The sequence below is a fragment of the Streptomyces californicus genome (genome assembly GCF_000717645.1).
Lineage (GTDB): Bacteria > Actinomycetota > Actinomycetes > Streptomycetales > Streptomycetaceae > Streptomyces > Streptomyces californicus.
Genome location: NZ_JNZZ01000002.1, coordinates 56,945 through 113,495, shown reverse-complemented (window position 1 = coordinate 113,495; position 56,551 = coordinate 56,945). Strand labels below are relative to the sequence as shown.

48 protein-coding genes (1 of these 48 only partly in view) are annotated in these 56,551 nt (G+C 74.1%); 22 read left to right on the top strand and 26 right to left on the bottom strand.

What is annotated here, in order from left to right; genetic code table 11:
* Positions 1-177 precede the first annotated feature (177 nt).
* Both IF19_RS0103005 and IF19_RS0103000 read right to left on the bottom strand, forming a co-directional pair.
* On the bottom strand, positions 178-1,359 hold the full coding sequence (locus tag IF19_RS0103005; protein WP_030190691.1) for an ROK family transcriptional regulator: 1,182 nt from the start codon (positions 1,357-1,359) through the stop codon (positions 178-180).
* 207 nt (positions 1,360-1,566) lie between these two features.
* Entirely contained in the window at positions 1,567-2,526 is a 960-nt protein-coding gene (locus IF19_RS0103000; RefSeq protein ID WP_030113785.1) for a beta-ketoacyl-ACP synthase III, read from the bottom strand.
* Between the two features lie 337 nt (positions 2,527-2,863).
* Here IF19_RS0103000 and fdhD point away from each other — a divergent pair, with 337 nt between their 5' ends.
* On the top strand, positions 2,864-3,712 hold the full coding sequence (gene fdhD, locus IF19_RS0102995; RefSeq protein ID WP_030113784.1) for a formate dehydrogenase accessory sulfurtransferase FdhD: 849 nt from the start codon (positions 2,864-2,866) through the stop codon (positions 3,710-3,712).
* Between the two features lie 66 nt (positions 3,713-3,778).
* On the opposite strand, the gene IF19_RS0102990 is transcribed toward fdhD, so the two are convergent.
* Positions 3,779-4,006 (bottom strand): helix-hairpin-helix domain-containing protein, encoded by a 228-nt coding sequence (locus IF19_RS0102990; protein WP_030113783.1) that lies wholly within the window; start codon positions 4,004-4,006, stop codon positions 3,779-3,781.
* Positions 4,007-4,400: 394 nt separating this feature from the next.
* Between IF19_RS0102990 and IF19_RS0102985 the strand changes: the two genes are divergently transcribed.
* The 8 genes from IF19_RS0102985 to IF19_RS0102950 all read left to right on the top strand — a co-directional run bounded on the left by IF19_RS0102985 (position 4,401) and on the right by IF19_RS0102950 (position 12,089).
* Complete coding sequence (locus IF19_RS0102985) at positions 4,401-6,200, top strand: AMP-dependent synthetase/ligase (RefSeq protein ID WP_030275902.1); 1,800 nt, start codon at positions 4,401-4,403, stop codon at positions 6,198-6,200.
* Positions 6,201-6,370: 170 nt separating this feature from the next.
* Positions 6,371-7,207: an aldo/keto reductase gene (locus IF19_RS0102980; RefSeq protein WP_030113780.1), complete on the top strand. Its 837-nt coding sequence runs from the start codon at positions 6,371-6,373 to the stop codon at positions 7,205-7,207.
* 105 nt (positions 7,208-7,312) lie between these two features.
* Positions 7,313-7,789 (top strand): RICIN domain-containing protein, encoded by a 477-nt coding sequence (locus IF19_RS0102975; RefSeq protein ID WP_030113779.1) that lies wholly within the window; start codon positions 7,313-7,315, stop codon positions 7,787-7,789.
* A gap of 95 nt (positions 7,790-7,884) precedes the next feature.
* Positions 7,885-8,430 carry a hypothetical protein gene (locus IF19_RS0102970; protein ID WP_030113778.1) on the top strand — a complete coding sequence of 182 codons (546 nt, stop codon included), beginning with the start codon at positions 7,885-7,887 and terminating at the stop codon, positions 8,428-8,430.
* 180 nt (positions 8,431-8,610) lie between these two features.
* A complete protein-coding gene (locus IF19_RS0102965) occupies positions 8,611-9,285 on the top strand; it encodes an AIM24 family protein (protein ID WP_030113777.1) in 675 nt (224 codons plus the stop codon).
* Between the two features lie 274 nt (positions 9,286-9,559).
* Positions 9,560-10,321: an alpha/beta fold hydrolase gene (locus tag IF19_RS0102960; RefSeq protein WP_030113776.1), complete on the top strand. Its 762-nt coding sequence runs from the start codon at positions 9,560-9,562 to the stop codon at positions 10,319-10,321.
* Positions 10,318-10,863, top strand: a complete 546-nt coding sequence (locus tag IF19_RS0102955; protein WP_050490677.1) for a hypothetical protein — start codon at positions 10,318-10,320, stop codon at positions 10,861-10,863. The genes IF19_RS0102960 and IF19_RS0102955 overlap by 4 nt, the downstream gene beginning before the upstream one ends.
* Positions 10,864-11,099: 236 nt before the next feature.
* Positions 11,100-12,089: an SDR family NAD(P)-dependent oxidoreductase gene (locus tag IF19_RS0102950; protein ID WP_030113774.1), complete on the top strand. Its 990-nt coding sequence runs from the start codon at positions 11,100-11,102 to the stop codon at positions 12,087-12,089.
* Positions 12,090-12,306: 217 nt separating this feature from the next.
* Here the strand turns inward: IF19_RS0102950 and IF19_RS0102945 are convergent, their stop codons facing one another.
* Both IF19_RS0102945 and IF19_RS0102940 read right to left on the bottom strand, forming a co-directional pair.
* Positions 12,307-13,263 (bottom strand): class I SAM-dependent methyltransferase, encoded by a 957-nt coding sequence (locus IF19_RS0102945; protein WP_030113773.1) that lies wholly within the window; start codon positions 13,261-13,263, stop codon positions 12,307-12,309.
* A 26-nt stretch (positions 13,264-13,289) separates the two neighbouring features.
* A complete protein-coding gene (locus IF19_RS0102940; protein WP_234310657.1) occupies positions 13,290-14,348 on the bottom strand; it encodes an AraC family transcriptional regulator in 1,059 nt (352 codons plus the stop codon).
* Positions 14,349-14,474: 126 nt separating this feature from the next.
* On the opposite strand from IF19_RS0102940, the gene IF19_RS0102935 reads away from it, so the two are divergent.
* Positions 14,475-15,377 (top strand): Rossmann-fold NAD(P)-binding domain-containing protein, encoded by a 903-nt coding sequence (locus tag IF19_RS0102935; RefSeq protein ID WP_030113771.1) that lies wholly within the window; start codon positions 14,475-14,477, stop codon positions 15,375-15,377.
* Between the two features lie 116 nt (positions 15,378-15,493).
* Positions 15,494-16,456, top strand: coding sequence for a LysR family transcriptional regulator (locus IF19_RS0102930; RefSeq protein WP_030275901.1), 963 nt, complete (start codon positions 15,494-15,496; stop codon positions 16,454-16,456).
* Positions 16,457-16,567: 111 nt separating this feature from the next.
* Here IF19_RS0102930 and IF19_RS0102925 read toward each other — a convergent pair whose 3' ends face one another.
* Positions 16,568-16,876 carry a 4a-hydroxytetrahydrobiopterin dehydratase gene (locus IF19_RS0102925; protein WP_030113768.1) on the bottom strand — a complete coding sequence of 103 codons (309 nt, stop codon included), beginning with the start codon at positions 16,874-16,876 and terminating at the stop codon, positions 16,568-16,570.
* A gap of 59 nt (positions 16,877-16,935) precedes the next feature.
* Here IF19_RS0102925 and IF19_RS0102920 point away from each other — a divergent pair, with 59 nt between their 5' ends.
* Positions 16,936-17,802, top strand: coding sequence for a helix-turn-helix domain-containing protein (locus IF19_RS0102920; RefSeq protein ID WP_030275899.1), 867 nt, complete (start codon positions 16,936-16,938; stop codon positions 17,800-17,802).
* 96 nt (positions 17,803-17,898) lie between these two features.
* On the opposite strand, the gene secD is transcribed toward IF19_RS0102920, so the two are convergent.
* The 5 genes from secD to IF19_RS0102895 form a co-directional block, all read right to left on the bottom strand.
* A complete protein-coding gene (gene secD, locus IF19_RS0102915) occupies positions 17,899-20,277 on the bottom strand; it encodes a protein translocase subunit SecD (RefSeq protein WP_030113765.1) in 2,379 nt (792 codons plus the stop codon).
* A 35-nt stretch (positions 20,278-20,312) separates the two neighbouring features.
* A complete protein-coding gene (locus IF19_RS0102910; protein ID WP_030113764.1) occupies positions 20,313-21,038 on the bottom strand; it encodes a hypothetical protein in 726 nt (241 codons plus the stop codon).
* On the bottom strand, positions 21,035-21,751 hold the full coding sequence (locus IF19_RS0102905; protein ID WP_030113763.1) for an acetate and sugar kinases/Hsc70/actin family protein: 717 nt from the start codon (positions 21,749-21,751) through the stop codon (positions 21,035-21,037). Before IF19_RS0102905 ends, IF19_RS0102910 begins: the two co-directional genes overlap by 4 nt.
* A 555-nt stretch (positions 21,752-22,306) precedes the next feature.
* Complete coding sequence (gene ligA / locus IF19_RS0102900) at positions 22,307-24,421, bottom strand: NAD-dependent DNA ligase LigA (RefSeq protein ID WP_030275898.1); 2,115 nt, start codon at positions 24,419-24,421, stop codon at positions 22,307-22,309.
* 168 nt (positions 24,422-24,589) lie between these two features.
* Positions 24,590-26,878, bottom strand: a complete 2,289-nt coding sequence (locus IF19_RS0102895) for a phage holin family protein (protein WP_078580479.1) — start codon at positions 26,876-26,878, stop codon at positions 24,590-24,592.
* A gap of 351 nt (positions 26,879-27,229) precedes the next feature.
* Between IF19_RS0102895 and IF19_RS0102890 the strand changes: the two genes are divergently transcribed.
* Positions 27,230-28,006 (top strand): MBL fold metallo-hydrolase, encoded by a 777-nt coding sequence (locus tag IF19_RS0102890; protein ID WP_030113759.1) that lies wholly within the window; start codon positions 27,230-27,232, stop codon positions 28,004-28,006.
* Entirely contained in the window at positions 28,003-28,653 is a 651-nt protein-coding gene (locus IF19_RS0102885) for a DedA family protein (protein WP_030113758.1), read from the top strand. Before IF19_RS0102890 ends, IF19_RS0102885 begins: the two co-directional genes overlap by 4 nt.
* A 58-nt stretch (positions 28,654-28,711) precedes the next feature.
* On the opposite strand, the gene IF19_RS0102880 is transcribed toward IF19_RS0102885, so the two are convergent.
* Positions 28,712-29,896 (bottom strand): aminotransferase class I/II-fold pyridoxal phosphate-dependent enzyme, encoded by a 1,185-nt coding sequence (locus IF19_RS0102880; RefSeq protein ID WP_030275896.1) that lies wholly within the window; start codon positions 29,894-29,896, stop codon positions 28,712-28,714.
* A gap of 567 nt (positions 29,897-30,463) precedes the next feature.
* Here IF19_RS0102880 and IF19_RS0102875 point away from each other — a divergent pair.
* From IF19_RS0102875 to IF19_RS0102865, 3 genes are all read left to right on the top strand, one after another.
* Positions 30,464-31,972: a bifunctional phosphatase PAP2/diacylglycerol kinase family protein gene (locus IF19_RS0102875; RefSeq protein WP_030113755.1), complete on the top strand. Its 1,509-nt coding sequence runs from the start codon at positions 30,464-30,466 to the stop codon at positions 31,970-31,972.
* Positions 31,973-32,131: 159 nt separating this feature from the next.
* Positions 32,132-32,941 (top strand): methyltransferase domain-containing protein, encoded by an 810-nt coding sequence (locus IF19_RS0102870; RefSeq protein WP_030113754.1) that lies wholly within the window; start codon positions 32,132-32,134, stop codon positions 32,939-32,941.
* 177 nt (positions 32,942-33,118) lie between these two features.
* On the top strand, positions 33,119-33,472 hold the full coding sequence (locus tag IF19_RS0102865) for a VOC family protein (protein ID WP_030113753.1): 354 nt from the start codon (positions 33,119-33,121) through the stop codon (positions 33,470-33,472).
* Positions 33,473-33,509: 37 nt separating this feature from the next.
* Here the strand turns inward: IF19_RS0102865 and IF19_RS0102860 are convergent, their stop codons facing one another.
* The 7 genes from IF19_RS0102860 to IF19_RS0102830 form a co-directional block, all read right to left on the bottom strand.
* Positions 33,510-34,406, bottom strand: coding sequence for an arginase family protein (locus IF19_RS0102860; RefSeq protein ID WP_030113752.1), 897 nt, complete (start codon positions 34,404-34,406; stop codon positions 33,510-33,512).
* 111 nt (positions 34,407-34,517) lie between these two features.
* Positions 34,518-34,757 carry a LapA family protein gene (locus IF19_RS0102855; protein ID WP_030113751.1) on the bottom strand — a complete coding sequence of 80 codons (240 nt, stop codon included), beginning with the start codon at positions 34,755-34,757 and terminating at the stop codon, positions 34,518-34,520.
* A gap of 134 nt (positions 34,758-34,891) precedes the next feature.
* Entirely contained in the window at positions 34,892-36,649 is a 1,758-nt protein-coding gene (locus IF19_RS0102850) for a CocE/NonD family hydrolase (RefSeq protein ID WP_030275894.1), read from the bottom strand.
* Between the two features lie 217 nt (positions 36,650-36,866).
* Positions 36,867-37,829 carry a S66 peptidase family protein gene (locus IF19_RS0102845; RefSeq protein ID WP_030113748.1) on the bottom strand — a complete coding sequence of 321 codons (963 nt, stop codon included), beginning with the start codon at positions 37,827-37,829 and terminating at the stop codon, positions 36,867-36,869.
* Complete coding sequence (locus IF19_RS0102840) at positions 37,826-39,844, bottom strand: S9 family peptidase (protein WP_030113747.1); 2,019 nt, start codon at positions 39,842-39,844, stop codon at positions 37,826-37,828. The genes IF19_RS0102845 and IF19_RS0102840 overlap by 4 nt, the downstream gene beginning before the upstream one ends.
* Before the next feature lie 29 nt (positions 39,845-39,873).
* Entirely contained in the window at positions 39,874-41,217 is a 1,344-nt protein-coding gene (locus IF19_RS0102835) for a M20/M25/M40 family metallo-hydrolase (protein ID WP_030275892.1), read from the bottom strand.
* Complete coding sequence (locus tag IF19_RS0102830; protein ID WP_030113745.1) at positions 41,210-42,043, bottom strand: M55 family metallopeptidase; 834 nt, start codon at positions 42,041-42,043, stop codon at positions 41,210-41,212. Before IF19_RS0102830 ends, IF19_RS0102835 begins: the two co-directional genes overlap by 8 nt.
* A 363-nt stretch (positions 42,044-42,406) precedes the next feature.
* On the opposite strand from IF19_RS0102830, the gene IF19_RS0102825 reads away from it, so the two are divergent.
* A complete protein-coding gene (locus IF19_RS0102825; protein ID WP_030120845.1) occupies positions 42,407-43,669 on the top strand; it encodes a C15 family peptidase in 1,263 nt (420 codons plus the stop codon).
* A 46-nt stretch (positions 43,670-43,715) separates the two neighbouring features.
* On the opposite strand, the gene IF19_RS1000000135325 is transcribed toward IF19_RS0102825, so the two are convergent.
* Complete coding sequence (locus tag IF19_RS1000000135325) at positions 43,716-44,042, bottom strand: hypothetical protein (RefSeq protein ID WP_050493670.1); 327 nt, start codon at positions 44,040-44,042, stop codon at positions 43,716-43,718.
* A 692-nt stretch (positions 44,043-44,734) separates the two neighbouring features.
* Between IF19_RS1000000135325 and IF19_RS0102810 the strand changes: the two genes are divergently transcribed.
* Entirely contained in the window at positions 44,735-46,420 is a 1,686-nt protein-coding gene (locus tag IF19_RS0102810) for a purine-cytosine permease family protein (protein WP_030275890.1), read from the top strand.
* Between the two features lie 69 nt (positions 46,421-46,489).
* On the opposite strand, the gene IF19_RS0102805 is transcribed toward IF19_RS0102810, so the two are convergent.
* Positions 46,490-47,494 carry an aldo/keto reductase gene (locus tag IF19_RS0102805; RefSeq protein WP_030113740.1) on the bottom strand — a complete coding sequence of 335 codons (1,005 nt, stop codon included), beginning with the start codon at positions 47,492-47,494 and terminating at the stop codon, positions 46,490-46,492.
* A 137-nt stretch (positions 47,495-47,631) separates the two neighbouring features.
* On the opposite strand from IF19_RS0102805, the gene IF19_RS0102800 reads away from it, so the two are divergent.
* The gene (locus IF19_RS0102800; RefSeq protein ID WP_030275888.1) at positions 47,632-48,525 is read left to right on the top strand and encodes a LysR family transcriptional regulator; all 894 of its coding nucleotides are present in this window, start codon (positions 47,632-47,634) and stop codon (positions 48,523-48,525) included.
* A gap of 175 nt (positions 48,526-48,700) precedes the next feature.
* Here IF19_RS0102800 and IF19_RS0102795 read toward each other — a convergent pair whose 3' ends face one another.
* From IF19_RS0102795 to IF19_RS0102780, 4 genes are all read right to left on the bottom strand, one after another.
* Positions 48,701-51,235 carry an MFS transporter gene (locus tag IF19_RS0102795; RefSeq protein WP_030120849.1) on the bottom strand — a complete coding sequence of 845 codons (2,535 nt, stop codon included), beginning with the start codon at positions 51,233-51,235 and terminating at the stop codon, positions 48,701-48,703.
* 266 nt (positions 51,236-51,501) lie between these two features.
* Complete coding sequence (locus tag IF19_RS0102790; protein WP_030113736.1) at positions 51,502-51,945, bottom strand: SRPBCC family protein; 444 nt, start codon at positions 51,943-51,945, stop codon at positions 51,502-51,504.
* 88 nt (positions 51,946-52,033) lie between these two features.
* Positions 52,034-52,426, bottom strand: coding sequence for a VOC family protein (locus IF19_RS0102785; protein ID WP_030275886.1), 393 nt, complete (start codon positions 52,424-52,426; stop codon positions 52,034-52,036).
* Between the two features lie 107 nt (positions 52,427-52,533).
* A complete protein-coding gene (locus IF19_RS0102780; RefSeq protein WP_030113734.1) occupies positions 52,534-52,788 on the bottom strand; it encodes a DUF6332 family protein in 255 nt (84 codons plus the stop codon).
* A gap of 120 nt (positions 52,789-52,908) precedes the next feature.
* Here IF19_RS0102780 and IF19_RS0102775 point away from each other — a divergent pair, with 120 nt between their 5' ends.
* Positions 52,909-53,949, top strand: coding sequence for an Rv2578c family radical SAM protein (locus tag IF19_RS0102775; protein WP_030113733.1), 1,041 nt, complete (start codon positions 52,909-52,911; stop codon positions 53,947-53,949).
* Positions 53,950-54,173: 224 nt separating this feature from the next.
* Complete coding sequence (locus tag IF19_RS0102770; protein WP_030120851.1) at positions 54,174-55,760, top strand: alpha/beta hydrolase; 1,587 nt, start codon at positions 54,174-54,176, stop codon at positions 55,758-55,760.
* Positions 55,761-55,981: 221 nt separating this feature from the next.
* Here the strand turns inward: IF19_RS0102770 and IF19_RS0102765 are convergent, their stop codons facing one another.
* Positions 55,982-56,551: the 3' portion of an adenylosuccinate lyase gene (locus IF19_RS0102765; RefSeq protein WP_202478645.1), read on the bottom strand. 3 nt of this gene lie beyond the right edge of the window; only the last 570 of its 573 coding nucleotides appear in the window; its start codon lies beyond the right edge, outside the window; the stop codon is at positions 55,982-55,984.

Below are 56,551 nucleotides of genomic sequence, written 5' to 3'. Positions count from 1 at the left end.
GGGGTGCCGTGGAGCCGGCGGCACCCCGAGCGGCTGCTGACGAGTACCCGACGGACCGGGGGTGGAGTGACGGGTACCTGACCAATACGGGCGGGGCCGGGCGGGTGGAGCGGGTCGCGCCGGGTGGTGCGGGGGTTGCGGCGGTGCGTTCGGATCGGGCCGGAGGGACGTGCGGGATCAGACCGGGGAGAAGAGGTGGTCGCTGATGAGCCTGGCCGCGCCTATCACTCCGGCGGTGGGGCCCAACTCGCCCAGCACGATGGGCAGATTGCCGGTGGCCAGAGGCAGGGACTGCTTGTACACCTGCGTACGGACACTGGCGAGGAGGTTGTGACCGAGGCCGGTGACCCCGCCGCCGATCACCACCAGACCGGGATTGAAGAAGCTGACCAGGCTCGCGATCACCTGGCCGAGCCGGTTGCCGCCCTCGCGGATCAGGTCGAGCGCGGCGGCGTCGCCGGCGGCGGCCGCGGCGGCCACGTCGGCGGCGGTGAGACGCCCCGCCGCCTCCAGCCGGGCGGCGAGTTCGGGTGAGCGGCCCTCACGGGCGGCGTCCTCCGCGTCCCGGGCGAGGGCCGCGCCGCTGAAGTGGGCTTCCAGGCAGCCCTTGTTGCCACAGGCGCAGGCCCGGCCGTCCGGGTCCACCCGGATGTGCCCGATGTCCCCGGCGCTGCCGGTCGTACCGCGGTAGACCTCGCCGCCGACGACGATGCCGCAGCCGATGCCCGTGCCGATCTTGACGCAGAGGTAGTCGCCCACGGACCGGGCCACGCCCGCGTGCTGCTCCCCCATCGCCATGAGGTTCACGTCGTTGTCGACCATGACCGGGCAGCCCAGCTCCTGGCTGAGCGCCTCGCGGACCGGGAACCCGTCCCAGCCGGGCATGATCGGCGGCGCGACCGGCACGCCCTCGGGGAAGCGGACGGGGCCGGGGACCCCGATGCCCGCGCCGTCGAAGCCCTCCGCGAGCCCGGAGGCCCGGAGTTTGGCGGCGAGCGACAGCACTTGCTCGAAGACGGCGACCGGGCCCTCGCGCACGTCCATGGGGTGGTTGAGGTGCCCCAGGACCTCCAACTCCGCGTTGGTCACGGCCACGTCGATCGAGGTGGCCCCGATGTCGACGCCGAGGAAGCGGAGTTCGGGGGCGAGCCGGATGTTGTGCGAGCGGCGGCCGCCGCGCGACGCGGCGAGGCCGTCGGCCACCACCAGGCCGGTCTCCAGCAGCCGGTCCACCTCGACGGCGAGCTTCGAACGGGAGAGCTCGACCTGGTCGCCCAGCTGGGCACGGGAGTTGGGGCCCCCGTCGCGCAACAGCCTCAGCAGCCGCGCCTGATGCGCGTTCGCGGGTCGTGCCGTCATACGTCTCACGCGTCCCTCCCCGCCACATCGGCCAGTCCGTCGGGCTTTCGAGGGGAACGTAGCAGCGCTTTCCCGGAGTGGGAAGAAGTTGCGCGGGAATCCGCCCCGACTTTCTCCACACCCAGGACAAAGATGCCCCGGCAGGAGTCCGGTCAGCCCGGAGCATCCCCGGAGCGGGACGCCCCCGGGGCGTCTTGCGCACGGCCGTCAGGGGCAGCGGATGACCTGGCCCGCGTACGAGAGGTTCCCGCCGAACCCGAAGAGCAGGGCGGGGGCGCCGGAGACGACCTCGCCGCGTTCGACGAGCTTGGACAGCGCCATCGGGATGGAGGCGGCGGAGGTGTTGCCGGAGTCCACCACGTCGCGGGCGACGACGGCGTTGACGGCGCCGATCTTCCGGGCGACGGGCTCGATGATCCGCAGGTTGGCCTGGTGCAGGACGACGGCGCCCAACTCCTCCGGGGCGACGCCGGCCTTCTCGCAGACCCGCCGGGCGATCGGGGGGAGCTGGGTCGTGGCCCAGCGGTAGACGGACTGGCCCTCCTGCGCGAAGCGCGGCGGCGTCCCCTCGATCCGGACCGCGTTGCCCATCTCCGGCACGGAGCCCCAGAGCACCGGCCCGATGCCGGGCCCGCCCGGGGCGCCGGCTCCGGCCGGGTCGGCGGTGACGACCGCGGCGCCGGCCCCGTCGCCGAGGAGGACGCAGGTGCTCCGGTCGGTCCAGTCGCCGATGTCGGCCATCTTGTCGGCGCCGATCACCAGCGCCCGGGTGGCCGCACCGGCCCGGATCGCGTGGTCGGCGGTGGCCAGGGCGTGCGTGAAGCCGGAGCACACCACGTTGATGTCCATGACGGCGGGCGAGCCCATGCCGAGCCGGGCGGCGACCCGCGCGGACATGCTCGGGGACCGGTCGATCGCGGTGGAGGTGGCGACGAGCACCAGGTCGATGTCCGAGGGGTCGAGACCGGCCCCGGCCAGCGCCTTGGCGGCCGCGTGCGCGGCCATCTCGTCCACCGGCTCCTCGGGCCCGCCCACGTGGCGGGTCTTGATGCCGACCCGGCTGGTGATCCACTCGTCACTCGTGTCGACCATGGCCGCCAGGTCGTCGTTGGTGAGCACCTTGGCGGGCTGGTAGTGGCCGAGCGCCACGACACGCGAGCCGGTCATACGGGTTCCCATCGTCGGGTGGGTCAGGAAACATCCAGTCTTGGTCGCTACCGCCGGGTACGCGTGCACGTGATCCCACAGGAAACCGGCTCACTCGTTGGAGCCTTGACAACACGCTGGTCAGCGTGGTTCACGGGCGCCCGCGACACGCCGGGGCGGGTACCGGACAATGGCGGAGCCGGCTTCCGGCACCCGGTCCGGACGGCCTCGGGACCGCGGTGAACGGGAGGAGGCCGTCGCGTACGGGACCCTCACCGGCCGCCGCGGCGACGGGGGACCCTCGCGGACCGCCGGCAGCCATGAACCATCGCACACGGACAGGATCGGATTCACACCTATGGGACGGGCCACCGAACGCCGCCGCACCCTCCGCATCCGCGACGGGGCGGTCTCGACCCGCGCGGACACCCTGGTGGCGGAGGAGCCCCTGGAGATCCGGCTGAACGGCAGGCCGCTGGCCATCACGATGCGCACGCCGGGCGACGACTTCGCGCTGGCGGCGGGCTTCCTGGTCAGCGAGGGGGTGATCGCCGAGGGCGACGAGGTCCAGTCGATCGTCTACTGCGCCGGGGCGACGGCGGAGGGCGGGAACAGCTACAACGTGGTGGACGTGAAGCTCGCGCCCGGCGTCCGCGTCCCGGACATCACGCTGGAGCGGAACGTCTACACCACCTCGTCGTGCGGCCTGTGCGGCAAGGCCAGCCTGGACGCGGTCCGCACCACGACCCGGCACCCCGTGGCCGACGCGCCGCCGGTGCGGATCCCGCCGGAGCTGCTGTCCGCCCTTCCGGACCGGCTGCGGGCCGCGCAGCGGGTCTTCGACCGGACGGGCGGTCTGCACGCCGCCGCGTTGTTCTCCGAGGAGGGCGAGCTGCTGGACGTACGCGAGGACGTCGGCCGGCACAACGCGGTGGACAAGCTGGTGGGCCGGGCGCTGACCGACCACCGGCTGCCCCTGTCGCGGGCCGTGCTGCTGGTCTCGGGCCGGGCCTCGTTCGAGCTGGCGCAGAAAGCCGTGATGGCGGGGATCCCGGTGCTCGCGGCGGTCTCCGCGCCGTCGTCGCTCGCGGTGGACCTGGCGGCGGAGGCCGGACTGACACTGGTCGGGTTCCTGCGCGGCCCCTCCATGAACGTGTACGCCGGTGAGCACCGGATCGCCTTGGAGCCTGAGCCGGGCCGGGTCTGAGGGGCGGGTCCTCCGGCGGGCGGTCCGGGCCGGTGACCGCGGTCGGGCCTTCCGGCGGTCGGCCGCTCACTCCCCCGCGAAGGCCAGCCCCTCGGCCGCCAGCGCCCCGCGGAGCACCCCGATCGCCTTCGGCCCGACCCCGTGGAGCGCGAGCACCTCGGCTGCGGTCACCTCCGTCAGCTGGGCGAGCCGGGTGTAGCCCGCCGCCCTCAACGCGCCCCGGGCCGGGTTGCCGGCCCCGTGCGGAAAATCGTCCGCGGGCGCGGGTGCGGGCGTACCGGAAGGTTCACTCATGGCGCCTCCTGACTTTCGGCCGGCCGTCTCCGGCCCACCGTAACGGCCGATGCGGCGGTCCGGCGCCTTCGGGAAACCGACGGGAGCGACTGGACCGCCGGGAGCAACAGGCGCAACAGATCGTTCGCCGGTCGGTGCCGGGAGCCGCTGGTGATCGCCGGGGGCGGATTCGGTGGAGATTCCGGCGCGCGCCGCTCACCCCTCCGTCGAAACCGGCCCGGCGGCGCGCCCGAGCCTTGCCCATCTGGCCGGATTTCGACGGCCGAGCTGTCCGGCCGGACCGGGGTGAGGAGGTGGTGGGCCCCTCCCGCCGGGCCTCCGCTTGGGGTAGCGTCGCGGCGCTGTGCGGAGCGCCACGAGGAGCATGTCATTGCGCGAATTCACTGTCCCACCCGTGCCGGCGGCGCCTCAGGTCGGCGGTCTGGCCGATGTGGTCTTCGACTACGCGGAGGACGATCCGTACCGCGTCGCGCTCGCCCGCAAGGATGCCGGGGGGCAGTGGCGTGATGTGACCTCCGGGGAGTTCCGCGACCAGGTGCTGGCCCTGGCCCGGGGGCTGATCGCGCACGGGGTGCGGTTCGGCGACCGGGTCGCGCTGATGTCCCGTACCCGCTACGAGTGGACGCTGTTTGACTTCGCGCTGTGGACCGTCGGGGCCCAGTCGGTGCCGGTCTACCCGACCTCGTCCGCCGAGCAGGTCCTGTGGATGCTGCACGACGCCGAAGTGGTGGCGGTGATGGTCGAGCACGAGGACCACGCGATGACCGTGGGCTCGGTGATCGACCGGCTGCCGCTGCTGAAACGGCTGTGGCAGCTCGACGCGGGAGCGCTGGACGAGCTGCTGGCGGCGGGCGCGGACATCGACGACGAGGTGGTGCAGCGGCACCGGCGCGCGGTGACGCCCGACTCGGTGGCGACCGTCATCTACACCTCGGGCACGACCGGCCGCCCCAAGGGATGCGTCATCACCCACGCGAGCCTCATGTTCGAGAGCGACACGATGGTGACGCGCTGGGAACCGGTGTTCCACTCCAGGCCGGGCGACGAGGCGGCCACCCTCCTCTTCCTGCCGCTGGCGCACGTCTTCGGACGGATGGTGGAGATCGCCGCGGTCCGCGGCCGGGTGAAGCTCGGCCACCAGCCGGAGCTGTCCGCGCGGGCGCTGATGCCGGACCTGCTGACGTTCCGGCCGACGTTCATCCTAGCGGTGCCGTACATCTTCGAGAAGGTGTTCAACGGGGCCCGGCGCACCGCGGAGGCGGAGGGCCGGGCCGGACCGTTCGACAAGGCCGTCGACATCGCGGTGAAGTACGCGGAGGCCCTGGAGCAGAAGGCGTTCGGCGTCGGCCCCGGTCCCTCGGCCGGACTGCGGATGCAGCACCAGTTCTTCGACAAGGTCGTCTACAAGAAGGTCCGCGACGCGATGGGCGGCCGGATGCGGCACGCGATGTCGGGCGGCTCCGGCATGGACCGCCGGCTCGGGCTGTTCTTCGCGGGCGCGGGCGTGGACGTCTTCGAGGGGTACGGGCTGACCGAGACGAGCGCGGCGGCGACGGCGAACCCTCCCGAGCGCACCCGGTACGGGACGGTCGGCCGCCCGGTCCCGGGCACGTCCGTGCACATCGCGGACGACGGCGAGGTGTGGGTGAACGGCCCGAACGTGTTCTCCGGCTATCTGGGCGACCCGGCAGCCACCCGGGCGGTGCTGCACGAGGGCTGGCTGGCGACCGGGGATCTCGGGTCGCTGGACGACGACGGCTATCTGACGATCACCGGGCGCAAGAAGGAGATCCTGGTGACGTCCGGCGGCAAGAGCGTCTCCCCGGCCGGCCTGGAGGAACGCGTACGGGCGCACCCGCTGGTGGCGCAGTGCATCGTCGTGGGCAACGACCGCCCGTACATCGCGGCGCTCGTCACCGTGGACCAGGAGTCGGTGGACCACTGGCTGGCGATGCAGGGCCGCGCCCCGCTGAGCCCGGCCGAGCTGGTGCGCGATCCGGACCTGGAGATGGAGGTCCGCCGGGCGGTGGTGGCCGCCAACACGGCGGTGTCGCAGGCCGAGTCGATCCGTACGTTCCGGATCCTGGCGCACCCGTTCAGCGAGGAACTGGGGCTGCTGACCCCGTCGTTGAAGCTGAAGCGCAAGGCCATCGAGACGGCGTACGCGATCGAGGTCGACGCGCTGTACCGCTGAGCGGCGAGCGCCGACGGGAGACCGGTCCGACGCCGGTGCCCGGTCCGACGCGGCCGCAGGGGAGACGCGGGTGGCTGGTCCGATGCCGGTGGCCCGGGCGGGAATGCCTCGGGCGGCCCGATCGTTGTCGTGGGGAGTCATCAACCCCACGACGTAAGGATCGACCGCTCGTGAGCCAGGTCCCCTCCATCACCCTCAACAACGGCATCGAGATGCCGCAGCTCGGTTTCGGTGTCTGGCAGGTGCCGGACGACGAGGCGGAGAAGGCGGTCGCCACCGCCATAGAGACCGGGTACCGGAGCATCGACACCGCCGCGATCTACGAGAACGAGACGGGCACCGGCAAGGCCATCGCCGCCTCCGGGGTCGCCCGCGACGAGCTCTTCGTCACCACGAAGCTGTGGAACAGCGAGCAGGGCCACGACAGCACCCTGCGCGCCTTCGACGCCTCGCTGGACCGGCTCGGCCTGGACTACGTCGATCTGTACCTGATCCACTGGCCGGTCCCGGCGAAGGACGCGTACACGGACACGTACAAGGCGTTCGAGAAGATCCTCGCCGACGGGCGCGCGAAGGCCATCGGCGTGTCGAACTTCCACCCCGAGCACCTGAAGCGGCTGCTGGCCGATACCTCCGTGGTCCCCGCCGTCAACCAGATCGAGCTGCACCCGCAGCTCCAGCAGGCCGAGTCGCGCGCCTTCCACGCCGATCACGGCATCGCCACCGAGGCGTGGTCGCCGCTGGGCCAGGGCAAGGGCCTGCTGGAGGTGCCGACGGTCGTCGCGATCGCCCGGAAGCACGGGCGCACCCCGGCGCAGGTGGTGCTGCGCTGGCACCTGCAGACCGGCACGATCGTGATCCCGAAGTCCGTGACCCCGTCGCGGATCAAGGAGAACCTGGACGTGTTCGGCTTCGAGCTGGACGCCGACGACCTCGCCGCCTTCGCGGCCCTGGACGAGGGCAAGCGGCTCGGCCCGGACCCGGCCGAGTTCAACGCCGGCGCCTGAGCGCGTCCGGCCGCCCGGCGCCCCCACCGTGCAGGCGGTGGGGGCGCCGCCGTAGGCCGGTCTCCCCCACCGCAGCACTTCACGTCGACCGGAGAGATACGGAACATGAGCGGGAAACTCGCGCCCGTCGTCGAGGCGGGCCCGTACCGCCTGCGCAACGTCGGCAGCAAGCTGCTGCTGGAGGTGTCCGGCGCGGCCAGGGGCAGTGGGGCCCGGGTGCAGCAGGGCGAGGACGACGGGACGGCGGCACAGGTGTGGCGGCTGTCCCCGGTGCACGAGGGCGCGGCCCTCTTCCACCTGGTCAACGAGCACAGCGGGAAGCGTCTGGACGTGGCGAACGCCGACACGGAGAACGGCGTCCGCATCCAGCAGTGGAAGGCCAACAACTTCGGCGCCCAGGAGTGGCTGATCGAGCAGCATCCGGAGGACCCCGGGACGGTGACGCTGGTGAGCTTCATCAGCGGACTCGTCATGGAGGTCGCGGACCGCTCCGCCGAGCCCGGGGGCACGGTCCAGCAGTGGGAGGACACCGATTCGCCCTTCCAGTGGTGGCGGTTGGAGCCGGTGACGGCCCTCGGCTGAGCCGGTCGGCCTCGCGGAAAATCGCTGGACCAGCTGCTGGGGACGCGCCGTAGGGTTCGGAGCCGGGCACGCGGTCGGCGGAGAGGGAACGGTGGATGGCGGGGCTGTACGAGATCTGGCGGCTGGCGGAAGTGTCGCGCAGGCTCGATGTGTTGTCGGGCTTCGTCGCGATGTGCGCGGCGAAGGACGATGCCGCGCGGCGTCGTCTCACCCGCCTGGTCGCCGACGCGGACGCGGCCCTGTCCGCCTCGCCCCCGGATGTTCCGGCCGCCTCGGCGCACCTGGACGAACTCGTCCGGTGGGCTGACACGGAGTGGGCCGATCACCCGTACCGGCCCTCGGAGGCCCGGCCCGAGGAGGCCGACCGCCAGACGCGTGACTACGCCAAGGACCTGCGGCGCGCCGCTCTCCCGGTCAGCGTCCGGAACGAGATGGGCCGCGTCGAGCTCAGTCTGGAGGTGCGATTCCTGGCCCTGTGCCGTCGGAGCGGTATGGACTGCCGGATCCGTCAGGACGTCTTCTACGTCGCCGGTCGTGCCGCGATGGCCCTCGACCTCGGCCATCTGGAAGCGGCGGAGTACGAGGTGCGGCGTATGGAACAGGTGGGCTCCGCGGAGGCGCGGGAGAGCCGTCGCGGCTGACGGGTGGCTCTTCGGTGTTCGGACGGGCCGGGCGACCCTTCGTGTGTGCGGTGTGATCACGGCGTCGGAACCGTTCCGGGCGGCCGGTCCGCGGGCTGAACCCGCGGGTGCCCGGCACCGCCGGGAGCGGAGTGTTCGGCTCCGGGGCTGACCGGTCCGCGCCCGGGTAAGCGGTGCGGCATGAACCGAAACCTGTTCGACCCCGAGAACATCCTCCGGCCCGCTCAGTCGCCCGGACTGACGCAGGACAACCCCATGGCGGTGCGCTACGCCGTGAAGGGCGAGGCGTACGCGCGCCAGGGCACGATGGTGGCCTGGCGCGGGTCTCTGTCGTTCGAGCGGCGGGGGCAGGGGGTGGGCAATTTCCTCAAGCGCGCGGTCACCGGTGAGGGGTTGTCCCTGATGACCGTCAGCGGTGAGGGCGAGGCGTGGTTCGCTTCCGACGCGGCGCACTGTTTCCTCGTGGACGTGGACGAGAACCACGGTCTCACCGTCAACGGCAAGAACATCCTCTGCTTCGACGCCTCGCTGAGCTATGACATCACCACCGTGGAGGGCGCCGGTATGGCCGGCGGCGGTCTGTTCAACTGCACCTTCGGCGGCGCCGGGCGCCTCGCCCTGACCAGCGCGGGCGTCCCGCTGGTCCTGCCCGTCACCCCCGACGCGCCGGTGTACGTCGACACGGACGCGGCGGTGGCCTGGAGCCCGGGGCTGCGGACGTCCCTGCACCGGTCGCAGAGCATCGGCTCGATGTTCAAGGGCGGCAGCGGTGAAGCCGTTCAGCTCAAGCTGGAGGGCGAGGGCATAGCGGTGGTCAACCCCGGGGAGCCCAAGCCGCAGCAGACGTCCTCCTGAGCCTCCCGCCTTCACCGGTGAGGACGCGCCCCGGCCGTCCCCGCCCGAGAGTGACCCCCGCGTTCGTGCACGTGGCGCTCCCGCCTACGGTGGCTTCGGCACCATATGGGGAACTTTGCACAGAAACGGAACGAGGACGCGTGCGGAACGTACACAGGCGAAGGCATCACATCGAGCCCCCGCCCCGGACCCACCCCGGGCCGTCGCGCGGCAGCGGCCGGGCACGTCGGCCGTCCCCGGGTGGCGCCTTTGCAGGTCCGGCCGGGGCGGTCCGATGGAGCTGACGACACAGGGCGGGTTCTTCACGCGTGTGTTCGGTCCGCGCCCGCGCGCGGGTGAGTCGGCTACGGTGCTCGTGCACGGGCTCGGCCTCTCGGGGCGGTACTTCGTCCCGCTGGCCCGGCGGCTCGCCGAACGGGGAGCCACCGTCCTCGTCCCCGATCTCCCCGGCAACGGGCGTTCCCGGGCCGCCGCCGGGCGGGCGCCGAGCCCCGGCGACCATGCCGAAGCCCTCGCGCACTGGCACCGGCGGCTGGCTCTGGGGCCCGTGACCCTGGTCGCCAACTCGGTGGGGTGCCAGGTCGCCGCCGCGCTGGCGGCCGAGCAGCCGCACACGGTGAGCCGGCTGGTCCTGATCGGTCCCGCGCTCGACCCCGACGTGCCGGCCCCGCACCAGGTCGCCCGGCTGGTCCGGGACGTGCCCCGCGAACCGCCGCGCCTGTACGGACTCGCCGTCCGGGACTACCTGGTCACCGGCCCGGCACGGTGCGCGGTCGAGTTCCACCACGCGCTGCGGGACGCCGCCGGACCGTTCACGGACCGGCTGGCGGGGGTCCGGGCGCCGACCCTCGTCATCCGTGGAGCGGGTGATCCGCTCGCTTCCCCGGCCTGGACCCGGCGGCTGGCCTCCCTCACCGGCGACGGCCGCACCGCCGAGATCGCCGGAGCCGCCCACGCGGCCCACTACAGCGCGCCGGACGCCACGGCGACGCTGATCGAGAAGTTCGCAGCGGACAGCCCCCGAGGACTCGTATGACGTCGTCGCCCTCGCGCGGCGCGACCCGCGCCGGGAACTCGAAGAAGTTCTCTCCCTGGCTGCGACTGCTGCCCGGGATCTCCCCGAAGCGGCGCAGCTACGTGCTGGCCTGGTACGGGTTCACGCTCACCTTCGTCGGCATGCGGCTGCTCACCTGGCTCATCCACATCGACGTGGGCGGCTTCGGCGACGTGAGCGCGGGCGGAGTCCATCTGCACCACTACGTGTGGGGCATCCTGCTGCTCATGGCGGTCGGCGCCACGGCCCTGTCCGAGAGCTCGCCGCGCGCCCGCGCCTGGCTCGGACTGGCCTACGGGATCGGCATGGCACTCGTCATCGACGAGGCGGCCCTGCTGATCAGCCTCGAGGACGTGTACTGGGACTCCGAGGGCGGGCTCAGCATCGCCGTCGCCATCACGGTGATCGCGGTGGTCGGCACCGTTCTGGCCGTGACGCGGGGGCGGCGCGCCTCGCGGGCGGACGAGGAGGCCGACCGGGAGCGTGCCGAGGACGCCGCGCGGTCCCGCTCCGGGGACGCCTGACGCCGGGACGGGGACACGACCACGGCCCTTCGGGCATACGTCCGCGGCGGCCTGCCCGCCCGGCTCGTCCCGCCCGGCGGACGGCCGCCCCCCGTCCACTCCTCGGGCCCACGGCACAGCCGGGAAGGCGGCCGTGCGGGATGTTACGGGCGGCGGGTCGGGGGCACTCGGGTCACGTCCGCGCCACGGCGACGCCTCCCCCGGTGCGCCGAGCGCACCCGCAGAAAGGCGACGAGATGACCTACCGCACCCGCCTCCCGCACCGGACCAGGGGCCCGGGAGCCCTGGTCACCGGCGGCTCCCGGGGCCTCGGCCTCTTCATGGCCCGGCAGCTCGCGGAGCGCGGGTGCGTCGTGACCATCGCCGCCCGCGACGCCGACGAACTGGAGCGGGCGGCGGTGCGGCTGCGGGAGGAGACCGGCGCGACCGTGCACACCGCCGTCTGCGACGTGCGCGATCGCGCCGCCGTGGGTGCGCTGGTGCGGGAGGTCCATGAGCGGGACGGCCTCGACCTCGTGATCGCCAACGCCGGGGTCATCCAGGTCGCGCCCGTCGACGCGGTGGACGCGGCGGAGTTCGCCGACGCCATGGACACGATGTTCTTCGGGGCTCTGCACACGTCCCTGGAGGCGCTTCCGTACCTCAAGAGGACGCGGGGGCGGCTCGGGCTCATCGGGTCGGTGGGCGGCCTGCTCGGCGTTCCGCACCTGCTGCCCTACTCTTGCGCGAAGGCCGCGGTCGGGGCGCTCGCCGAGGGGCTGCACGCCGAGGCGGCGGCATCCGGCGTGAGCGTCACGGCCGTCCACCCGGGTCTGATGCGGACCGGATCGCACCGGCAGGCCGAGTTCGGCGGGGACGCGGATGCCGAGTTCGGCTGGTTCAGCACCGCCGCGGGCGCCCCGCTGCTGTCGATGGACGCGGAACGGGCCGCCCGCAGGATCGTGGACGCGGTCATCCAGCGGCGCGCCCGGCTGGTGCTCACCGCGCCCGCCAAGGCGGCCCAGCTCGTGCACGGGGTGGCGCCCGGCCTGACGACCCGGCTGAGCGGCGTCGCCGCACGGCTGCTGCCGACGGCGCAGGGCCGGGGTCCTCTGCGTCAGGGCGCCGAAGCCGGGGAGCCGCGCAACCCGGTCGCCAGGCTCGTCCGGTCCTGGGGCAGCGCGCGCAACGACCGGGTGGTGGACCGGGCCAATCAGCACGAGCCCGGTCCGCGCACCAGCTCCTGAGGCGGCGGCCCGGCACGGCCGGGGCCGCCGGACACGGTACGGCCGGATGTACCCGGGCACGGTACGGCCGGATGTACGGGGCCGGAGCCGGGCCCGCTGAGGGAGCGGCGGACGGCCCGCGCTCGTGGCCTCGTGGCGGGCGGGAGCGCCGAGCGGCCGCCACCGCCCGGTCTCCGTGGGTACCCCCGCACCGCGCCGAACGCGCCCGAGGGAGCGGCTACGGAACCCGTCGGCCCAGGTGAACCGTACGGGCGGAGAGCAGGTGGACGTCGGGGCGGTGGTGGAGGCCCTCCGGATCCTCGGGGTCGAGCAGCCGCTCCAGTACGGCGCTGTCCTCGGCGTTCAGCAGGTCGCCCAGCACCTCGCGCTCGCGGGCGATGCTCGCGATGACGTGCTCACGGGCGGGGCGGGAGAGCGGGGCGGGCAGGTCGAGGAGGAAGCTGCGGGTGCCCTGCGGGGTGAGTCCGACCGCGCCGAACAGGGCGCTCCAGTCCTCGATCTCCCGCTTCGCGCCCGGGAGTTCGGAGCGCATGTGCTCGAAGCGGGTCGCGGAGGCGGCACCCATACGGGCCTCCAGACCGGGCGCCCCGATGCCGATGTCCCGGGGCAGCCGCCGAGCCGGGAGCCCGCCTTCGACGAGTGCGACCGTGCCGCCGGGGCGCAGCAGGGCGGCGAATTCCGCCAGAGCGGCCCGCTGATCGCCCAGGTGGTGCAGGGAGTTGCCCGCCCAGATCAGGTCGGCTTCGCCCAAGGCGGCGAAATCCTCCGGAAGTTCGGCGGTCAGGGTCCGGAAGCGGTCGCCCAGACCGAGGCGGCGCGCCCGGTCCGCCGCACGCCGGAGAAGGGCGGGCGTCGCGTCCACGGCGACCACCTCGGCCTCGGGGAACGCCTCGGCCAGCAGACAGGAGACGACGCCCGGGCCGCTGCCGACGTCGAGGACCCGGCGGACGTCCGGGGCGGTGGGCAGGGCGGCGATCCAGCGGGCCGCCTCCTCGTACTGCGCGGCGCCCAGTTCGGCCTCCTGCTCCAGCAGGGGGCCGAGGACGTCCCAGTCGATGTCCGTGGCGGGGTCGTCCCCCGTGCCGTGGGCGTGACCGTGCGCAGGGACGTGCGCGTGCACGGGGGTGGCGGAGGCGGGCGCGTCGTGGTGGCCGTGGCCGGCGTGGCTGCTCATGGGGCCAGCGTCGCCAACAGCCGGTCTCACGGCAAGCTTCGTTGCGGTTCCGGCAAATGCCGGGTGCCGCGGGGACCGTTCCCGCCGGCCGCACGCGCGTCCCCGGGCTCCCGGCCGGGGGCGTCCCGCGCGTCGGCGCGGCCGTCGCCCGGCGGCCCGCCGCGGAACTCCTGCGGGCTCACTCCCCTGACCCGTTTGAACGCCGAGCTGAAGGCGAAGGGGGTGCTGTAGCCGACCCTCCGGGCCACCGCCTCCACCGTGGCGTCGCTCTCGCGCAGCAGGTCGGCGGCGACGGCGAGCCGCCAGGCGGTGAGGTAGGACATCGGCGGCTCCCCGACGAGTTCGGTGAACCGCCGGGCGAGGCCGGCCCGGGACACCCCGGCGCGGGCGGCGAGCGAGGCGACGGTCCAGGGGTGCGCCGGGTCGTCCTGGAGCAGCCGCAGGGCCGTGCCCACGACCGGGTCGCCCAACGCCCGGTACCAGGCGGGCGCGTCGCCCCCGGGCCGGGCGAACCAGGCCCGCAGCACGGCGATGAGCAGCAGGTCCAGCAGCCGGTCCAGGACGACGCGCTGGCCGGGTTCGTCCCTCGCGATCTCCGCGTCCAGCAGTTCCAGGAGCGGTCCGGTCCGGGTGTCGGCGGAGACGGTGAGCAGCGGGGGCAGCGCGTCCAGCAGACGGCGGCTGATCTCCCCGGCCATCAGGTAGGTGCCGACGAGGACGGCCGTACCGCCGTCGGCCGCGTTCCCCCAGGTCCGTACGGACAGCGCCATGTCCTCGGCGAGCGGCCGCCCGTGCAGGGTGGTGCAGACGCCGCCCGGCCCGATGAGCGCGTGCGGAGCCGTCCCGTCCGTATCGCCCACGGTGTACGGATCGGGGCCGCGGACCACCGCGATGCCGCCGGGGCCGAGCCGGACCGGGACGCCGCCGCCGGGCGGAGTGACGCGCACCGTGCCGCGCCGTACCGACATGAGGCAGATCGGCGCGCGGTCCTCGATCCGGACCGCCCAGGGCGGCTCCATCACCATGCGGAGCAGAAACGCGCCCCGCGCCCGCGGCCCGTCCAGGAGTCCGGCGAGAGCGTCCATGGCGGCCAGCCTAACGACGAACGGGGGCAGGGCGGGCGCTCGATCGACCGGGAGCGTGGACGCACGCGTAGGCGGCTGAGCCTCTGGAGCATGTCCGGGCGGACGCCGGCCCAGGAGTCTGGAGCCATGACGGAGAACACGTACACACGACGCGACGACGGCACCCCCCACGGCAACGGCTTCACCGGTGAGGCGGCCGCTTCCGACGGGACCGTGCTGGTGACGAGCGCGACGGGCAAGAGCGGGCGCCGGGTCGCGGAGCGGCTCACGGCCCTCGGGGTACCGGTCCGCCCGGGCTCCCGCACGGGCGGCGTCGCCTTCGACTGGGAGGACGACTCGGGGTGGGCGGCGGCCCTGGAGGGCGTACGGGCCGCCTACGTGGCGTACTACCCGGATCTGGCGGTGCCCGGGGCGGCGGAGGCGATGGCCGCCTTCGGCCGGACGGCGGCGGCGTGCGGGGTGCGCCGGGTGGTGCTGCTGTCGGGGCGCGGTGAGCCCCAGGCGGTGGTCGCGGAGGAGGCGCTGCGCGGGGCGGCGGGGCCGGTCGAGGTCACGGTCGTCCGGTCGGCGTTCTTCGCGCAGAACTTCAGCGAGGGGGCGCTGCTGGACGGAGTGGCCGGCGGTGAGCTGGTGTTCCCGGCGGGGACGACGGCGGAACCGTTCCTGGACCTCGACGATCTGGCCGATGTGGTGGTGGCCGCGCTGACCGGGGACGGGCACGCGGGGGCGGTGTACGAGCTGACGGGCCCCCGCTGTTTGACCTTCGCGGAGGCTGCCGAGGTGCTGGGCCGGGTCACGGGCAGGCCGGTGCGCTACGTGCCGGTCTCCGGGCCCGCGTACGCGGAGCTGCTGGAGGGGTTCGGGGTGCCCGGCCCGGAGGCCGGTTTCCTGGCCGACCTGTTCGCGACGCTGCTCGACGGCCACAACGCGGCGACGACGGACGGGGTGAAGCGGATTCTGGGCCGGGAGCCGAAGGAGTTCGCCGTCTTCGCGCACGAGGCGGCCGGGGACGGGGCCTGGCACCGCTGAAGCGGAATCCGTCTCCCGCCGCGCGCCCCGCCCGGGGTACCCCGCGTGTACACCGACCGAACGGTAGGCGGAGCACACATATTGCCGGGGTGCTCCCGGGCCCATAACTTGCCCTTATGGAGCTGGAGTTGCGCCATCTGAGAACGGTCCGTGCCATAGCCGACACCGGCAGCCTCACCAAGGCCGCCGCCGCACTGGGTCTTGCCCAGCCCGCTCTCAGCGCTCAGTTGAGGCGGATCGAGAAGGCCCTGGGAGGCGTTCTCTTCGACCGCGACCACACCGGGGCACGCGCCACGCCGCTCGGGGAACTCGTGCTGGACCGGGCCCGGGTGGTGCTGCCCGCGGTCAGTGAACTCCAGGCGGAGGCGGTGCGGTTCGCCAACGCCACGGGAGCGTTGGACCGGTTCCGGCTGGGCGGTACGCACGGTCCGCTGCTGGGCGGTCTGGTGGACCGGATGGCGGCCGCGCATCCGTCGGCGCAGGTGTCCACGTACACCTCGTGGTCGGTGGGCGAGATCGCCTCGCTGGTGATCGACGGGCGGCTGGACTTCGCGCTGATCGGCACGTGCGGGGAGAGTCCGCCGCCGCTGCCCGACCGGCTGGTGTGGGAGGTCGTCGGGGTCGACCCGGTCTTCGTGATGCTGCCGGAGCGGCATCCGCTGGCCGGCGAAGCGGAACTGGATCTGGCCGCGCTCGCGGACGAGGGCTGGGCGGACGTGCCGGGCGAGGGCTGTTTCGCCGACTGCTTCACCGCGGCCTGTGCCCGGGCCGGCTTCGCCCCGGTGTCGGTGTTCGAGACGGACACCGCGTCCGTCGTCCACCTCGTGCAGGTGGGGCGGGCGATCGGCCTGTGCCGGGCGACGTTCCCGCCGACGCCTGGCGTCGTGACCCGGCCGCTGGCGGGGGCGCCGCTCAGCTGGCGCCATCTGGTGGGCTGGCACCCGCACTCCCCCGCCGCCGACGCGACCGCGCGGACGGTCACCGGGGCGACCCGGGCGGCGTACACGGAGGCGGTGTCCCGCAGCCCGGTGTACGCGCGGTGGCTCGGCGAGCACCCGCGGTTCGGCACGGTGGTCTGAGCCGGGCGGCCAGGCAGGGGGATCGAGCCGGCGAACGGCCGGGCAGCCCGGAGCGGGGGGCCGGGCTGCCCGGGCGGCGCCCCGGCGGCGGGGGCGGCGCGCTCGGGCGGGCTACTCCGCGCCGTGGGCCGGGGCCGCCGCCGCCACCCGGGCGGCGAGCGCGAAGTCCTTCTCGGTGACCGCGCCGCCCGCGTCGTGCGTGTGGACGGAGAGGGCCACCGTGTTGTAGCCGAGGGTCAGGTCGGAGTGGTGGTTCAGCTCGTCCTGGATCGCGGCGATGTGGACCGTCAGCGCGGCGGCGGCGACGTGGGAGGGCAGCCGGAACGTCCGGGTGATCCGGTCGTCCCCCTCCAGCGCCCAGCCGGGCAGGCTCTCCAGTCGGCGGGCGATCTCGGCGGGTGACAGCGGCTCGGCGGGCATGGACGGCTCCTGTGGTGGTCGTGGGGTCGGTGCGGGGCTGGTGACGTTACGGTCTGGGTATGACGACTGCCCCGCCCGACACGGAAGTAGGGCCGCTGCTGCGGGAATGGCGGGAGCGGCGGCGCATCAGCCAGTTGGAGCTGGCCCTGCGCGCGGACTCCTCGGCCCGGCACATCTCGTTCGTCGAGACGGGCCGCTCCCGGCCCAGCGAGGACATGGTCCTGCGGCTGGCCGAGGCGCTGGACGTACCGGTCCGTGAGCGCAACGCCCTGCTCGTGATGGCCGGTTACGCACCCCGCTACGCGCAGACGCCGCTCGACGCCCCCGCGATGTCCGCCCTCCGCGAGAGCCTCGACCGGCTGCTCACCGCGTACGAGCCGTACCCGGCGCTGGTGGTCGACGGCGTCTACGGGGTCGTGGCGGCCAACCGGGGGATCGCCCTGCTGCTGGAGGGGGTGGCGGAGAGGCTGCTGGTCCCGCCGGTGAACGCCATGCGGCTCACGCTGCACCCGGAGGGGCTCGCGCCGCGCATCGTGAACCTCCCCGAGTGGCGGGCGGACCTGCTGGCGCAGATGGAGCGCCAGATCGCCCTCGTACGGTTGCCCGCCCTGCGCGAACTGTACGAGGAGGTGGCCGCCTACCCGGTCCCCGAGCGGCCGGCCGACACGGACCGCACCGATGTGCCGGAGGGTCCGGGCGGGTCCGGTGGCAGCGCATCTGCCGACGGACGGGCGGGCGGGGAGCGGGCCGCCGCGTTCGCGCTGCCGATGCGGCTCGAACACGGCGGCCGGGTCCTGTCGTTCGTGTCGTCGATCGCGACGTTCAACACGCCGATGGACGTGACGGTGGCCGAACTGGCCATCGAGACGTTCCTCCCGGCCGACCGGGAGACCGCCGCGTACCTGCACGCCCACCTGTCCCCGTGACGCCCCGCTCCCGGCCCTCTTCGCCGTCCGCGTGTTCGCGGGGCGGCGGAGAGGGCCGGGGGCCCGCCGGCCGAGAGGTGCCTGGGCGGGGCCGCGTCAGACGCGGGCTCCGTTGTCGAGCGGGTCACGGCGAACCGTGCGGGTCTTCCCGCGTGCGGTGCCCTTCCCCTTCCCCGGCGCGGGCGGCGGGGCCTTGGCGCTCCGCTCCAGGGCGAGGGCTCCGGGTACGGCGGTGAACACCGAGGACCAGGTGCCGACGACGATGCCGATGAGCAGCGCGATCGCGAAGTCGGCCAGCGAGTCGCCGCCCAGCACCGCGAGGGCGGCCAGGATGAACAGGGCGCCCATGCCGGTGTTCACCGTCCGGGGGACGGTCTGGAGGACCGCCCGGCGGGCGATGGTGTCCAGCGGCGTCGTCCGGTTGGCCCCCCACAGCTCCCGTACCCGGTCGAAGACCACCACCGAGTCGTTGACCGAGTAGCCGATGACGGTGAGGAGGGCGGCCAGGAAGATGCCGTCCACCGGGCGTCCCAGCCAGGCGAAGGCCCCCACCACGAGGATCACGTCGTGCACCATCGCCACGACGGAGGCCACCGCGAACGTCCAGCGGAACCGGACCGCGAGGTAGGCCAACTGGACGGCCACCGCCACGCCGAGGGCGATCAGCGCGTTGCGCCGCAGTTCGTCGCCGAGGCTCGGGCCGATCAGTTCGTCCCGCACCTTCTTCGTCTCACCGCCCTCCTCCGCGAGCGCGGACCGCAGGGCGTGCTCGCCGTCGTTGTCGAGCTTGCCGGTGCGCACCGACAGATCGCCGTCGCCCGCCGTGGTGACCTCGGCGTCCTTGAACCCGGCGGCGGCCAGGGTGTCGCGGGCCGTCTCGACGTCGACCGGGCGGCTGGTGGAGTACTCGACCAGCCGTCCCCCGGTGAACTCGACGCCCAGGTCGATCCCGCGCACCACGATCCCGGCCACGGCGACGGCGACCAGGGCCGCCGAGACGACGAGCCAGCGCAGCGGCCTGCGGAACAGCCGGGGGTCCTTGCGGACCAGCCACGCCCGTACGGCACCGGGCCGCCCGATGCCGTTGACGCCCCGGTAGTCGCTGACGAAGCGGCGGTTCGCGGCGATCTCGGTGAGCGCGCGGGCAATGACCAGGGCGGAGAACATCGAGGCGACGACCCCGATGGCGAGCGTGACACCGAAGCCCTTGACCGGGCCGGAGCCCAGGAAGAAGAGCAGTCCGGCGGCGATCAACGTGGTCGCGTTGGAGTCCGCGACGGCGCTCCACGCCTTCTGGAAGCCGGTGGTCAGTGCGGAGCGCAGGGAGCGTTTCGGCCGGTCGGCGCACTCCTCCCTGGCCCGTTCGAAGACCAGGACGTTCGCGTCGACCGCCATGCCGATCGCCAGGACGAACCCGGCGAGCCCGGGGAGGGTCAGCGTGACGCCGAGGGCGACGAGCGCCGCGTAGGAGATCACCCCGTACGCGCCCAGCGCCACGGCGGCCAGGGCGCCGAAGAGCCGGTAGACGACGGTGATGAAGAGGGCGGTCGCGGCGGCGCCGATGAGGGCCGCCTGCGCGCTCGCCTCGATGGCCGCCGCGCCGAGCGTGGGGCCCACGGTCCGCTGCTCGACGATCTCGACGGGTACGGGCAGCGCCCCGCCCTTGATGAGCAGCGCCAGGTCTCGCGCCTCGTCGGCGCTGAACGAACCGGTGATCTGGGTGGTCCCGGACGGCAGACCCACGCGGCAGCCCACCGAGGGGTCGACCTGCGGCGAGGAGATGACCTTCTCGTCGAGGACGATGGCGACCCTTCGCCGGTCGTCCCCGGCGGGGTGGCAGGCGGCCTCGCCGGTCAGCTTCTTCCAGTCCTGGCCGGCGTCCTTGCGGAACGTCAGCGACACGCTCCAGCCGGCTCCGCCCTGCGCGTCGAACGCGGCGGTGGCGTCGTCGACGCCCGCGCCGGAGAGCCGGGACGGGCCGAGCGCCAGGGAACGGCCCTGCTCGTCGGGGAGGGTCAGATCGCCGGGTCCGGTGTCGGAGGCGGGGGGCTTCTTCCTTCCGTCCGTTCCCTCCGTCTCCGAGTCGCCGGCCGGCGGTTCCCCGGTCTCCGGCTTCCCGGTGCCCGGGCCCTCGACCGCGTGGAAGGAGAGCTGCGCCGTCCGGCCGATCACCTCGGCGGCCTGGCGGGGGTCCTGGACGTCGGGCAGTTCGACGATGATCCGGTCCTCGCCGGAACGGGTCAGGGTCGGTTCGGAGACGCCGAGCGAGTCGATGCGCTGGCGCAGCACCTCCAGGGTGCGGTCGGTGGTCTCCCGGTCCGCTGTGACGGTGTCGGAGTCGTGGGCCTGCAGGACGATGCGGGTGCCGCCCTGGAGATCGAGCCCGAGTCTGGGCGACATGGTCAGGGTGATGACGACGGACGCGAGCAGAACGGCGACAGCCAGAACCGCTCGCACCGCGGTGGCGCGAGTCATGGAGATCCTCCGGTGGGGCGCCGGGCGCCCTCACCTCAGTGAGGACGCGACGCCGGATCGGCAGCAGTGCAGGACGCGTGGCCGGTCGTGGGACCGGTGGCCCTGCTCGGAGGTCCCCTCACGTCGGGGAGGGCGGCGCTGCGGCTGCCAGGCACGTCGAAGGAGTCCGCGGCGGACAGCCGTACGCCGCCGCGCGGCACGGCGGACCCCGGCGCGGCGGGTGCCAGGACGTCGTGCGGGGGCGGTGGGGCGTGCACCAGCAGGTACGCCCGGCCGGAGCCCGCCCGGGGGGTCTGCGCCGGATCGGCGGCGGCCCTGGGGTGCTCGTGCTCGGCCCGCGCCACGGCTCCCGCGCCCGGACCGGCCGCGGTGGAGTGCGCGTGGTCCGGGTCCTGCCGGTCGTGCGCGCGGTGGTGCGGCCACCGCCGGTCCTCCACGTGCCGGTCCGGCCCGACGGCGTGCCGGGCTTCGGAGCCCGTTCCGGTCGTCGCGGCAGGCCCGGTCGCGGGCCCGCTGCCGGCGCCCGGGGGCCTTCCGGTGGTCGACACGGTTCCGGTCGTCGGCCCGCCGCCGCCCGGGGTGGCTCCGGCGGCCTGGGTGGCTCCGGCGGCCTGAGTGCTTGCGGCGTTGGCGAGGGCGGGCACCGCGGCGTCGGCCGTGGCGGTGCCGCCGGCCAGGGTGAGGACCGTGAGGAGCAGCGCGGCGAGCAGGCAGCGCAGCCGGGACGTGTTCGCCCGGGGCGCCCCCGGGTGCGGCGTCACCGCGGGCGGCCGGTGTGCTCGGGCGACGCCGTCCGGTGGCGCAGCACGGAGCTGAGGATCTGTCCGGCGCCGCGGACGACCGTGGTCGACGGGTCGTCGGCCAGACGGACCCGGGTGCCGAGGCAGCAGGCGATGCGGTCGGTGACGTCCGGGCACAGCGCGCCGCCGCCCGCGAGCACGGGCCCCTTCCGCAGGGCGCCCCGGATCGCGCCGTGCCGGTCGTGCCGCCACATGGACGTGATCATGTCGAGCACGGTACGCACGAGCGCGGCGGGCATAGCCGCCGGGTCCAGACCGCCGAGGTCGTCGAGGCCGCTCTCGGCCTGCCGGGCGTCGGCGACGAGGCCGTTGACGAGGAGTGTGACCTCGGTGAGCTCTGCGCCCATGTCGACGACGAGGAGGGGGCCCGTCTCCCTGGGGCCGACGTACGCGGCGGCGGCGCGGGCGCTGCTGAGGACCACGACGCGCGTCGTACCGAGTCCGGCGAGCAGGGCGCGGGCGGCGGAGCGGTGTTCGGCTCCGGCGAGGACGGGGTGGCTGAGGACGATGACGCTGTCGCTGCGGTCGGGTCCGAGGGCCGCGTCGGCGATCCGGCCGAGCAGCCGTCCGCAGGACTCGGGGTCGACGATGCGTCCGCGCCGGACCGGCCGCTCGCCGCCCCCGTGGACGCCCTCCCCCGGATACGGGTCGAGGACCAGCCCGTGCCCGGGCACCCAGGCCCGGGTACGCGAGCTGCCGAGGTCGAGGGCCAGACCCCGGGCGGCCGGCGCGCCGCTCCACGCGCTCCGGTGCCGCTGGTGGTGCGCCAGTGGGCCGCCGGGCGGACGGCCCGCCCCGAACGCCCCGGCACCGCCTCCGTCACGAAGCGGTCCGGGGCTCTTCCCCCATGGGCCCGCCCCCGGGCGCAGCGGCCCTCGCCACTCGCCGGGCGCGGAAGTCGTCGGGACGCGGACGGCGCGGGCCGAGGCGGAGGGGAGCGCGGGGGCCGGGAGAGCGGCGGTCCGATCGACGGCAGAAGACCCGTGGCCGGTGCCCGCGCTCACACCCACGCCGACGGACGACGGGGCGACGGCGCGACCAGGTCGCTGTCCGTCGTGCACAGAACGCATCGTCCCTCACCCCCGGCCGGCCGCCCTGGCCGCCCATTCACCCGTCGGCCCACGGATAGTGAGGCACGACCGAGCCCTCACTATGCAATACGGGGTGGTGGAACGCCACTTCCTCGGTGATTCACAGGCACCCCGCGCTCTGTGCGCGGGGGCCGCCGCTCAGCTCTCCTCCCCCGCCCCCAGGAAGGCGCCCACCAGCTCCGCGAACTCCTCCGGCTCCGCGACCCGGACGCCCAGATCCTCCGCCTTGGTGCGCTTGGACCCGGCCTTCTCCCCGGCGACCAGCAGACTCGTGCGCTTGGAGACGCTGGAGGAGGCCCGGCCGCCGGCTCGTTCGATCAGCTCGTTCATCTGGTTGCGCGACAGCTTCTCCAGTGCGCCGGACATCGCGCCCGTGACCACCACGGTCATCCCCGTCAGCGGCAGCGCGGCGCCGTTCGTACCGTCGTCGGCCGCCCCGGCCTCGTTCTCCGTGCCCGGCTCCGGCGGCGGGGTGGCGCCCGGCTCCGTCATGTTCACCCCGGCGGCGACGAGCTTGTCGATCAGCGGGGCCAGCTCCGCCAGCTCGGCGACCACCGCGGCGGCCTTCTCCTTGCCGATGCCGTCGACCCGCTGGAGGGTCTCGGCGTCGGCGGCCACGATCCGGTCCATGGTGGCGAAGTACCGGGCGATGCGCCGCGACATGGACCGTCCCGTGCCCCGGACGCCCAGGGCGCAGAACACCCGGGAGAGCGGACGGGTGCGGGCCGTTCCGATGGCCGCCAGGAGGTTGTCCGTGGAGGTCTCGCCCATCCGGTCGAGGGCGAGCAGCTGGGCCCGCTCCAGGGTGAACAGGTCGGCGAAGTCCGCGACGAGGCCCCCCTCGACGAGCTGGACGACCCGGGTGGTGCCCAGACCCTCGATGTCGAGCTGGTCGCGCCCCGCGGCGTACGAGACGGAGGCGACCAGGCGGCAGCTGCGCCCCCGGACACAGCGCCAGCGCTGCTCGCTCGCGTCGATGTCGGAGCCGCACTGCGGGCAGCTCTCGGGGAACGCGATGGGTGTCTCCTCCCCGGTGCGCAGGTGCACGACGGGGGCTTCGATGCGCGGGATGATGTCGCCGGCCTTGTAGACCATGACCTGGTCCCCCAGGCGCAGGTCGCGGCGGGTGATGTCGGCCGGGTTGTGCAGCGTGGCGTAGCCGACGGTCGAGCCGTCGATCTCCACGGGCTCCAGGACGGCGCGCGGCGCGATGATGCCCGTGCGCCCCACGTTCCACTCGACGGCCAGCAGGCGGGTGATCTTCTCGACGGCGGGCAGCTTGTAGGCGATGGCCCAGCGGGGCGCCCGGGTGCCCGACCCGGCCTCGCGCTGGTCGGCCGCCGGGTCGGCCTTGATCACGATCCCGTCGATCCCGAACGGCAGCGCCGCACGCAGGGACGCTATGGCGTCCACCCGCGCCTGGACCTCCTCGACCGTGGTGGCCAGGACGGGCGCCACGTCGGTGCCCGCCGCCGTGTGCACACCGAGGCCGGCGACGTACGACAGGACCTCGCTGTGCGGCAGTTCGGCGAGGGTCTGCGCCAACGCGCCGGAGTCGGGCAGGGGGAGCGCCCCGTAGGCGAAGAACGTGGTCTCCACCCGGTACGCGCGGTCCTTGGCGCGCAGGGTGCCCGCCGCCCCGTTGCGCGGGTTGGCGAAGGGGGCGCCGCCGTGTTCCGTACGGATCGCGTTGCCCTGCTCGAACTGCTCGTTCGTCATCAGGATCTCGCCGCGCACCTCCAGGGTCACCGGGGCGGACAGCCGCTGCGGCAGCCCGACGACGGCCGCCGCCGCGTGCGAGACGTCCTCGCCCGCCTGGCCGTCGCCCCGGGTGATGAGGCGCTCGAACCGGCCGTCGCGGTAGCGCGCGGCGACCGCCAGTCCGTCGAGCTTCGGCTCGACGCTCCACGCGGTGACCGGTCTGCCGATGCGCCGCTCCAGCGACGCGGTCCAGGTCCCGAACTGCTCGGCGGAGAACACGTTGTCCAACGACAGCATGGGCACCGTGTGCGGTACGTCGCCGACGGCCGCGCCGCCCGCGACCTTGCCCGTGGGCGAGTCGGCGAGCACCTCGTCGGGGTGGTCCGCCTCGTACGCGGCTATCCCGCGCGCCAGCCGGTCGTAGGCCTCGTCGTCCAACGCGCTCTCGCCCGTGGCGTAGTACGCGGCGGCGGCGCGGGACGCCTCTTCCACCGCGGCGGCGTAGGCGGCGGCGTCGGCGAGAACAGCGGCTGAGTTCGTCATGGCCACCATTCTTCCGCCCACCACTGACAACGCCCCGGGCACGCGCTCGCGCGCTCCCCTCCGCTCACCGAGGACAGGCCCGAACCGGCGTGACCGCACGCCCTGTTGCTCCCCGGGGCCCGGAACCGGCCGTTCGCATCGGTCGTCCGCACCGGCCTTCCCCGGGCGCGCGGCGGGTCAGGCCGTCGTTCCCGTGGCGTCCGGTGCGGGGTCCTGGCGGTTCGGGGGCGGCAGCGGCTGGATCGCCTGCGCGGTGCGCGCGGCCGTGGGCCCCGCGCCGGGAACGCCCGGCGGAAACGGTTCGTCCACCGGGCCGGCCCCGGCGAAACCTTCCGCCCGGACCGGTACCTGGGGGCCGGAGGACTCCTGGAGCCAACGCGTCAGCACCCGGTGCACCGCCTCCGCGCCCACCAGCCCGCCGCCCGGCGGCACGGGGGCGGAGACGGACTCCCCCGGCTCGGCGGACTCGGCGGACTCGGCGGACTCGGCGGACTCGGCGGCCATGATGTCGAGCGGGTCCGTCAGCCCGCGCGGCCACAGCAGGAACGGCCGCGACTGCTCGCCGCCGAGGCCGCCGTGGGAGCCGATCTGCTCCTCGAAGGCGTGCACGGTGCCGGTGCCCGGGTCGTACATGGAGTTGACCATGATGTCCGCGACGTGCGGGAAGGTGTCCGTACGGCGTACGGCGTCGGCCGCCCCCGCGCCGAACACGGCGAGCGGGCCCTCCTCGTCCGACAGCTCCGCGATCGGGACCTCGGCCCCGCCCGGTCCGAGCACCACGGAGCCGTGCTCCTCGCTGCGGACGAGGAGGAAGCCGATCCCCGGGTGGTTGGCGAGCGTGGAGAGCAGGGCGGGGTGGCGGCGGTCGATCTGCTCGCGCGAGGCGCGGCCCCCGATGTCCGGGAACGAGATCAGCCCGAGGTTCCCGGAGGCCAGGACGATCGGGTCGGAGAGCTTCGCCGCCTGCTCGTCCACCCCTCCCTCCACCGGCCGGTGCAGCGCGATCCGGACCGCGTCGCGGGCCTCGGAAGCGCTGCGGGTGCGCTGGGCGCGGCGGGGCACGGGCAGCCCGCTGCCCGCGCGGACCAGGTCCTTGAGCGTCAGCCCGTACTTCCCCGCGAAGGTCTCGCCGGGGCTCTGGCCGTGGTCGGACAGGAGCACGATCCGGTAGGCGCGCGGGGTCCGGTCGGCGATCTTCGCGATCAGGGCGAGGGACCGGTCGAGGCGTTCGAGGACCTTCTCGGCGTCGCGGCTGTGCGGACCGGAGTGGTGGGCGACCTCGTCGTAGGCGACGAGGTCGGCGTAGACGGCGGTGCGGCCGGCGAACAGGTCGCCGAGGACGGCGGCGACGACCACATCGCGCTCCACGACCGTGGCGAAGGCCCGGATGAAGGGGTAGAGCCCGCCGCGCTTGACGCGCGGGGTCACCTTGCGGGCGCGGGCCCGCATGGACTGGCCGATCTCACGGACGACCTCGGCGACGAAGGAGAGGGCGGTGCGAGTGGCGTTGGCCGGGTCGGAGAAGTAGGCGAAGTATCCGGCGCGGGAGCGGCTGCCCTTGCCGCGCCGGGCGGCCATCGAGAGCACCAGGGCGAGCTGGCCGGCGCCGCCGCTGAAGAGGTTGCCGCGGCTCGCGCCGTCGATGGTGAGCAGGCCGCCGTCGCGGGTGCGCTCGATGGCGCGGCGCTGCATTTCGAGCGCGCTCGCGGGGCGGCTGGAGACCATCACGGTGCGGGTCTCCTTCTCGTACCAGCGGAACGCGGGCACGTCGTGGTTGCTGCCGTGCAGGATCGCGAGCTGGCTGGCGCCGGTCTGACTGGACCAGTCGGTGCGCCAGGGGGTGAGCCGGTGGCCGGAGGAGTCCGCGAGCCAGCCGGCGACGGTCGGCATGAGTCCGGCGGCGGCGGCCGCGACCAGCGCGTCGTGGCCGACGCCGTCGAGCTGGATGAAGACCGTGCCGGGCGGCCCCTCTCGGCCGGGGCCTCCCTGATCCGCCGGTCTGCCGCGTCGGCGGCGGTAGGCGAGCCGGGACAGCCGGCGTCGGTACGCATCGTCGTCGCGGACGGCGAAGGCCGTGGAGGTGGCGGAGGCGACGGCCGACATCACGGCGGCGACGACGACCGCGGTCTCGGGTGCGGCGTCGCCGCGTCCGTCCGGGATGAGGCGCAGCGCTATCAGCAGCAGCGAACCGTTGAGGAAGAAGACGAGGGCGCCCAGGACCAGCGCGGGCACGATGAGCAGGGCCCGCACGAGGACGGGCCAGACCAGCGCGGAGAGCAGGCCGAACGCACCCGCGCCCCAGGCGGCCGTGAAGGCCGTCCTGGTGATGGTGTCCCCGTCGTCGGACTGGAGCCGGAAGTCGGGCAGAATGCCGGCGAGCGCGAGCAGGGTGAGGGCGGACGCGGCCCAGACCGCGATCACGCGTATCAAGGTGGCGCCCGCCCTGCGCCACTTCCCGTCAGCCACCCCGTCCACCTGCGCCTTCCCGTCCCCGGGCCCGGTCGTCCGGGCCCGCCCCTCAGCTTGGCACAGCGGCGGTCACGGTCGGCGGCGCCCAGGGGACGCCCCGGGCTCGGCGCGGCGGTACGGGGGGCGCATAGGCTCGTACGGGCAGCGCCCCCGTACCCGGGTCGCGCTGACCTGGCGCGCTCCGGCGCACGGCACGACGTGTCCGGAGTCACGGTGCACGCAACGCCGGACGACGGGGTACAGGGGAACGCGAGCACGCGTCACGGCGGGCCGATGGGCGAACGGCATCAAGGCGGGGCGCCACGGCGGGCCGCTGGACGGACGAGGAGACGAGGAGACGAGGCGCCGGTGGAGATCACCTGGTGGGGTCATGCCACCTGCACGATCGAGGACTCGGGGGTGCGGGTCCTGACCGACCCCCTGTTCGTACGGCGCTTCGCGCATCTGCGCCGGCGCCGGGGCGCGGTGCCGCCGCCGTCGGCCGCCGCCGCCGAGGTGGTGCTGGTCTCCCATCTGCACTCCGACCATCTCCACCTGCCGTCGCTGGCCCGGCTGGCCCCGGGCAGCCGGCTGGTCGTGCCGCGCGGCGCGGTGGCGGCGGTGCCGGGGCTGCGGGCGTTGCGGCGGAGGCGCGGGCTGCACGTCACCGAGGTGCTGCCGGGCGACACGGTACGGGTCGGCGAGGTGCGGGTGCGGGCCGTCCCCGCGCTGCACGACGGACGGCGGCTGCCGGTCGGGCCGCACCGGGCCCCCGCGCTGGGCTACGTGGTCGAGGGCGAGGCCCGCACGTACTTCGCCGGGGACACCGGGCTCTTCGACGGGATGGCGGACGCGGTGGGGCCGGTGGACGTGGCGCTGCTGCCGGTGGGGGGCTGGGGCCCCTACCTGGGCCACGGCCATCTGGATCCGGCGCGGGCCGCCGAGGCGCTGACCCGTATCGCACCGGCGTCGGCCGTCCCGGTGCACTACGGCACGTACTGGCCGATCGGACTCGACGGGGTGCGCCCGCACGAGTTCCACGCGCCGGGCGACGAGTTCGTCCGGCAGGCGGCGAAGCGGGCGCCCGAGGTGACGGTGCATCTGCTGGGACACGGCGAGAGGGTCGCGCCGGGGGCCCGCCGGTGATCCAGGAGATCCAGCAGCTCATGCGGGAGCTGCCGACCGAGTCGACCCAGCAGGCGGTCGGCTATCCGACGCTGTTCACGCTGGTGGCGCTGGGTTCGCTGGTGCCCGTGGTGCCGACGGGGGCACTGGTGAGTTCGGCGGCGGTGGTGGCCTTCCACCAGACGTCTCCGCTCTCGCTGCTCTTCGTCTTCCTGGTCGCGTCGGGCGCCGCGTTCCTCGGGGACATCTGCCTGTACTGGCTGGGGCAGCGCGGTGTGCGGTCGAAGAACGGCTCGAAGTGGCTGTCGGCGATCACCCGCCGGGCGGCGCCGGAGCGGCTGGCCCAGGCGCAGGAGAAGCTGACGGACCACGGCGGGACGGTGCTGGTGCTGTCCCGGCTGATACCGGCCGGGCGGATTCCGGTCATGCTGGCGTGTCTGCTGAGCCGGATGCCGTTGCGGCAGTTCGCCCGGGGGGACGTTCCGGCGTGTCTGGCGTGGGCGGCGACGTACCAGCTCATCGGCATCCTCGGCGGTTCGCTGTTCCCGGAGCCGTGGCAGGGGGTCGTCGCGGCGATCGCCCTGACGCTGCTGATCAGCGGGGCTCCGGCGGTGTGGCGCCGGCTGCGGGCACGGTTCGGCCCGGGGGCGGACGGCGCGACGAGGTGAGGGCCCGAGGTGGCGGCGGGGCGCCCGCCGGTGCCGGACGCCCCGCCGTCCGGCCCTCTCAGCGCAGTGCGCCGAGGACCGCCGCGAAGCGGTCCAGGGCCCGCGCCACGTGGGGCAGCTCCAGGGGCCGCTCGGCGGCGAGAGCCTCCGCCCGCTGCCGCGCGGTGGTCCCGAGCAGCGGTCCGGTGCCCAGGCGTACGCGGAGCGCGCCCAGCTCGTCGCCGAAGCGGTGGCCGCCCGGCGCCGGTGCGCCGAGGCGGTCCGTGAGGTACTCCTCCAGCTCCATCGAGTCCGTGACGCCCAGCTCGGCCAGGCGGGGGCGCAGGGGGCCGAGATCGGCGTAGAGGTGGCGGCCGGCCTGGGGCGGCCGGGCCAGCGCGCCCGCGCCGAGGACCGCGCGGTGGGCTGCCGAGGCGATGTCGGCCTGGAGCGCGGCGGCCCGCCGGATCCGGTCGCGTACGGCCTCCGGCTCGTCCAGGGCGTGGGCGGCGGCGTGGGCGACCGGTCCGGCGACGAGGGCCCCGAGGGCGGTGAGGACGTCCAGGGTGCGGGCGTGGCGCACGGCGGCCCGGGGGGTGTCGGGGAAGCGGGCGACGGCGACCGGCCAGGGTGCGGGCGTGAGGGCTCCGGACAGGTCGGCGAGGACCGTGACGTCGTCCGGGCACATCTCGGCGGGGCTGAGCAGGACGGTGTCGCGCGGCCGGTGCACGGTGTCGCGCCAGGTCTCGTCGCTGACGATGTGCAGTCCCTCCCCGATCGCCGCCTCGCACGCCTCGCGGACCAGCTCGGGCGGGGCGACCGTGGCGGTGGGGTCGTCGGCGACGGAGAGGAGCAGAAGCTTCGGCCGCCCGCCCTCGGCCCGGATCCGGCGGACGGTCTCCAGGAGGGCGTACGGGTCGGGGACGCCGCCGCATTCGGCCGGGGTCGGCACGTGGTACGCGGGGCGGCCGAGCAGCCGGGCCTGCGGCATCCAGGCGGCCGGGCAGGGGCGCGGCATGAGGACGTCACCGCCGTGCGCGCCGATCAGGGCCAGCAGCAGCGGCTGGGCACCGGGGGCGGCGGCGATCCCCGCGGACGTGCCGTGCAGCCCGCGCCGGTCCCAGTAGCCGCGGGCCGCCTCGCGCAGCGCGAGTCCGCCGCCGGGCGGCTCGGGCCGGGTCCCGCCGGAGGCCGCGGCGAGGACGGCGGCCAGCTCGGGGAGGACCGGGAGCCCGGGGTCGGGGGCGAGCGGCCCGTAGCGCATGGGACCGTGGTCCTCGTGCGGGCCGGGCCGGGCCTTCCGGGAGCCGGCTCCCGCCGCGTGCCCGGCGGCCGGGTCCTCGTGGGGGCCGACGCCCTCGCTGCCGCGCACGACGGTCCGGTCCTCGCCGCCGTCCTGCCCGGCGGCCCGGTCTTCGTGCGCCCGGGCCCTGCCGCCGTCCTGCCCGGTGGCCCGGTCCTCATGGGGGCCGACGCCCTCGCTGCCGCGCATCCGGCCCTCCTCCGCCGCTCGTCGCCGTCGCTCATCGCCGCCGCCCGACCGTCATGGCACGGCGGGCGCCCGGCGCCGGTACCCGGGTGTCGCGGGCCTCCGCCGCGCCCCGGCGTACGCTCTCCGGCGCCCGTGACCCGGCATCCGGGCTTCTCCGCCCCGTCACGTGGCCCCCTGGAGTTCTTTATACGGAGGTTCCGGGCGGCCCGCCCGTCCAGTCGGACCGCCCCGCCGGGCCCCGCTCACCGGCCCCGCCCCACCGGGCCGTGCGGCGGCGGGTGGCCAGGGTCTCAGCGCGCCTCCTGGTTCAGCGGGGCGCGGCCGGGTATTCGCTGATCCATGTCCACAGCGAGAACCTCATCGGCCACCTCCACCGCCACCGCCCGGTTGCGCGGCTGGCTGCAGAGCCGGGACCTGGCCGTCTTCCGAAGCGTCGCGGACCGGCACTGGCCGGGGGCCGACCCGCTGCTGCCCAAGCTGAGCCGGAGCGCCAACCACGGGCTGCTCTGGTTCGGGACGGCCGCCGGGATCGCGGCCCTCGGCGGCAGCGCGCGCTCGCGGCGGGCCGCGTTGCGCGGGGCTGCCTCGCTCGCCGTGGCGTCGGTGGCGATCAACACCGTAGGCAAGGGCGCGGTGCGCCGTGAGCGCCCGATACTCGATCTGGTGCCGTCCGTGCGGCAGCTCAAGCGGCAGCCGGTCACCACGTCGTTCCCGTCCGGGCACGCGGCCTCCGCCGCCGCCTTCGCGACCGGGGTCGCGCTGGAGTCCAAGGGCTGGGGCGCGGTCGTGGCGCCGGTCGCCGCGGCCGTCGCCGTCTCCCGCGTCTACACGGGCGTGCACTACCCGAGCGACGTGCTGGCGGGGGCCGCGCTCGGGGTGGGCGCGGCGTTCGCCCTGCGCGGGGTCGTGCCCACCCGGGGACAGCTGCCCGCTCCCGGCCGCCCGCCCGGTGAGGCTCCGGCGCTCCCGGCCGGGAAGGACCTCGTCGTGGTGGTGAACCAGGCGTCGGGCACGGCCACCGCGACCGCCTCGCTGGTGCGCGAGGCGCTGCCCGCCGCCGAGGTGGTGGAGGTGCCGCCCCAGGAGCTGTCCGCCGCCATGGACAAGGCCGCGGGCCGGGGCAGGGCCCTCGGCGTCTGCGGGGGCGACGGCACGGTGAACCTCGCGGCATCGGTGGCGGCGACGCACGGGATGCCGCTGGCCGTCTTCCCGGGCGGCACGCTCAACCACTTCGCGTACGACCTGGGCATCGAGACGGTCCACGACACCGCCACCGCCCTCACCGCCGGGGACGCCATCCGCGTGGACCTCGGCCGTTTCCGGCCGGGGCCGAACGGCCCGGACGGGGCCGACGGGTACTTCCTCAACGCCTTCTCCCTGGGTGTCTATCCGGAGCTGGTCCGCACCCGGGAGCACTGGTCGCCCCGGATCGGCGGCTGGCCCGCCGGGGTGCTGGCTGCCTTCCACGTGCTGCGCGACCGTCGCCCCCTGGAAGCCGAACTGCAGGGCCGCAGGCGTCCGTTGTGGCTGCTCTTCGTCGGCAACGGCCTGTTCCAGCGAGTGGGCCCCGCACCGGGCCGCCGCCACAACCTGGCGGACGGCCTGCTGGACGTCCGGGTGGTGCACGGTGGCCGCGGACCCGCGCTGCGCCTGCTGGCGGCGGCCGTGGCGGGACCGCTGACCCGCTCCCCCGCCCACGCGGCGGTGCGCCGGCGCCGGGTGCGGCTCGGAGGGCTGGCGCCGGGGACGCCGTACGCGTACGACGGTGAAGTGGGCCGCTCCGGAACGGAACTGACGGTCGACAAGCTTCCGGAGGCGCTGACGGTCTACTGCCCGATGCCCATCTGACCCGCCACCACCGGACCGCACGCCCCTCACCGACACATCCCCGACCTATGTCCGCATGGCAAGACACCCATCTCACCATTCGACATGGCGGCGTACGGTGAGTCCTGTCGCCGCACCCACGGACGCGGCACTTCCGGGAGACGGAGAGGACGCATCGCCATGCCGAAGGAGACCGCCGTGTACACGCACGGCCACCACGAGTCGGTCCTGCGCTCGCACCGCTGGCGGACCGCCGCCAACTCGGCGGCGTACCTCCTCGGCGAACTGCGTCCCGGGCAGGCCGTGCTGGACGTCGGCTGCGGCCCCGGCACCATCACCGCCGACCTGGCCGCCCTGGTCGCACCGGGGCGGGTCACCGCCGTGGACACCACCGACGACATCCTCGGCCGAGCCGCCACCGTGGCCGCCGAACGCGGCCTGGAGAACGTCGAGTTCGCGGTGGCCGACGTCCACGCGCTGGACTTCCCCGACGACTCCTTCGACGTGGTCCACGCCCATCAGGTGCTCCAGCACGTCGGCGACCCGGTCCAGGCGCTGCGGGAGATGCGGCGCGTCTGCCGCCCCGGCGGCGTGGTCGCGGTCCGTGACAGCGACTACGCGGCGATGACGTGGTACCCGCGGGCTCCGGGGCTCGACACCTGGCTCGACGTGTACGAACGCGTGGCGCGAGGCAACGGCGGCGAGCCGGACGCCGGCCGCAGGCTGCTGTCCTGGGCGCGGCGGGCGGGATTCACCGACATCGCCCCGACCGCGGCGGCCTGGTGTTTCGCCACCCCGGAGTCCCGCGCCTGGTGGAGCGGCCTGTGGGCGGACCGTACGACGGACTCGGTCTACGCCGACCTCGCCGTGGCGGGCGGCCACGCGACCCCGGAGCAGCTCACCGCGATCGCCGACGCGTGGCGCTCCTGGGGCACGGAGGAGGACGGCTGGTTCATGGTCCCGCACGGAGAGGTGCTCTGCCGGGTGTGAGGCCGGCCGCCCCGCGGATGCGCGGGGCGGATCGCGGCAGGCGTGGCGGACGAACCCGGGCGGAGACCGTCGGACTACGGCGCGCCGGGCGGTGGCGGCGCGCCCGGACCCTCAGGAGACACCCCGCCCCGGCCCGAATCGATCACACAGTCACCTGCCGCCAACTACCCTCGTCCCATGGAGATTCTGGGAACCACGCTGCGTATCTGCGTCGACGACCTCGAGTCGTCGGTGGCCTTCTACGAGGGGCTGACGGGGACCCCGGCCCTGCGCTTCGAGCGCGGTGGGGTGTCGGTGGCCGCGATCGGCTGCTTCCTGCTGATGAGCGGGCCGGAGTCGGAGCTGGAGGTGCTGCGCAAGGTGGGAGCGACCATCGCGGTGAAGGACGTCGACGAGGCGAACGAGGCGCTCACCCGGGCGGGTGCGCGCGTCATCGCGGGGCCGGTGCCGACCCCGGCGGGACGCAACCTCATCGCGCTGCACCCGGACGGCTCGGTCTTCGAGTACGTGGACCGCAAGGTGACCGTCTGACCCCTGCTCCGGGGGAGCAACCGGACGGCTGTGTCCGTCAGTTGTCCGCCAGGGCGCCGACGACGAGGTCCGCGAGGAGTGCGCCCGCACTGCCGTCCGGGTCGAGATCGGGGTCGTAGATGGTGACGTTGAGCCCGACGCAGCGCGGCGAAGACACCAACGTCCGCAGCAGCGGAGCGAGTTCGTCCGGGAGGAGGCCGCCGTCGTCGGGGCTGTCGACGGCGGGCATCACGCTCGGGTCGAGGACGTCGGCGTCCAGGTGGACCCAGTACCCGTCGAGAGCGGGCGTCTCCAGGCTCTCCACCGCGGCCCGCGCGATGTCGGCGGCGCCCCGCTCCCGGATCTGGCCGACGGTCGCGTTGGGGATCTTGAGCGCGGCGAGTTCCACCTGGTCCTCGTCCTCGTCCCGCATGCCGAAGAGGCGTACGTCCTCGTCCCTGAGGTAGGGGCGGAGCCCTTCGAGGTCGCTGAGGTCCGCCTGGCCCCGGCCGGTGGCGATGGCCAGTTCCTCGCCGCCCGCCGCGCCGACCCCCTCGCTGTTGCCGGTGTGCCGGAAGTCGGCGGATCCGTCGACGGCGGCGAGCCCGTACCGCCCGATGCGGCGCAGGGCGAGGGCCGCGCCGAGCTGGATGGAGCAGTCGCCGCCGAGGACCAGAGCGAACTCCCCCGCCCTGACGTGCCCTTCGATGCGGTCGGCCAGGGTGCGCGTGTACCGGGCGATGGCGGCGGCGTTGAACACCCCGTCGCCTGCCTTCCAGTCGCCCCGGTCGTAGCGCGGCGGGACGACGACACCGCCCTCCAGCGCTCCGAGGCGCGCCACGACGCGCTGTTCACGCAGGGCGCCCGCCAGCTTGTAGCACCCCGGGACGGTACCGGGGGCCGGGGGCCGGAGGCCGAGGTTGGACGGGGCGTCGAGGACCACGATCGTACGCATGCGGACCATCCTCGCCGCAGCGTGCCGGGACCCTCAAGCGGTTTCGGCCGGAAAGACGGCCACGGCGTGAGGCGCGGGCCGGTCCGCGCGGCCGCGCTCCGGGAGGGGCCGTCACTTGCCCCGGCGACGGAAGAGGTAACCGCCGCAGAGCAGGCCGATCACGAACACGGCCAGCAGCGCCAGCCACAGCGGCATCGTCACCTCGGGGATCAGCACCCGGATGGTGACCTTGTTCGTGTTCACGCAGATGAACACGGCGACGAGCACCACCAGCAGGGCCACCACGACGCGGCCCGGTGTGATCCATCCGGTGCCGCGCCCGCTGCCGCTCGATACGTCCTTGGGGCTCATGGTCCGGCCCTTCCGCTCGCTCCTCGGCCGTCCGGCCGCCGTGCACGCGACCGCCCCCGGACCTCCAGCATGTCCGGATGCCGGGGTCGGGGGGCGGTACTGGTGCGCCGTTCGGGTGAACCGGAGGAGAGGCGTCAGCCGGCCGGGACCACCGGCAACTCCAGGACGCCGGTGTCCTCGGGGGCGCTCACGACGGTGACCGGCTTGATGCCCCGGTTGCCGAAGTACGCGGTGTCGCTGGCGGCGATCACGAACTCCAGGCGGTGCCCCTTCTCGTACCGGTGGACGATCCCGGGCAGTTCGACCGTGAAGGACCGGGTCACGTCGGGCACCCGGACCGGGGAGACGAGCCGGTTCACCAGCGTGCGGCCGCCGTCGGGGGCGATGTCGTAGACCTTGGCGAACAGGACGAGCTTGTCGGAGGCGTCGCCGCTGTTCTGGACGCGTTCCGCCTTCGGCGAGACGACTTTCAGGGTGGCCTTCGGGGCGCCGACGACGTCGAGCGGGGCGGCCAGGGGTTCGGTGCGCCAGCCGAGGTAGGTGCCCTTGGTGTCGTACGGCGCGGGGTCGGGCAGTCCGATCAGCGGGGCGATGGAGCTCTCGGAATGGCTCGTCGGCACCAGCCAGTTGGTGTACTGGCGGCTGCCGCGCACCACCTGGGAGCGGTTGTCGACGAGCGCGCCGTCGCCGGAGAGGTGGAAGGATCGCGAGAGGGCGGGGACGTCTGCGGCGGTTCCGTAGCCGCTCCGCCAGTCGCGGTAGTAGGAGAGGGCGGGGCCGGTGTCGGCCGCCGTGTTGCCGCGGAGGTGGCGGTCGAACCAGGCGAGCACCCGCTGTCCGACGTGACTGGTCTCCAGATTGCCCTGGCTGAGGTCGAGTTCGCCGGGGACCTGGCCGCCGCTGTGTCCCCACGACTGCCAGATCATCTTGGTCTCGGTGCCCTGGGCCTTGAGCGTCCGGTAGGTGGCGGTGGCCTCGTTGAGGTTGAAGAGGGTGTCGGCCTGGCCCTGGACGATGAGGGTGGGGGCCTTGACCTTGTCGAGGTAGGAGACGGGCGAGACGCTGCGGGCGTAGGCGAGCATCCGCTCGGTCTTCTCGGCCGGGTAGCGGCCGGTGTTGAGGAGCCGGATGGTCTCGCAGGCGCGGGTGGCGAAGTGCAGGCAGTCCAGCCGGTTGATCCGGGACGGGTCCAGGCTCGGGTTGAGGAGCGGCTGGCCTTCGCCGATCAGGTAGAAGCCGTTGGCCCACTGCCACTTGAAGACGCCGGGGGTGTCGGAGGTGACGCCGGTGCGCGCGCCGGTGTTGTTGGGGGCGAGCGCGTAGCCGAGGTCGTTCCAGGTGATCAGGGGGACGAGGGCGTCGACGCGGGGGTCCACGGCGGCGGTGGCCAGTTGGACCGCGCCGCCGTAGGAGCCGCCGATCATGCCGACGCGCGGATCGCCCTCGGCGTCGCGGGTGACGTAGTCGGCCCGGGTTCCGTCGTCGGCCGTGCGGAGGCCGCCGAGGAAGTCGAGGAGTTCACTCGCCGCCCGCCCGTCGACGGCGGGGTCGTCGAGGGTGATCAGGCAGCCGGACTCGCCGAAGCCGAGGCCCGAGTAGACGAGACCGACGTAGCCGCGTTCGGCGAACGCCTTGCCGATGGCGTCCGTGGAGCCGTCGGCCTTGCTGCCGCCGAACCCGTTGGTGGCGAGGACGGCGGGGGCCGGCCGGTCCGCGTCGACCCCGGCGGGCCGGTAGAGGTCGGCGTCCACCGCGCAGGTCCGGCCGCCCGCCTCGACGGTGAACGTCAACGGGGTGACGGTGTACGGGGCGGCCTCGGCGTGCGCCGGGCCGGCGAGGACGAGGGGGGCGGCGAGGGCCGCACCGGCGAAGGCCGCGAGCGGGCCGCGCACACGGGAAACAGCACCTGACACGAAGACCTCCACACCGAGGGCCCTACCGGCCGGTAAGCATTGGGTCGCGCCCATGCTGTGACACAGGTCACTGACGTGTCAACGCATCGGACAGCGGCTTTTGACGGATGTTCACGTTCGACGGGTGAATGCGCACATCCGCACCCGTGCGCACGGCGTCCGCGCGGGTGCGGATGAGGGAAGGCCGAGGAGCGCGTCAGCGCAGGGCGGGTGTCCGCACGGTCAGTGTGCAGCGCCCGCCGTCCGCCGGTGCGTCGAGCACCGCGGGTACGCCCAGGGGGATCGTCAGCGACGTCGGACCGTGGCCGAACCCCAGCTCCTCGACCACGGGTATGCCCAGGGCGCCGAGCCGGTCGGCGAGCACGGGGCGGATCTTCTCGTACGGTCCGCAGAGCTGCCAGGAACCGCAGGCGACCCCGGCGACGCCGGTCAGCGCCCCGGACCGCAGAAGCCGGGTGAGGATGCCGTCGAGGCGGTAGGGCTCCTCGCCGGTGTCCTCGATCGCCAGCAGCCCGCCCCGGGCGTGGGTCCGGCCGCCGGGGGTGCTGGCGTCGGCGGCCAGCAGGCTGACGCACCCGCCGTACAGCACGCCTTCGGCCCGGCCGGGGACCAGGGTCCGGGCCGTGTCCAGGCCGAGCGTGAGGACGGTCTCGGGCTCGAAGAGGGTGGCGCGCAGGTGCTCGCGGGTGGGTTCGTCCTTGAGGAAGGTCTCGGTGGCGACCATCGGCCCGTGCAGCGTCGCGAACCCGGCGCGCAGGGCGAACGCCTCGTGCAGCACGGTGATGTCGCTGTAGCCGACGAAGACCTTGGGCCCGGCGGCCCGGATCGCCGCCCAGTCGAGCAGGTCGACCATGCGGTGGGCGCCGTATCCGCCGCGGGCGCAGAACACGGCCTCGACGGACGGGTCGCACCACGCGGCCCGCAGATCCGCCGCCCGGTCCTCGTCCGCACCGGCGAGGTGGTCCAACTCCGGGTGGGCGGACAGGACATGGGGGGCGACCACCGGGTCGAGGCCCCAGTCGCGCAGGATCGCGACCCCCTCCTCCAGCCGGTCGGCGGGGACGGGTCCGCTGGGGGCGACGACGGCGACTCGGGAGCCGGGGCGCAGCCGGGCGGGGCGTGCGAGCGCGGTGGCCGGTGCGGGGTCCCGGAGGGTCACGTGGTCAGCTCCAGGGGCGGCACGTCGGGCCGGTCGACGCCGAACACCTGCGCGTAGAGGGAGAGTTCGGCCTCCAGAGCGCGGACCAGGGTCTCCGCGCGGCGGAATCCGTGGCTCTCGCCCTCGAAGGCGATGTAGGCGTGCGGGATGCCCCGGCCGGCCACGGCGGCGAGGAACCGCTCGCTCTGCGCGGGCGGGCAGATCACGTCGTCCAGGCCCTGGAGCAGGAGGAACGGGGCGTCGAGCCGGTCGGCGCGGTGGAGCGGGGAGCGTTCCCGGTAGCGCTCGGGCACGTCGGCGTAGGGGCCGACGAGGCTCTCCAGGTACCGCGATTCGAAGTCGTGGGTCTCGTCGGTGGCCCACCCTTCCAGGTCCAGCACCGGGAAGAGGATCGTTCCGCAGGCGTACACGTCGGTGCCGGTCAGCGAGGCGGCGGTGGTCCAGCCGCCCGCGCTGCCGCCGCGGATCGCCAGCCGGTCGGGATCGGCCGCGCCCTCGGCGACCAGGGCCGATGCGACGGCCGCGCAGTCCGCGACGTCGACGACGCCCCACTCGCCGCGCAGGCGTTCGCGGTAGGCCCGCCCGTAGCCGGTGGAGCCGCCGTAGTTCACCACGGCGACGCCGATGCCACGTGAGGTGAAGTAGGCGATCCCCAGGTCGAGGGCGAGCGGCGCGTGGCCCGTGGGCCCGCCGTGCACCGAGATGACGTACGGCGGCTTCTCGTCCTCGGGGCCGGTCAGTTCGGGGTGGTGCGGCGGATAGACGTGGGCGTGGACCTCCTGGCCGTCGGGGCCGGTGAAGGTCCGGTTCTCGGGCCGGGGGTAGTAGGCGGGGTCGACCGCGTCCCGGTGCGGTGCGCCGATGGTGCGGGTCCGCCCGGTGGCGGTGTCCAGCTCGACGACCTCGGACGCGCTGCGGGGACTCGCCGCGACGCCGACGACCCGGCTGCCGTGCACGGCGAGCGTGTCGGACCAGGTGGTCCAGGGGCCCGGGGTGTCGGCGAGTTCGCCGGTCTCGGGGTCGAGGATGCCGAGGCGGTGGTCACCCCTGCCGTGCAGGACGGCGATCAGCCCGTTGTCCAGCGGGTGGAACCAGCGCAGCCCGATCTTCCACAGCGGCCCGCCGAACTCCTCGCCCCGGGGCGGCAGGAGACGGCTGCTGGGAAGCACGCCGCCCGCGACGGCGTCGGGGCGGATGCGCTGGAGCTCCCACCAGCCGGAGAGGTCGGAGACGAACAGCAGGCTGCCGTCGCGGTCCCACTCCACCTGGCAGACCGATTCGTCGCGGTCCCCGACGAGGGGCCGGATCCCGGTGAACTCGCCCGCGCCGGTGATGTCGGCCAGCATGACCACCGTGCCGTCCCAGGGCATCTCCGGGTGGTTCCAGGCGATCCAGGCCGCCCGGAGCCCGTCGTGGGAGACCTTGGGCCCGGTGACGAACCGGTGGCGGTCGTCGGAGAGTTCGCGGATCTCAGCCCGGTCGTCGGCGGCGGAGCCGTCCAGCGGTACGGCGGCGACCACGCGGCGTACGTCGGTGGGCGCCGGGCCGGTGAACTCCTCCAGCACACACCAGACTTCGCCCTCCGCTCCGTGTTCCGGGCGCACCTGCGGGTCCACCCAGCGCAGCCCGCCGCCGACCTCGGAGACGGGGGTGAGCGGCCGGGGCTGCTCCGGTCGGCCGGGGGCGTAGGCGTAGAGCCGCTGGTCGGTGAAGTGGACGAAGACCACGAGGGGTTCGCCGTCCTCGCCCACGGTGCCGGCCCAGGGCTGTCCGCCGTACTCGACGACCCGGCTGCGGGCGTTCCAGGGGGCGGGCAGCACGGATTCGGCGGTGCCGTCGGCGCGACGGCGGACGAGGGTGCGGCGGCCGCCCTCGGCGGGGCGCGGCTCGGTCCACCAGATCTCGTCGCCGACGGTGCCGAGGTGGTCGGGCCTGCCGTCGTGCGTGGCGGTGAGCGCCGCGTCGATCGGTGACGGCCAGGCGCCGTACGGGGCTGCTGCGGGCACGGTGTTCACGTAGGTCGTTCCCCCCGGGGACGAGTCGGTCAGGCGGTGCGCAGGTAGTGGTCCAGGACGCGGACGCCGAAGTGCAGGGCGTCGACGGGGACGCGCTCGTCGACCCCGTGGAACATCCGCTGGTAGTCGAAGCCGACCGGCAGCTTCAGCGGGGTGAAGCCGTAGCCGGTGATGCCGAGGCGGGAGAACTGCTTGGCGTCGGTGCCGCCCGACATGCAGTACGGCACGGTGTGCGCTCCGGGGTCGAACCTTTCGACGGCGGCGCGCAGTTTGGCGTACGTCGGGGAGTCGACCGGGGCCGTCAGCGCGGTCTCGCGGTGGTAGAACTCCCAGGACACGAGGGGGCCGGTGAGGCGGTCCAGGGTGGCGTGGAACTCCTCGTCGCCGCCCGGGACCATGCGTCCGTCGACGAAGGCGGTGGCGTGGCCGGGGATGACGTTGACCTTGTAACCGGCCTCCAGCATCGTCGGGTTGCTGCTGTTGCGGATCGTGTTCTCGACGAGGGAGGCGGCCGGGCCGAGCTTGCCGAGGAGCTGGGCGACGTCGAATCCGGGCTCGTCGAGGTCGGCGGTGATCCCGTGCAGGGCGGCGATCTCGGTGATCGCGGCGCGGACGGTCGGGGTGAGGCGGATGGGCCATTCGTGGTCGCCGATCCGGGCGACGGCCGCGGCGAGCGCGCTCACCGCGTTCTCCCGGTTGACCTTGGAGCCGTGGCCGGCCCGGCCCTCGGCGGTCAGCTTCAGCCAGCCGGTGCCGCGCTCGCCCGCCGCGATCGGGTAGAGCGAGAGGCCGTCGCCGGCGTGGAAGGTGAAGGCCCCGGACTCGCTGACGCCCTCGGTGCAGCCCTCGAAGAGCCCGGTGTGCTCCTCGGTGAGGAAGCCGGATCCGTCGGCGGCGCTGTCCTCCTCGTCGGCGGTGTAGGCGATGACGATGTCACGGGCCGGGCGGAACCCTTCGCGGGCCCAGCCCCGTACGACGGAGAGGACCATCGCGTCCATGTTCTTCATGTCGACGGCGCCCCTCCCCCACACGACCCCGTCGCGGACCTCCCCGGAGAACGGGTGCACGCTCCAGTCGGCGGGTTCGGCGGGCACCACGTCGAGGTGGCCGTGGACGAGCAGCGCGTCGGCGGTGGGGTCGGTGCCGGGAATCCGGGCGACCACGTTGGTCCGGCCGGGGGTGCGCTCCAGCAGGGTCGGCTCGATCCCGGCGTCCGCGAGGCGTTCGGCGACGTACTCGGCGGCGGGGCGCTCGCGGCAGTCGCCGCCGCCCCGGTTGGTGGTGTCGATCCGGATCAGCTCGGAGGTGAACGCCACCACTTCGTCGAGCGCCTGCTGGTCCACGGGTCCGAGCGGGTCGGGGGCCTCAGCCATACTGTTCCTCCACGGCGGCCGACACGATCGTCGTCACCGCCTTGAACGTGCGAATTCCTTCGTACATCGTCGCGCTGGTGTAGGCGACGCGCCTCTCGCCGCTCGGCGCGACCCCGGGGACGACGGTGGCCGCCGCCGCGAGGTGTTCGGCGTCGAACTCCAGCTCCACGGTGAACTCCCCGCCGGTGACGGGGTCCCGGCGGCCGGCGAGCACGGTGGCGCTCCTCGCCGCCGCGCGGATGTCGGCGGCGGTACGGGCGGGGGTGCGGCAGACGGCGGCGTACCGGGAGACGTAGTCCTTCACGGCGACCTTCCGGGCGTCCGGAGCGTATCCGTCGGCGTCCACGCAGGTCAGGTCGTCGCCGGTGACGAGGACGACGGGCACCCCGTACTCGGCGGCGACGTGCGCGTTGAGCAGGCCCTCGCTGGCGCGGACGCCGTTCAGCCAGACACCGGTGATGGAGTTGGCGAGGTAGGTGTGGGCGAGGACGCCCTCCGTACCGGCCCCCGTGTGGTAGCCGACGAAGGCCACCGCGTCCACGTCGCCGTGCTGGATGCCCTCCACCATGGACAGCGACTTGTGCTTGCCGGTCAGCATCCGGACGCGTTCGTCCATGTGCTCCAGCAGCAGGTTCCGCATCGACCAGTGGGCCTCGTTCACCAGAACCTCGTCGGCGCCGCCGTCGTAGAAGCCGAGGGCGGCCGCGTTCACGTCGGACGTGAACATCGACCGGCAGCGTTCCCACTGCGGAGTGCCCGGCAGCACGTCGGCCGGCCAGGTCACTCCGGTGGCGCCTTCCATGTCGGCGCTGATGAGGATCTTCATGCCGCCACACCGTACGCCCCGTGAGCGGCGCGGGCCAGGGAGGGGCGGTGCGGCGGGGCGTCGAGCGGGGAGGGAGCGGCAGAGGTGGGTGGGGTGCAGAGATAGTGGGGTGCAGAGGTGGGTGGGATTTCGGCGGGGCTCGGGTTTCCGGGGGACGCACGGGTTTCCGGAGGGGCACGGCTCGCGCCACCAGGCCCCGGCTCTCCGGCGGGGCCCGGCTCTCCGGCGGGGCCCGGGTTCCCGGTGGGCATCACCGTTCCCCCGCGAGCCCCCGGCGCGGGCCTCCCGATGGATGCCCTATGGCTTCGCGTCGGGGCGTGCCGCGATACTGCGGACCACCACCGGTCGAACGAAAGGACCCGCGTGTCCCCCCACTTCCCCACGACGGCCCGGCTCGGATTCGGCGGCCTGGCGCTCCTGCTCGTCCTGGCGGGCTCCGCCCTCCCCGCCACCGCCGCTGCGGCGGACCCCGCCGACGGCCCCGGCGCGGCGACCGTCGAGGAGCAGCGCCTCGACCGGGCCGCCCCGCGGGAGATCCTCCGGCGCAGCGGATTCGACGCGGCCGCCCCGCGCTTCCGGCAGGCCCTGGAACGCTCCCGGAGCTACGCGCAGGCCGAGCGCGCGGTCGCGCGCCACGGTGCGGCGCTCTGGCGGCGCGCGGTGAACCGCGCTCAGGGGCGCGGCCCCGCCGCGGGCGACCTGAGCCGGGGCGACGACCGCCCGCTGTACTGGGCGCGCCTCGCGCTCAGCAGGGAACTGCGCACGTGGACGCCCTCGTTCGCGCTGAATGCCCAGCGGCGCGAGACCCTGGACACGGCCCTGGAGACCGCCTCGCGCGGCCAGCGGGACGTCGGGTTCCCGGACCGCCGGGTGAAGCGGGTCCTCGTCACCGGCTTCGACCCGTTCACGCTCGACCGGGACGTCCGTATCGGGAATCCCTCGGGCGCGAGCGCGCTCGCCCTGGACGGCACTCTGGTCCGCACGGCGGACGGGCCGGCCCGCATCGAGACCGTCGTCTTCCCGGTGCGGTGGTCGGACTTCGCCGAAGGTGCGGTCGAGCGGGCCGTGGCCCGGCACCTGCCGCACCTGGACCTGTTCACGACCATCAGCCAGGGCCGAGTCGGCCGTTTCGACGTGGAGCGTACGAACGGCGCCTGGCGCGGCGGCTTCCCCGACAACGAGAACGCGTCGAGCACCGGGCCCGTCCCGGTGACCGACCCGGGCACCCAGCCGCAGTGGACCTCCACCACGCTTCCGTACCGGCGGCTCGCCGAGGCGGAGACGGGACCGTTCCCGGTGTACGACAACACCGAGGTCACCGAGGTCCCGGCGGGCGGCACCGAGCCGGTGACCAGGCCGGACGGGCCGACGCCCGGTTCGTCGGCGCGGGCCGGGGGCGGCGGCGACTACCTGTCCAACGAGATCGCCTACCGGGTCACCCTGCTCCGCGACCGGCTCCGGCTGCGGCACCTGCCGGGCGGCCACCTGCACACCCCGGTCCTGCGGTTCGGCGCGGAGAACACGGACCCGCGCACGGGCACGGTCACCGACCCGGAGTTCGAGCGCAACCGCTCGGACATCGTGCGCCAGGTGCGGGAGCTGGTGCGGACGGCGGTGGCGCCCTGAGCCGCGGGCGGAGCCTGTCGGCACCGTAGGCCGGGGACGGCGCCGTTCAGCGGTGGGCGGCGGCGACGCGTCCGTCCACCGCGGCCGCCGCGCCCTGCCCGGAGAAGGAGTGGCGGGCGTCGGCGTGGCCGGGGCAGATGCCCGGGCCGGCGGCGCGGACCCGGCGGTTCCGGCGCGTCCGGGCCGAGGTCGTCGACGGCAGCCAGGTGCGGTCCGGGTGGCGGAAGCGCAGATGCGCCAGGACCCTGCGGGCCACGGACCGCTCCGGCAGCGGGGTACCGATGCGTGTCGTGGTCAGCTGACCGGCCGGGCAGTGGGCGCACAGCCGGTAGGAGATCTCCCCGACGACCTTGCGGTGGTGGACCAGGAGCAACTGGTGCTCGCCGGTGCCGTCCGGCAGGGCGCACGAGGTCCACTCCAGGGCGGCGAGCGTACGCGCCCCCTGTCTCGTCCGGGCCCACCGGCGCCGAAGGGCCCCGGGGCGGCGGCGCGGGGCGGCCCGACCGGACCTCGCCTCGCTGCGCCGACCGTCGGGGCAGGACTGGGGGCTCGTTCCGCCTGACCGGGAGGAAAGCGGCGGTGCTGGGGAAATCCGCATGTTCCGCGTGTGCCCGGCCAGCGATGTCTCATGCAGATGGCCGCGGCGTCTCATGCCGATGGCCACGTCCCGCAGGCCACCGCCTCCCGCGTTCGGCCCACCGGCTCCTCGTCCCACGCCTCCCGGCAGGGCCGACCGGAGCGAACACGGTGTACGCGACGCCCACGGGGCTTCTCCGCCGGGCGGGTGTCGCCGGCCGATCCCCGCGCGGCGTTCGACCGGACGTACGGGCATCGCCCCCTGAGCCCTTCTGACCGGGCGGCACCGGAACTCTCCGGGACGTACCGACTCGCCGCCCTCCAGTCGGCGAGTCGGCGGGTCGGCGGGGGCGTCCGGAACCCCGAGCGGCCCACGGATCGGCAGGTTGGCGGGTTGGCGGGTTGGCGGGTTGGCGGTGAGTCCGCCGAAACGCCCGCTTCACACCGGGCGTACGCGCGGGTAACGACGGCTGCCTACCGTCGCCCGCCATGGACACCCGCATACAGCTCGCCGAACCGGCCCCTCCCGACCCCGCGCCGCCCGCCTCCCCGCAGACCGGTCAAGCGGTGCGGGAGACGCTGGAGGACTACACGCTCCGCTTCGCACCCCGCAGCTACCGCCGCTGGACCCCGATGGTCGTGGCCACCACCGCGCTCGGCGGCATCGCCTACATGGCGGACTTCTCCATCGGCGCGGGCATCGCCATGGCCCACGGCACCGGCAACGCGCTGGTCGCGATCACGGTGGCCGCCGCCCTCATCTTCGTCACCGGCTTCCCGCTCGCCTACTACGCGGCCCGCTACAACATCGACCTCGACCTGATCACCCGGGGCTCCGGCTTCGGCTACTACGGCTCGGTCCTCACCGGCGTCATCTTCGCCAGCTTCACCGTCATCTTCTTCGCCCTCGAAGGCGCGATCATGGCCCAGGGCCTCGAACTCGGCTTCGGGCTCCCGCTGTGGCTCGGCTACGCCGTCTCCACCCTCATGGTCATCCCCCTCGTCATCTACGGGATGAAGGCGCTCAGCAAGCTCCAGGTGTGGACCACCCCGATATGGCTGCTGCTGATGGTCGGCCCGCTCCTCTACCTGGTCGCCACCGACCCCGGCACGGTCGACAGCTTCCTCGCCTACGCGGGCACCGACGGCGAAGGCAGCCTGAACACCGCCTCCGTCCTGCTCGGGGCCGGCGTCTGCCTCTCCCTCATCGCGCAGATCGGGGAACAGATCGACTATCTGCGCTTCATGCCACCGAAGACCCGCGCGAACAGGCGCAGTTGGTGGACGGCGATGGTCATGGCCGGTCCGGGCTGGGTGGTGCTCGGCGCGATCAAGCAGGCCATCGGGGTCTTCCTCGCCGTCTACGTCCTCTCCGAGGTGGGACCGGCGGCGGCGACCGAGCCGATCCAGCAGTTCCGCGGGGCGTTCGACGCGATGATGCCGTCGTGGCTGGTGGTCCCGCTGGCCGTGGTCCTGGTCGTCATCAGCCAGATCAAGATCAATGTGACCAACGCCTACTCCGGCTCGCTGGCGTGGACGAACTCCTTCACCCGCGTGACCCGGCACTACCCCGGCCGCATGGTCTTCGTCCTGGTCAACCTGGCCTTCGCGCTGATCCTGATGGAGGCCGACATGTTCAGCTTCCTCAACGGCATCCTGGGCTTCTACTCCAACTGCGCCATCGCCTGGGTGGTCACCGTCGCCACCGACATCGGGGTCAACAAGTACCTGCTGAAACTGTCCCCGCACGCACCGGAGTTCCGCCGGGGCATGCTCTACGCGGTCAACCCGGTCGGCGTCACCGCGTTCACCGCGGCCTCCGGGCTCTCCATCGCCATGTACTTCCACGCCTTCGGCGACACCGTCCAGCCCTACTCCCCCGTCGCCGCGGTGGTGATCGCGGCCGTCCTCACCCCGGTCATGGCCATCGCTACCCGGGGCCGGTACTACCTGCGCCGGAGCGACGACGGCATCCCGGTGCCGCTGCTGGACGCCGAGGGCAACCCGAGCGCGGTCACGTACGACTGCCACGTCTGCCGGCAGACCTTCGAGCGCCCGGACCTGGCCGCCTGCCCGGCCCACGACGCCGTGGTCTGCTCGCTGTGCCTGAGCACGGACAAGGCGGGCGACCACGTGCTCCCCGCCGCTCCGCCCGTCCCGGGCTCCCGCTCCTGATCCTCGCGTTCACGCCCGTACGTGCGTACGCAGGTGTCCTCGCGTACGCACGTACGCACGCGGTCGGTGTCAGACCGTCCCGGCGTCCCGCAGCAGCTCCTCGATCCGGGACAGTTCGTCCTCGGTGAAGTCCAGGCGACTGACGGCCGCGACGCTGTTCTCCAACTGCGTCACACTGCTCGCGCCGACGACGGCGGAGGTGAGCCGGCCGCCGCGCAGCACCCACGCCAGCGCGAGCTGCGCGAGCGACTGGCCGCGCTCCTTCGCCAGGGCGTCGAGCGCGCGGAGCCGCTCCACCAGCTGCGGCGTGACGGCGTCGGCGGTCAGGAAGGGGCTCGCGCCGGCCGCCCGGGACCCGGCCGGGATGCCGTCCAGATAGCGGTCGGTGAGGATGCCCTGCTCCAGCGGCGAGTACGCGATGGAGCCGACGCCCAGCTCGTCCAGGGCGTCCGGCAGCCCGTCGGCCTCGATGCGGCGGTCGAGCATGGAGTAGCGGGGCTGGTGGATGAGCAGCGGGGTGCCGAGGTCCTGGAGGATCGCGGCGGCCTCACGGGTCTGGGCCGCGGAGTAGTTGGAGAGGCCCGCGTACAGCGCCTTGCCCTGCCGTACGGCGGTGTCGAGCGCGCCCATGGTCTCTTCGAGCGGGGTGTCCGGGTCGGGGCGGTGGGAGTAGAAGATGTCGACGTACTCGACACCGAGGCGCTTGAGGCTCTGGTCGAGCGAGGAGCGCAGGTACTTCCGCGAGCCCCACTCCCCGTACGGCCCGTCCCACATGTGGTAGCCCGCCTTGGTGGAGATGACGATCTCGTCGCGCAGGTGGGCGAAGTCGGTGGCCAGGGCGCGGCCCAGGGTGAGTTCGGCGGAACCGGGCGGCGGGCCGTAGTTGTTGGCGAGGTCGAAGTGGGTGATCCCGAGGTCGAAGGCGCGCCGCAGGATGGCGGCCTGCGTCTCGGGGGTGCGGTCTCCGCCGAAGTTGTGCCAGAGGCCGAGGGAGAGCGCGGGCAGCAGGAGGCCGCTGCGGCCGGTGCGCCGGTAGGGCATGGCCGAGTAGCGGTCGGCGGACGGCAGGTACATACGGACTCCGCGGGAGGGGTACGGGGGTGCCGCGCCGGGACCGGCGCGGCCAGGGGTGCGGACTCCAGGCTTCCGCAGATGGATCCAGCAGTCCAACAGGAGATTGCGTTCGGATTCATCGCCTACATTGCTCAATCATGGAACTGCGTCAGCTGGAGCACTTCGTCGCCGTGGCCGAGGAGCGCCACTTCACCCGGGCCGCCGAGCGCCTCGCCGTCTCCCAGTCCGGGCTCTCCGCCTCCGTACGGGCGCTGGAGCAGGAGTTGCGGACCCCGCTGTTCAGCCGGACCACGCGCACGGTCCGGCTCACCGAGGCGGGGCGGGCGCTGCTGGTGGAGGCGGAGCGCACGCTGGCGGGCGCGCGGGCGGCGCGGGACGCGGTGGACGCCGTACGGGGCCTGCTGCGCGGGACGCTGACGGTGGGGGTCGAGCAGTGCGTGGCGGGGGTGAGCCCGGCGCGGCTGCTGGCGGCGTTCCACCGTGACCATCCGCAGATGGAGCTGCGGCTGCGGCAGGAGGGCACCAGCAGCCTGCTGGACGGGGTGGCGGGCGGGCGGCTGGACCTGGCGTTCGCGGCGACGGTCGGTCCGGCGGAGTGGCGCGGGGAGCTGGTGCCGCTGGCCCGGGAGCGGCTGGTGCTGCTGTGCGCGGCGGGGCATCCGTTCGCGGAGCGGACCGACGTGGGGTGGGAGGAGCTGGCGGGGGCGTCGTTCATCGACTTCCACCCGGACTGGGGCCCGCGGCGGGCGGCCGACCAGGCGTTCGCGGCGGCGGGGGTGCGGCGGACGGTGGGCCTTGAGGTCAACGACGTGCACAGCCTGCTGGAGCTGGTGCGGGAGGGGCTGGGGATCGCGGTGGTGCCGCACCACTTCTCCCGCAAGCCGGAGGCGGAGCTGCTGGTCACGGTGGAGCTGACGGGCGCGGTCCGGCCGGTGTACGAGAGCGTGGCGGTGCTTCCGGCGGCCCGGAGCGCGGGCCCGGGCGCGCGGGCGCTGATGCGGCTGCTGCGGGAGGACCCGGGGGCGGGGTGAGCCCGAGGGCGGGTGAGCATGGGCCGGGTGAGCATGGGCCGGGTGAGCCCGAGGGCGGGTGAGCATGGGCCGGGTGAGCCCGGGGGCGGGTGAGCCCGAGGGCGCGCCCCGTACGGTCCCTGCCCGCGCCCTGTGTCCGGGCCCCCTCGGGCGGGCTCGGGCCTCTCCCGTCGCCTCAGTCCTCGTGTCCGAGCTGGAGGTCGCGTTCGGTGCGGCCGCCGCCGGCGACCTGGAGGACGGTGGCGACCGGCGGGTATCCGGCGGCGATCACCGTGTACTCGCCGGACGACAGGTCGACGAAGCGGAACGAGCCGTCCGCCCCGGTGGTGAGGGTGTCCACCACGTTGCCCGCCGCGTCGAGCAGGGTGACCCGGGCGTCCTCGACGGGCCGGCCGCCGGTGGCCCGGACCACGCCGCGCAGGACGGCCCCGCCCGCCAGTTCGATGTCCTGCCGGGTCTCGCGGGCGGCCTGCACGCTGACCGGAAGGGCGGCGGGGCGGAAGGCGGGGGCGCTGGCGGCGAGGGTGTACTCGCCCGCGATCAGCTCGCCGATGACGTACCCGCCCTCGCGCCCGGTGCGGGTGGAGGCGACGACGTCGCCGCGTACGTCGGTGAGAGTGACGGCCGCGTCGTGGACCGGGGCCCCGTCGGGGGTGAGGACAGACCCGGCGAGACGTCCGGCGCCGCCGAGGACCACGTCCAGCTCGACGGGGCGTTCTCCCACGGTGACGCTGACGGCCTGCGGCTGGTGTCCGCCCGCGGCGGCGATCAGGACGTACGAACCGGCGCCGGGGACGCTGAGCGCGTACCGCCCGTCGTCGCCGCTGGCCCCGCGCCCGATCTGGTTCCCCTGGACGTCGATGAGGGTGAGGGCGGCCCGGGGGACGGTCGTGCCGTCGGGGTGCTGGACCCGGCCGTGGACCGGGACCCCCGAGAGGTAGCCGGAGGCGGGCGGGGCGGAGTCGGCGCGGGCGGCGGGGATCGGCATCGTGGTCTCGGCGGCGGCTTCGGGGCTGTGGTGGGACACCAGCGGTTTCTCCTTGAGGAAGAAGGCGAGGACGAGGCCGAGCACGAGCACCGGCACGAGGTAGAGGAAGATGCGCGGCATCGCGTCCACGTACGCCTGGATGTAGGCGTCGCGCAGCGCGGGTTCCATCGCGTGGACGATCTGCGGGGTGATCGACGCCGGGTCGGGCAGTTCGGCTCCCGTGGGCAGCCGCTCACCGAGCGCGTCGGAGAGCCGTCCGGCGAACAGCGTTCCGAAGATGGCCGCGCCGACGCTGCCGCCGATCTGCCGGAAGTAGTTGTTGGCGCTGGTGGCGGTGCCGAGGTCCGAGGGGCGTACGGAGTTCTGCACGGCGAGCACCAGTACCGACATCACCAGCCCGATGCCGATGCCGAGGACCGCCTGGTAGAAGCTGTACGCCAGGACGGAGGTGTCCGCCTCCAGCAGCGAGAGCAGGGCCATGCCGACGACGGAGACGGCGCTGCCGACGATCGGGTAGATCCGGTAGCGGCCGGTACGGGTGATGAGCTGGCCGGAGACGATGGAGCCGCCGACGATGCCCATCATCATCGGGAGCATCAGCAGCCCGGACTCGGTGGCGCTGACCCCGTCGACCATCTGGAGATAGGTGGGCAGATAGCTGGCCGCGCCGAAGAGCGCGACGCCGAGGACCGCGCCGACCAGGCCGGTGACGTTGAAGACGGAGTCACGGAAGAGCCTGAGCGGAATGATCGGTTCTGCGGCCCGTCGCTCGGCGGCGACGAACAGCACGGTGGAGGCGACCGCGCCCGCCGAGAGGCCCAGGATGGTGCCCGAGGTCCAGTCGTACTCGGTGCCGCCCCAACTGGTCACCAGCACCAGACAGGTGGAGGCGACGGCGAGCAGGGCGGCGCCCAGGACGTCGAGGCGGGGCCGGGCGGCGGGCCGGGGCAGCTTGAGGACGACCGCGATGACGGCCAGGGTGACCAGGCCGAAGGGGACGTTGATGTAGAAGCACCAGCGCCAGGAGGCGTGGTCGGTGAAGAAGCCGCCGAGCAGCGGTCCTGCGACCGAGGCGAGGCCGAAGACCGCGCCGATGAGGCCCATGTACCGGCCGCGCTCCCGGGCCGGGACGATGTCCGCGATGATCGCCTGCACACCGATCATCAGACCGCCGCCGCCGATGCCCTGGAGGGCGCGGAAGGCGATCAGTTCGTCCATGGTGCGCGACCAGCCCGCGAGGGCGGAGCCGATGATGAAAACGATGATGGCGAACTGGAAGACGCCCTTGCGGCCGAAGAGATCGCCGAGCTTGCCGTAGAGCGGCAGGACGATCGTCGAGGCGAGCAGGTAGGCGGTGACCGCCCAGGACATCTTCTCCAGGCCGTGCAGCTCACCGACGATCTTCGGCAGGGCGGTGGCGACGATCATCTGGTCGAGCGCCGCGAGCAGCAGGGTGAGCATCAGCCCGAGGAAGACCATGCGGATTTTGCGGGGGCTGATCTCCGCCGCGTCCGGCCCGGGTCCGGCTCCCGGGAGCGGCGGGGGCGGTACGGCGAGGGATTCGACCGTGGCGGTCGAGCCGTCCGGGACGGGGGCGCCCGCAGCCGAACCGTGCGAAGCCGGACCCCCGGGTTCCGCCGACCCGCCCGGCCCCGTCTCGTCCGGTCCCTCCCGGCCAGGCCCGTCGGGCTCGTCCTTCACCAGCGTGATCCCGCCCACCACGTACCGCTCCCCTCGTCGCACCTGCGCCGCCCATTTGTCGCACCGCGCGGCAAGGCGGGGCAAACGTGACGAGGGGCGTACGCGGAGCGCACAAAGGGCTTAAGCCATGGTGGGAGCCACTACCGCGCACAACCGGCCGCTGTGGAAGACCACCCGTTCCGGTGAGGCCGGCCCCGCACCGAAAGGCGCGGCCTCGTTGACCGGAGGCCGGGGCGGGCACGCACCGGAGGCCCGTGAAGACCGGCCTCCGGTGCGGAAGAGGGGAGTTACTTCTCGACCTCGGTGGCGAGGTTCTGGAGCAGCTCGTCGTAGATCCGGCCGAGGCCCTTGGGCGCGAAGGTGCGCTCGAAGAACCCGCCGATGCCGCTCGCGCCGTCCCAGACCGTGACGACGACGACCTTGGACCTGCCCTCGCCGGCCGGCGTGACGGTCCAGGTGGTGACCATGGAGGAGTTGCGGTCCTTCTCGACGAGCTGCCCGTCGGTCGGCTCGCTGACCTCCAGCAGGCAGTCGCGGACGCGCTTGCTGGTCGCCTGGAGCTTCCAGTGGACGAGCGTGCCCTCGCCGTCGCCGCCCTCCCGGACCTCGTACTCGCTGAAGTGCCCGGTCAGCACCTTGCCGCGGACGTCCTTGTAGTCGGCCAGCGCGTCGAACACCGTGTCCGCGTCCGCCGCGATGATCCGCTCCGTCGTCGCCTCGACCTGCGCCATGGCTGTTCCTCCAGCAATCCGTGGTTCGGGGGGTGTGCTGAGCCAACCACCTCGGGTACGACCGCTCAAAATCGGGGGTGGTGCGGGGTCAGGGGCAGCGGGTCGCGAGGACGCAGAATTCGTTGCCCTCGGGGTCGGTGAGGACGGTCCAGCGTGTCTCGCCCTGGCCGACGTCGGCGCGGCGGGCGCCGAGGGCGAGCAGCCGTTCGACCTCATCGGCCTGCTCGCGGTCGGTGGGGTTGATGTCGATGTGGAGGCGGTTCTTGACGGTCTTCCCCTCGGGGACGCGGGCGAAGGTCAGCGTCGGCGGTACCGGCCCCGGCCGGCTCTTCCCCTCGGGCACGGCGGGCGAGCCGATGCTGACGACGCCCTCTTCCTCGTCCTCCTCCAGCACCTCGTAGTCGAGGACCGCGCACCAGAAGCGGGCGAGTGCGGCGGGGTCGGCGCAGTCGATCGCGAGTTCGGTGAACTTGCCGGCCATGGGCGGGACCTCCGGGTCGCATCGCGGTTCGTGGGCGATGACACGCTAGCCCCTACGGCCGTGGCCCTCCGTTCACCGAGGACACCGCCGTCCGGGGCCGCCGGCCGTCAGTGGCCTTTGCGGCGCTCCGCGTCGAAGCGGTACAGCACCCGCACCGGACGCACCGCTCCGGCAGCCGCTCCCACCAGGGCTCCGGCCGTCCGCACGCCTTCGGACGCCGCCGCGGAGAGGCCGAGAACGAGCGAGAGGGCCAGGGCCACGGCGAAGACCGCCGCCGCGAGGACGGCCGCGGTCACCAGGGCGAAGACGATCTCCACCGTCATCGCGCCCTTCTCCCACCGCGACTCACGCCCCATGTCCATGCCGGAAGTCTCGCACCGCGGTCCACCCCACGCGTCCCGCGCACACGCCCGGCGGGCCGTTCCGCACGATCATGGGAACACATGTTCTATTCTGCGAGGAGTGCAACCGAGGAGGCGTCCATGCGCTGGGACAATCTGGTCGAGAAGAACTCGACGGCCGGGAACAGCGCGCTCTTCGCCGCGGACGCGGTGACCACGCGCACGTTCGACACCCCCGAATTCCGAGGCATCACCTTCCACGAGATCCGGGCCCGTTCGATCCTGAACCGGGTGCCCGGGGCCTCGCGGATGCCGTTCGAATGGACGGTGAACCCCTACCGGGGCTGCACGCACGCCTGCGTGTACTGCTTCGCCCGCAAGACCCACAGCTATCTGGACCTGGACACCGGCATCGGGTTCGACTCGCAGATCGTCGTCAAGACCAACGCCGCCGAGCTGCTCCAGCGCGAGCTGGCCTCCCGGCACTGGCGGGGCGAGCACATCGCCATGGGGACGAACGTCGACTGCTACCAGCGGGCGGAGGGGAAGTACCGGCTCATGCCGGGGATCATCTCCGCCCTCCGCGACCGGGCGAACCCGTTCTCCATCCTGACCAAGGGCACGCTGATCCTGCGCGACCTGGATCTGCTGCGCCGGGCCGCCGAGGTGGCCGAGGTCGGGGTCTCGGTCTCCGTGGGCTTCACCGACCGGGAGCTGTGGCGCACGGTCGAGCCGGGCACCCCCGCCCCCGAGCGGCGGCTGGACGTGGTGCGCGCCCTCACCGACGCCGGGATCGGCTGTTCGGTCCTCATGGCCCCGGTCATCCCCTTCCTCGGCGACCGCCCGGAGCAGTTGCGGGCCACCGTCGCGGCCATCGCGGACGCGGGGGCCACCTCGGTGACCCCGCTCGTCCTGCATCTGCGCCCCGGCGCGCGCGAGTGGTACCTGCACTGGCTGGGGCAGCACCACCCGCGGCTGGTGGAGCGCTACGAGCGGATGTACGCGGGCGGGGCGTACGCCCCCACCTGGTACCAGCGCCGGATCACCCGTCAGGTGCACGAGTTGGCGGACGCGTACGGGATCGGCCCCGCCCACCGCGGCGAGGCGCGCCGTATCCCCCCGGCTCCGTCCGAGCCGGCCGCCACCCCGGAGTCCGGCCCGACCCAGCTGACCCTGCTCTGACGACTCGACGAGAGGGTCCGGGGCGTACCGCGGGCCTGCGCGATCGGTGCCACCGCCGCGAGAAGGGACCGGGCACGAGCCCCGGGGCGGCTCGGCTCGTGCGGCCGATGGCGTGACCGTACGGGTCGAATCCGCGCGGAACGGGCCCTTCCGCCCCGCGATTCGGGGAGCATGCGGCGGGGACCGGTGATCCGGCGCCGCGTCCCGCCACTCCGGGAGGCCCCATGACGAAACGTGCAGGAATTCTGGTCGCCGTCGGTGCGACCGTCGCCGGTCTGCTGACCGCCGCGCCCGGTCCGGCCGCCGCCACCGCCGCGAGCGCGCCGCCCGCCCCGAAGCTGAAGTGGACCGACTGCCCCACCGAGAGCTCCCCGAGGCTCCAGTGCGCGAAGGTCCGCGCCCCGCTGGACCACCGCCGCCCCTCCGGCCGCCAGATCACGCTCGCCCTGTCCCGCGTTCCGCACACCGCGAAGAAGTCCCAGGGGCCGCTGCTGGTCAACCCGGGCGGACCGGGCGGCAGCGGTCTGTCCATGGCCGGATTCGTGGCCTCGTCGCTGCCGAAGAAGGTGGCGGCCCAGTACGACGTGATCGGTTTCGACCCGCGCGGGGTCGGCACGAGCACTCCGGCGCTGAACTGCGTGCCCGGCCACTTCGACCCGGTGCGTCCGGACACGGTGCCCACCTCGTACCGGGCCGAGCGGGTCAACCGGGACCGGGCCAAGGCGTTCGCCCGTGCCTGCGGCGAGAAGCACGGCGACGTGCTGCCGTACATGGACACGGTCAGCGCGGCCGAGGACCTCGACGTGATCCGCCGGGCGCTGGGCTCGCGGCAGATCAACTACTTCGGCTACTCCTACGGCACCTACCTCGGCGCGGTCTACGCCAAGCTCCACCCGGAGCGGGTGCGCCGCCTGGTCCTGGACTCCGTCGTCGATCCGGACGACGTCTGGTACGAGGGCAACCTCGGCCAGGACCACGCCTTCGACGACCGGCACAAGGCGTTCGCCGCCTGGGTCGCGAAGAACGACGCCGCGTACGGCCTGGGCACCGACCCGGCCCGCGTCGAGGCCGCCTGGTACCGGATGCGGGCGGACGTGGCGCGCGAGCCCGCGGGCGGCACGGTCGGCGCGAGCGAACTGGAGGACACCTTCCTGCCCGGTGGCTACTACAACGGCTACTGGCCGTATCTCGCCGAGGCGTTCGCCGCGTACGTGAAGGACCGGGACGCCGAGGCGCTGGTCGAGGTGTACGAGAACTTCGGCGCGACCGACGCGAGCGGCGACAACGGCTACTCGGTCTACACCGCCGTCCAGTGCCGTGACGCCGGCTGGCCCGAGCACTGGAGCACCTGGCGCAACGACAGCCGGCGCATCCACAAGAAGGCGCCGTTCATGACCTGGAACAACACCTGGTACAACGCGCCGTGCGCGGACTGGCCGGTGCCACCGCTGCGCCCGCTCCCGGTGAACAACCGGCAGCTGCCCCCGGCGCTCATCTTCCAGGCCACCGACGACGCGGCGACCCCCTACGGCGGCGCGGTCAGCATGCACCGCAAGCTGAAGGGCTCCAGCCTCGTCGTGGAGGAGGGCGGCGGCAACCACGGCATCACGCTGAGCGGCAACGCCTGCCTGGACAAGCATCTGACGGCCTATCTGACCGACGGGACCGTCCCGCGCGGCCGGGGCGAGGCGGACGCGGTCTGCGCCGCCCTTCCGGAGCCGAAGCCGCTGCCGGCCGAGAAGGCGGCGGCCCAGTCGGTGGACAACAGCGAGGGCAGTCGACTGCACGGCCTCCTCGGCTTCCGCCCCTGAGCCGAGACACCGCCTGAGCCGAACGGCTCTCCCGAGCCGAAGGGCCCTTCCGAGCCGGAGGGCCGTCCGAGCCGAGGGGTTGTCCGCCCCGAACGGGCCGCCCCCGCAGCCGGGTTCCTCTCCGGGTGCGGGGGCGGCCCGCGCTCACTCCCCGGCAGCCCGAGCCCGCCCGGCCCCTCCACCCACGCCCCCCCCCGGCGACCGGCGCACGCCCCCTCCGCTCACTCCCCCGGCAGCCGGCTGAGCGCCGCCGCCGCGGCCGCGCCGATGCGGGGGTGCGGGAGCGCCGCCGTGAGGACCGGGCGGGCCTGTTCGTCGGCGAGCCTGCCGAGGCCCTCCACGCAGGCGAGGGCGACGCGCCAGTGGGGCTCGCCGGGGGCCAGCAGCCGGCTGAGGGTCTCCACCAGGGCGGGGACCGACTCGGGGGCCCGCAGGTCGGTGAGCAGGCGCACCGGGTGGAGGGCGTACGCGGTGCGCAAGGCGTTGGTGGCGAGCGCGGCTGCCGCGCGCGGCGTACGCGGGTCGTCCAGGAGGTACAGGGCGTACGCGGCGGAGACGCAGCGCTCCGGGTCGCGGTGGTTGAGCAGGAGCACCAGCGCCTCGAAGGCCCGCCGGTCCCCCGCGCACCCGAGCCGGAAGGCGGCCATCTCCCGGGCCCACAGCGGCTGGTGCGGTTCCACCAGGACCCGGGCCAGCTCCTCCGGGTCCTCGGCGGCGACGAGGCGTGCGTACTGCGGCGACCCGGCCGACTCGGGCTCCAGCCGGTCCATGAGTGAACGGAACTCCTCATC

Coding starts and splice junctions, on each gene's coding strand:
- IF19_RS0103005 (WP_030190691.1), bottom strand. CDS start 1,359: ATGACGGCACGACCCGCGAACGCGCATCAGGCGCGGCTGCTGAGGCTG.
- IF19_RS0103000 (WP_030113785.1), bottom strand. CDS start 2,526: ATGACCGGCTCGCGTGTCGTGGCGCTCGGCCACTACCAGCCCGCCAAG.
- fdhD (WP_030113784.1), top strand. CDS start 2,864: ATGGGACGGGCCACCGAACGCCGCCGCACCCTCCGCATCCGCGACGGG.
- IF19_RS0102990 (WP_030113783.1), bottom strand. CDS start 4,006: ATGAGTGAACCTTCCGGTACGCCCGCACCCGCGCCCGCGGACGATTTT.
- IF19_RS0102975 (WP_030113779.1), top strand. CDS start 7,313: ATGAGCGGGAAACTCGCGCCCGTCGTCGAGGCGGGCCCGTACCGCCTG.
- IF19_RS0102970 (WP_030113778.1), top strand. CDS start 7,885: ATGGCGGGGCTGTACGAGATCTGGCGGCTGGCGGAAGTGTCGCGCAGG.
- IF19_RS0102965 (WP_030113777.1), top strand. CDS start 8,611: ATGAACCGAAACCTGTTCGACCCCGAGAACATCCTCCGGCCCGCTCAG.
- IF19_RS0102960 (WP_030113776.1), top strand. CDS start 9,560: ATGGAGCTGACGACACAGGGCGGGTTCTTCACGCGTGTGTTCGGTCCG.
- IF19_RS0102955 (WP_050490677.1), top strand. CDS start 10,318: ATGACGTCGTCGCCCTCGCGCGGCGCGACCCGCGCCGGGAACTCGAAG.
- IF19_RS0102950 (WP_030113774.1), top strand. CDS start 11,100: ATGACCTACCGCACCCGCCTCCCGCACCGGACCAGGGGCCCGGGAGCC.
- IF19_RS0102945 (WP_030113773.1), bottom strand. CDS start 13,263: ATGAGCAGCCACGCCGGCCACGGCCACCACGACGCGCCCGCCTCCGCC.
- IF19_RS0102940 (WP_234310657.1), bottom strand. CDS start 14,348: ATGGACGCTCTCGCCGGACTCCTGGACGGGCCGCGGGCGCGGGGCGCG.
- IF19_RS0102935 (WP_030113771.1), top strand. CDS start 14,475: ATGACGGAGAACACGTACACACGACGCGACGACGGCACCCCCCACGGC.
- IF19_RS0102930 (WP_030275901.1), top strand. CDS start 15,494: ATGGAGCTGGAGTTGCGCCATCTGAGAACGGTCCGTGCCATAGCCGAC.
- IF19_RS0102925 (WP_030113768.1), bottom strand. CDS start 16,876: ATGCCCGCCGAGCCGCTGTCACCCGCCGAGATCGCCCGCCGACTGGAG.
- IF19_RS0102920 (WP_030275899.1), top strand. CDS start 16,936: ATGACGACTGCCCCGCCCGACACGGAAGTAGGGCCGCTGCTGCGGGAA.
- secD (WP_030113765.1), bottom strand. CDS start 20,277: ATGACTCGCGCCACCGCGGTGCGAGCGGTTCTGGCTGTCGCCGTTCTG.
- ligA (WP_030275898.1), bottom strand. CDS start 24,421: ATGGTGGCCATGACGAACTCAGCCGCTGTTCTCGCCGACGCCGCCGCC.
- IF19_RS0102880 (WP_030275896.1), bottom strand. CDS start 29,896: ATGCGCTACGGGCCGCTCGCCCCCGACCCCGGGCTCCCGGTCCTCCCC.
- IF19_RS0102875 (WP_030113755.1), top strand. CDS start 30,464: ATGTCCACAGCGAGAACCTCATCGGCCACCTCCACCGCCACCGCCCGG.
- IF19_RS0102870 (WP_030113754.1), top strand. CDS start 32,132: ATGCCGAAGGAGACCGCCGTGTACACGCACGGCCACCACGAGTCGGTC.
- IF19_RS0102865 (WP_030113753.1), top strand. CDS start 33,119: ATGGAGATTCTGGGAACCACGCTGCGTATCTGCGTCGACGACCTCGAG.
- IF19_RS0102860 (WP_030113752.1), bottom strand. CDS start 34,406: ATGCGTACGATCGTGGTCCTCGACGCCCCGTCCAACCTCGGCCTCCGG.
- IF19_RS0102855 (WP_030113751.1), bottom strand. CDS start 34,757: ATGAGCCCCAAGGACGTATCGAGCGGCAGCGGGCGCGGCACCGGATGG.
- IF19_RS0102835 (WP_030275892.1), bottom strand. CDS start 41,217: ATGGCTGAGGCCCCCGACCCGCTCGGACCCGTGGACCAGCAGGCGCTC.
- IF19_RS0102830 (WP_030113745.1), bottom strand. CDS start 42,043: ATGAAGATCCTCATCAGCGCCGACATGGAAGGCGCCACCGGAGTGACC.
- IF19_RS0102810 (WP_030275890.1), top strand. CDS start 44,735: ATGGACACCCGCATACAGCTCGCCGAACCGGCCCCTCCCGACCCCGCG.
- IF19_RS0102805 (WP_030113740.1), bottom strand. CDS start 47,494: ATGTACCTGCCGTCCGCCGACCGCTACTCGGCCATGCCCTACCGGCGC.
- IF19_RS0102800 (WP_030275888.1), top strand. CDS start 47,632: ATGGAACTGCGTCAGCTGGAGCACTTCGTCGCCGTGGCCGAGGAGCGC.
- IF19_RS0102790 (WP_030113736.1), bottom strand. CDS start 51,945: ATGGCGCAGGTCGAGGCGACGACGGAGCGGATCATCGCGGCGGACGCG.
- IF19_RS0102785 (WP_030275886.1), bottom strand. CDS start 52,426: ATGGCCGGCAAGTTCACCGAACTCGCGATCGACTGCGCCGACCCCGCC.
- IF19_RS0102780 (WP_030113734.1), bottom strand. CDS start 52,788: ATGGACATGGGGCGTGAGTCGCGGTGGGAGAAGGGCGCGATGACGGTG.
- IF19_RS0102775 (WP_030113733.1), top strand. CDS start 52,909: ATGCGCTGGGACAATCTGGTCGAGAAGAACTCGACGGCCGGGAACAGC.
- IF19_RS0102770 (WP_030120851.1), top strand. CDS start 54,174: ATGACGAAACGTGCAGGAATTCTGGTCGCCGTCGGTGCGACCGTCGCC.